Raw genomic sequence first — 41,497 nt, 5'->3', positions numbered from 1 at the left:
GAATGGGGGAGAGGGGAGGACGCAAAATCCGCTGTGGGGGGCCCAAAAAAAGGGCCCCCCCTCTTGGCCCGGGTGGAGGCCCCCCCCCCCCACCGCCCGCCCCCCCTCCGTGTTGCTCCCGGGCCCGTCACCCGGGCTTGCGGGCGACGGCGAAGATCCGGCGGAACGGGAAGACCGTGCCGTGCGGGCCCGGCGGGTAGGCCTTGCGCAGCAGGTCGCGGTACTGGGCGAGGAACTCGGCGATGGCCTCGTCGTCGCCTTCCAGGGCGGTGAGGACGGGGCGCAGGGCGGTGCCCTTGACCCAGTCGAGGACGGGGTCCTCGCCCTGGAGGAGCTGGGAGTAGACGGTTTCCCAGACCTCGGTCCGGCAGCCGAGGTCGGTGAGGCGGGCCAGGTAGTCGGCGGAGGTGAGGATGTGGACGAAGCGGTGGCCGTGGCCCCCGAGGCGGTCGCGCCACTGCGGGGACTCGCACAGCTCGCCGAGGAGGGCGTGGCTGGGCGAGGTGAAGTTGCCCGGGACCTGGAAGGCGAGTGTGCCGCCGGGGGTGAGGCCGTCGATCCACAGGGGCAGGGACTCGGGGTGGTTGGGCACCCACTGGAGGGCCGCGTTGGAGACGATCAGGTCGTACGGTTCGTCGGGCGTCCAGTGCGCGGCGTCGGCCGGCCGGAAGTCGAGCCAGCCGCCGCCGGGGGTGGTGCCGGCGTAGCGCTGTTTGGCCTGCTCCAGCATCTCGGGTGAGAGGTCGAAGCCGGTGATGTGGGCGTCGGGCCAGCGGTCGGCGAGGAGCGCGGTGACGTTGCCGGGGCCGCACCCGATGTCGGCGATTCGGGCCGGCCTGCCGTGCGCGGTCGCGGGCAGCTCGGGTATGCGGTTGAGGAGGTCGATGAACGGGCGGGTGCGGTGATCGGAGTGGCGCAGGTACTGCTGTGGATCCCAGATTGGTGCGGAATGCATGGACAAGCCCCCTTGCTGGAACGGCGTACCGAAGCGGAACAGAGTCCCGGCCCCGTCATGCCCAATGGTCAAGGCGAGTATTTCTTGACGTCAAGAGACTTCACATCGACAGAGCGCCTACACTGATCGCCATGGAGGACGAGGTCGATCGACTGGTCGCAGCATGGCGCCGCGAGCGCCCCGACCTCGACGTGGAACCGCTCGAGGTGCTCAGCCGTGTGTCCAGGCTGGCCCGGCACCTCGACCGCGCTCGTCGGCTGGCGTTCTCCGAGCACGAGCTGGAGCCGTGGGAGTTCGACGTCCTGACGTCGCTGCGCCGCGCGGGCGCCCCCTACCAGCTCTCCCCCGGCCAGCTGCTCACGCAGACGCTCGTCACCTCCGGCACCATGACCAACCGCATCGACCGGCTCGCCAAGAAGGGCCTCGTCGAGCGGCTGCCCGACCCCAGCGACCGCCGCGGCGTCCTCGTGCGCCTCACCCCCGAGGGCCGCGACCGGGCCGACCAGGCGCTCGCGGGGCTGCTGGACCAGGAGCGGGCGATCCTCGTGGAGCTGTCCCGCGCGCAGCGGGCCGAGCTCGCCGCGCTGCTACGCCAGCTGACCGCCCCGTTCGACAACATCCCCTAGCTCCGGGCCGAGATCGGCCGGGCCGACGCCCGCCCGGCGCGCCAGCGCGACGGCCGCCAGCGTGGAGTGCACGCCGAGCTTGCCGAGCACGTTCTGCATGTGCGTGCGCACGGTGTGCGGGGAGAGGAAGAGCCGTTCGGCGACGGCCTTGCGGCCGAGGCCCGCGACCATGCAGCGCAGCACCTCCCGCTCGCGCGGGGTCAGGGACTCCACCAGCCGTTCGCTCTCGGTGCGGTGCTTGCGCGCGGCCGTCAGTTCGCGCAGCACCCCGGTGAGCAGGGCCGGCGGCAGGTGGGTCTCGTCGCGCAGCACGCCGCGGATCACCGCCAGCAGCCGCTGGAGCGAGCAGTCCTTGGCGACCCAGCCGGAGGCTCCGGCCTGGAGGGCGAGCGCGGCGCGGCGCGGGTCGTCCTTCTCGGCGAGCACGACGGTCCGCACGGTGGGCTGGGTGGAGCGGACGCTCGTGACGAGCGAGATGCCGTCGGCCGGTTCCTCACCGTGGCCGCCGTGGCCGCCGTGGCCGCCGTGGTCCGGGACCGCGTGCGGCGGGACGGCGGGGGTCGGGGCGGTTGCGGAGAGGACGGCCGGGGGCGGGGCGTTCCGGGGGGCGGGCACCCGCACCGGCGGGCTCGCGGCGGTGGGGCCGGCCGCGCCGAGGTCGGCGTCGATGAGCAGGACGTCGAACGTACGGCCCTCGGAGGCCGCCCGCTCCAGGCAGCGCAGCGCGGCGGGGCCGCTGCCGGCAGCCGCGACGTCCACGTCGGGCTCGGCGGCGAGGGCCGCCGCGAGCGACTCGGCGAAGATGCGGTGGTCGTCCACCACCAGAACCCGGATACGGACCACTGACACCCCCATGTGTCGCCGCTGTGTCGAGGAAGGCGGAGCAGCCGCGGATACGGCGCCCGGAGAGGAGGTCCCATGGTCGTCGCACGGCCGCCGCCGTGCAGTGACTGTTACCCCACCCCGGGCGCCGTACCCGACTGTCTCGCCCCTGATCAGCGCCGGCCCCCACCGGCACCGTGCATCAGAGTACGGCCGGCGGCCCGGAGGGGAGGGCGGTTTGCGGAACTGACCGGTTACGCGAGGCGACGCGCTCCCGCCGACGGGACCGCCGGGAAGACGCGCGGAGCCGCGAACCCGGCCCCGGCGAAGGCCGTTTGGATGGCTTTCGTGACGGTTTCCTCGCCGTCCGCCTCGGTCAGGACGATCGCCGAGCCGCCGAAGCCGCCGCCCGTCATCCGCGCGCCCAGCGCGCCCGCCCCGGTCGCCGCGGACACCACCAGGTCCAACTCGGGGCAGGAAACCCGCAGGTCGTCGCGGAGGGACGCGTGCCCCTCGGTGAGCACCGGCCCCACCGCCCGTACGTCGCCGGCGTCGAGCAGCGCGATGGCCCGCCGTACGCGGTGGTTGTCGGAGACGACGTGGCGGACGTACGAGCGAATCGTTTCGCCGGGCAACCGCCGCAGGGCGTCGGGTAGTTGCACGTGGTCGATGTCGCGCAGCGTGCGCACGCCGAGCGCCCGCGCGCCCGCCTCGCACCCGGCGCGCCGCTCGGCGTACGCGCCGTCGCCGAGCGCGTGCTTCACCCGGGTGTCGACGACGAGGAGGCGCAGCCCCCGCGCGGCGAGGTCGAACGGCACCTGGCGGTGCGACAGGTCGCGGGTGTCGAGGTGGAGGGCGTGCCCCTCGGTGCAGCACGCCGACGCCATCTGGTCCATCACGCCGCACGGCACGCCCACGAAGGCGTTCTCCGCGCGCTGTGCGAGCACGGCCAGCTCCTCGCGGGCGAGCCCGAGTCCGTACAGCTCGTTCAGCGCGAGTGCGGTGACGACCTCCAGGGCGGCCGACGACGACAGGCCGGCGCCGGTCGGGACGGTGGAGGCGAGGTGGACGTCGGCGCCGGTGACGGGGTGCCCGGCTTCGCGCAGCGCCCACACCACCCCGGCCGGGTAGGCGGCCCAGCCGGTGCCCGCGCGGGGCACCAGCTCGTCGGGCGCGAGCTCGACGACCCCCTGGCCGACGTCGGCGGAGTGCACGCGCAGCCGTCCGTCGGAGCGCCGCGCCACCGCGGCGACGGCGGTGTGCGGGAGGGCCAGCGGCAGTACGAAGCCGTCGTTGACGTCGGTGTACTCGCCGATGAGGTTGACCCGGCCGGGCGCGGCCCACACGCCCTCGGGCGCGTACCCGTACAGCGCCCGGAAGTCCTGCGCCATGACCGTCACTCCCCCGCCTCCCGCTTCTGCGCGAACTCCCACGCGTCCGCCACGATGCGCGCGAGGCCGGGGCGGGAGGGCCGCCAGCCGAGCCGCTCCCGGGCGGTGGCCGCGGAGGCGACCAGCACCGCCGGGTCGCCGGCGCGGCGCGGGGCGACGGCCTCCGGGACGGGGTGGCCGGTCACCTCGCGGACGGTCTCGATGACCTCGCGGACGGAGAAGCCGTTGCCGTTGCCGAGGTTGCAGATCAGGTGCTCGCCCGGTGCGAGCGCGTCGAGGGCCAGCAGGTGCGCCTCGGCGAGGTCGGCGACGTGGATGTAGTCGCGGACGCAGGTGCCGTCGGGGGTCGGGTAGTCGTCGCCGTAGACGGAGATCGACGGGCGCTTGCCGAGGGCGACCTGGAGGACGAGCGGGATGAGGTGCGACTCGGGGTCGTGGCGCTCGCCGCACTCCCCGTACGCCCCGGCGACGTTGAAGTAGCGCAGCGAGGCGGCGGCCAGGCCGTGGGCGGCGGCCTCGCCGGTGAGCATGTGGTCGACGGCGAGCTTGGAGGCGCCGTAGGGGCTGGTGGGGGCGGTCGGGTCGGTTTCGGTGAGGGGCGTGGAGACCGGTTCGCCGTAGGTGGCGGCCGTGGAGGAGAAGACGAGGCGGCGCACGCCCGCGTCGCGCATGGCGGCGAGCAGCGCCATGGTGCCGCCGACGTTGTTGGCCCAGTACTTCTCGGGGTCGGTGACCGACTCGCCGACCTGCGAGAAGGCGGCGAAGTGGAGCACGCCGTCGTACGAGGCGTCGAGGTGGCGGGCGGCGTCCTGGACGCGGCCCTCGATGAAGCGGGCCCCGGCCGGGACGCCTTCGCGGAAGCCGGTCGACAGGTCGTCCAGGACGGTCACCTCGTGTCCGGCCTCCAGCAGGTGTGCGGCGACCACACCGCCGACGTAGCCGGCTCCGCCGGTCACCAGGTACTTGCTCACTTGCTCGCCACCTCTCGCAGTCGCCGGGCCGCGGCCTCCGGCGGTACGTCGTTGATGAACACACTCATGCCCGACTCGGAGCCCGCCAGGAACTTGAGCTTGCCGGAGGTGCGCCGGATGGTGAAAAGCTCCAGATGCAGGGCGAAGTCGGCGCGCCGGGGGTCGTGCAGCGGCGCCTGGTGCCAGGCGGCGATGTACGGCGTGGGGGGTTCGTCGGGGCCGAAGATCCGGTCGAAGCGGCGCAGCAGCTCCAGGTAGACGCCGGGGAACCCGTCGCGCGCCGCGTCGTCCAGGGCCCGCAGGTCGGGCACGCGCCGTGTGGGGTGGAGGTGTACTTCGTACGGCCAGTGCGCGGCGTACGGCACGTAGGCGACCCACTCGTCGGTCTCCAGGACCACCCGTTCGGCGTCGGCGCGCTCGCGGGCGAGGAGGTCGTCGAAGAGGTTGCGGCCGGTGGCGGCGCGGTGGGCGTCGAGGGAGCGGAGCATCGCCGTCGTGCGGGGGGTGGTGAAGGGGTACGCGTAGATCTGGCCGTGCGGGTGGCCGAGGGTGACGCCGATCTCGGCGCCGCGGTTCTCGAAGCAGAAGATCTGCTCGACCTGGTCCAGCGCGGCGAGTTCGGCGGTGCGGTCGGTCCAGGCCTCCAGGACGAGGGCGGCCTGCTCTTCGGTGAGGTCGGCGAAGGAGGCGTCGTGGTCGGGGGTGAAGCAGACGACCTCGCAGCGCCCGGAGTCGCCGGCGAGGGAGGGGAAGCGGTTCTCGAAGACGACGACGTCGTAGTCGGCGTCGGGGATCTCGCTGTGCCGGCCGTCCCGGGAGGGGCACAGGGGGCACTCGTCGGCGGGCGGGTGGTAGGTGCGGCCCTGGCGGTGCGAGGCGATGGCGACGGAGTCGCCGAGGAGGGGGTCGTGCCGGATCTCGGAGGTGGTGGAGATGGGGTCGAGGGGGCGGGGGTCGACGGCGTCGCGTACGGCGTCGTCCCGCCGGTCGTAGTAGACCAGCTCGCGCCCGTCGGCCAGCCGGGTCGATGTTTTCTTCACTACGGGCTCCTGCCGTGTGCTGTTCAAACACAACCACACACAAGGAATCACAATCAAACATCGCAGTCAATGCCGACGCCCCGCCCCGGCGGGGGTGTCTCACGCCTGTGCTCAGTCGGCGGGCTGGGCCGCGTGCCGCAGGGCCGCGCGGTCCAGGAGGCCCGTACGGGCGGCGAGGGCGGCGGCCTCCAGGCGGGAGCCGACGCCCAGCTTCATCAGCACGCGCTGCACGTGCGTGCGCGCGGTGCTCGGCGCGATGTGCATGCCCGCGGCGATCAGCCGGGTGTCCTCGCCCTCCGCGACCCGGACGAGCACCTCCACTTCCCGCGGCGTGAGCATCCGCAGCAGCCGCTGGCCCTCGTCGTCGGGCTGCGCCGCCGGGTTCAGCAGTTCGGTGAAGGCGCCCTGGAGCAGCTGGGGCGCGATCGCCACCTCGCCCGCCCTGGCCTTGAGCATCGCCCGCTCGACGCCTTCGATGCGCTCGTCGTGGCGTACGTAGCCGGACGCGCCCGCGGCGAACGCCGCCGCGATCCCGCGCGGGCTCGGCACGGGGCCGAGGATGACCACCGCCACCTGCGGGCGGTCCTGCTTGATGCGGACGACCGGGTCGAAGGCGCCCGGTTCCGCGGGGGCGGCCGTGCCCAGCAGGCACACCTCCGGCGCGCGGCTCACCACCAGCTCGGCCGCGCCGGCGGCGGGTGCGGCGGCCGCGAGCACCCGGTGGCCGCGCAGTTTCAACGCCGAGGCGAGCGCCTCGGCGAGCAGGCGGTGGTCGTCGACCACCATGAGCCGCACGCCCATCGAGCAATCCCCCATCCCCGCCGGTCCCGGCTCCCCGCCGGCTCCGGCCCCCCGCCGTCCCCGGCACTGTTGACCCGGCAAGCTACACGCTTGTTCGACATCGCGCGCCCCCTCCTTGTCAGAAGCCCCCCGGAATGTCGAATTCTTCGCTGATAAGGGCTACTTGAGTCCCTTTATGCTGACGGCCCGGCACCTCGCTCGTGCGAGGTGCCGGGCCGGGCGACGGGCCCGCCCCAGGGGCGGGCGGGCGTCAGTGCGTGGTGTACGCCAGCACGAAGTACTGCTTGTCGTCGACGGAGGAGCTGCTCGGTTCGGAGATCATCCGCTCCGAGATGAACAGCCGTCCGGCGGTGTAGCGGATCTCCGCGTGGTCGAGCGAGAAGCTCGACTCGGCGTCGCGCACCGCTTCGTCGGCCGGGTTCTCCAGCAGCACGGTCTGCTTGAAGGTGGAGCCGTCGATGCTGACGATCTGGCCGCCCTTGTCGTAGGGCGGTTCCTTGTACGCGATGATGTTGCCGCCGTCCATGCGCAGCGGGAACACCGAGTAGCGGTCGCCCGCCTCGGCCTTGTCGCTGGTGGGCTTGCCGGTGGTGAGGTCGAAGGAGACGATCTCGTTGGTCTGGCCGTAGCCCTCGCCCGCGCCCTCGTGGTCCTCGGTGGGGAGGTAGACGCGGCCGTTGCCGACGATGACCTTGCTGCACGCCTCGACCAGCGTCGAGTCGCAGTCGCCGGCGAACCGTTCGGCGTCCACGGCGATCTTGGCCTTGAGCTTGCCGGTCTTCTCGTCGATGGAGAAGAGGTCGGAGATCCCGGAGCCGTCACCGGCGGTGTCGCCGACGTCGGCCGCGACGACCAGCGGCTTGGTGGAGACGATGCTCGCGTACTCCACCCCGTCCGGCATCTTGAACTGCGCGAGCGGCCGCCCGGTCTTCGGGTCGAGGTTCTGGATCAGCACGTACTGCTGGTCGCGCGGGCCGCACTTGCGGGCCGCGACGAGGGCCGCCCCGCCGCCGTACCCCATGTCGTAGCACTGCTCGGCGTTGATCTGGGGCTTCCAGAGCTCCTTGCCGGTGGCCAGGTCCCAGGCGCCGCCGCCGTCCGTGCCGCCCGCGGCGACCGCGCCGGCGCCGACGGTGATCTCGTTGAACCGGATCTTGGGCCCGTTGCCGATGCCGGCCGCGGACTTGCTCCACAGCAGCTTGCCCGTGGTCAGGTCGATGACGCCGACCTCGGTGCACGGCTGGTAGTACTTCGGGGCGACGCGCTTGGTGGCCTCGAAGGCGATCGCCGTCTTGTTGTCCTGGACGTGGCGGGACGCCGCGCAGACCTGGCCGGGCAGGGGGAGGGTCCACAGCGGGGTGCCCTTGTCGAGGTCGTACCCGACGACCGAGTCGATGCCCGACTTCACGTACGCCTTGTCGGTGATCCAGGAGCCGGCCACGGTCGTCACGTCCGCGACCTTGGGGTGCGGCATCTGGAAGGCCACCTTGGAGCGGGTGTTGGCGGGCGCCTTCTCCTGGCCCGGCCCGTCGGGCGCCGTGCCACCGCCGCCACCGCCGCCCCCTCCGGCGGTGGCGCCGGCGGTGGCGCCCTTGGCCTCGTCGCCCTTGCCGCCGTCGTCGCCGCTGGTGCTCGCGTACCAGATGCCGCCCGCGATGATCAGGGCCACGGCGACGGCCGCGGCGATGATGATCCGCAGCTGCGTGGACAGCTTCTTGCCGCCCTGCGGGGGCAGCGGCGGCTGCCCCGGGGGCTGCTGGTGCACGGGGGCGGTCGGGTGGCCGTAGCCGTACGGCTGCTGGCCGGGGGCCTGGCCGGGAGCCTGGGGGTAGCCGTAGCCGGGGGCCTGGCCCGGGGCCTGGGGGTAGCCGTAGCCGGGGGCCTGACCGGGGGCCTGGGGGTAGCCGTAGCCGGGGTTCGGCGGCGGCGGGGTGGGGGCGCCGAAACCGCCCTGGGGCGGCTGGCCCGGCGGGGGGCCAGGCGGTTGGTTCGGCGGCGGCGGGGGTGGCTGCGTCATGGTGTGGGTCCCTCTGGGGTCCGGTTCGGGCCCTGCTGCTGGTGCGTCACTTGGAGAAGGCCATCATCGTCTTGGTCTGCTTCTCCTGTTCGTCGTTGCTCGCGCTCACGCGACCGCTGACGATGAAGAACCGGCCGTCGGCGTAGGCGTACTGCGCGTCGAAGAAGGACCGTTCGATCTGGGCCGTCGACTGCGGGTGCTGGAGCAGCACCGCGGGCTTGCCGCCGGTCGGCGCGAGCGTGGCGACCGCGCCGCCCCGGTCCCAGGAGCCCTCCATGTAGAGCAGCACGTTGCCGCCCTCCATACGCAGCGGCGTCATGGTCTTCTTCGGGCCGGCCGAGGAGCGCCACTTGGGCTTGCCGGTGCCGAGGTCGAACGCCACCACGTCATTGGTGCCGTCGGTGACCGAGGTGGGCGCGGTGGCCATGTAGAAGGTGGAGGCGTCGGCGGCGACACCGACGCAGCCCTCCAGGTTCTGGCCGAAGACGATGAAGCTGCCGCCGCAGTTGATCTCGAACTTGTCCTTGCCGCCGTCGAGGGTGGAGCGGAGCTTGCCGGTGTCCGTCAGCGCGAAGACGGACCACTTCTTCTCCTTGCGCTGGGTCGCCGAGACGACCAGCGGGCTGACGGAGTAGACCTTGTCGACCTCCCAGTTGGGGGCCAGCTTGTACGACCACTTGGGCTTGCCGGTGGCCGGGTCGACCTCGCTGATCTGGTGCTGCTGCTTCTCGTAGTCGCCGGTGGGGCAGCTGGCGGCGGCGATGAGCTTGGGGCCGCCGGCGAAGGCGTACGGCTGGCAGCCGCCGGACGGCTTGCCGAAGAGCTGCTTGCCGTCGGTGAGGGAGTAGCCGTAGGAGTTGTTGGTGCCGGCGGCGGTCACGGTGGTGCCGCTGATGGCGAGCGTGACGTCGGAGAGCGCGCTGAAGCCGGTGCCCTTGGCGATGGTCTGCTTCCAGCCCGCCTTGCCGGTCTTGAGGTCGATCTGCTGGAGCTGGAGGCAGTCGGCCCGGTCGCCGTTGCCGTCCTTGACGCCGATGACGATCGTGCCGTTGGCGGCGGGCGCGACGGGGGCGGCGCACACCTCGGTGGTGAACGGCACCTCCCACTTCTTCTTGCCGTCGGCGACGGAGTAGCCGGTGACGCTCTTGTACATGGCCTTGACGAGGGTGTCGCCGACGACCCAGGGGCCGTACACGTCCGCGCCGTTGCGCGGGAGGTCGACGTCGTTGGTGCCGAGCCAGGCGACCTTGGCCTCGCCGTCCTTGCGGCCGGCGTTGAGGTCGTCCCCGGCGTCGCGGCCGTCGCCGCTGCCGTTGCCCTGGTCGACCTCACCGGAGCCGGTGGGGGCGGGGGCGGCGCTGGAGCCCTTGGCGTCGGACTTCTTGGGGTCGGTGTCGTCGCCGCTGACGGCGAACCAGGTGCCGCCGCCGATGACGAGGAGGGCGGCCACGGCGGCGCCGATGATGACGCCGGGCTTGCCCTTGAAGGGGTTGCGTCCGCCGCCGGCGGGCCCGGGCGCGGGCGCGCCGGGGTACTGCGGCTGCCCGGGGTAGCCGCCGTAGGCGCCGGGCTGCGGCTGGCCGTAGGGGCCCGGCTGGGCGCCGTAGGGGCCGGGCTGGGGGGCGTACGGGCCCGGCTGCTGGGGGTAGCCGTAACCGGGCTGGGGGCCCTGCGGCGGGGCGGCGGGCGGCGGGCCGGCCGGGGGCTGCGACGGCGGCATGGGCGGCTGGGCCGGCGGTACCGGCGGCTGGCCGGGGGGCTGAGGGAAGCCCTGCTGCGGGTCCTGAGGAGACCCGAAGCCGCCCCCCTGCGGCGGTTGCTGGCTGGGCGGCTGAGTCATCAGCGCTTCCCCCTTCGTGCGGTCCGGTGACCGACCGGCCTCCCCCGCGATTCCGGGCGTCGCACGTACGCGCACGCGTACCGCCGGAATGGAGCGAATCGGACACGGATTCCGCAGTGTTACGTGAGTCGAGCGGGGTTTCTTTCTATCACTCGGCCCTGACGACGAACGGGCCGGTCCGCCCCTGTTCCCAAGGGAGGACCGGCCCGTGATGCCCTCGTTATCCGCTCTCCACGCCTTCGCCACGTCCCCCTGAGGTCAGGCGTCCTCGGCGAGTTCCAGCCAGCGCATCTCCAAGTCCTCGCGCTGGGCGGCCAGTTCCCTCAGCTCCGCGTCCAGTTTCGCCACCTTCTCGAAGTCCGTGGCGTTATCGGCGATTTGGGCGTGGAGCTTGCCCTCCTTCTCGGAGACCTTGTCGAGCTGGCGCTCGATCTTCTGCAGCTCCTTCTTGGCCGCACGGGAGTCGCCCGCCGACTTCTCCTTCGCGGGTGCCGGCGCGGACGCGGCGGCCGGTGCCGGGGCGGCTGTCTCGATCATCCTCTGGCGCCGCTCCAGGTACTCGTCGATACCGCGCGGCAGCATGCGCAGCGTGGCGTCGCCGAGGAGGGCGAACGTCTTGTCCGTCGTGCGCTCGATGAAGAACCGGTCGTGGGAGATGACGACCATGGAGCCGGGCCAGCCGTCGAGGAGGTCCTCGAGCTGGGTGAGGGTCTCGATGTCGAGGTCGTTCGTCGGCTCGTCGAGGAAGAGGACGTTCGGCTCGTCCATCAGCAGCCGCAGCAGCTGGAGGCGGCGGCGCTCACCGCCGGAGAGGTCGCCGACGGGCGTCCACTGCTTCTCCTTGGTGAAGCCGAACTGCTCGCACAGCTGCCCCGCGGTCATCTCCCGGCCCTTGCCGAGGTCGACGCGGTCGCGGATCTGCTGGACGGCCTCCAGCACGCGCAGCGTCGGCGGCAGTTCGGCGACGTCCTGCGACAGGTACGCGAGGCGTACCGTCTTGCCGACGACGATCCGCCCGCCGGCCGGCTGCTTCTCGCCCTGGGTGGCGGCGGCCTCGGCGAGGGCGCGCAGCAGGGAGGTCTTGCCGGCGCCGTTGACGCCGACCAGGCCGATGCGGTCGCCGGGGCCGAGCTGCCAGGTCAGGTGCTTGAGGAGCATCTTGGGCCCGGCGGTGACGGTCACGTCCTCCAGGTCGAAGACGGTCTTGCCGAGGCGGGCGTTGGCGAACTTCATCAGCTCGCTGGTGTCGCGCGGCGGCGGTACGTCGGCGATGAGCGCGTTCGCCGCCTCGATGCGGAACCGCGGCTTGGAGGTGCGCGCCGGGGCGCCGCGCCGCAGCCAGGCCAGCTCCTTGCGCATCAGGTTCTGCCGCTTGACCTCCTCGGTGGCGGCGATGCGCTCGCGCTCGGCGCGCGCGAAGACGTAGTCGGAGTAGCCGCCCTCGTACTCGTGCACCGCACCGCGCTGCACGTCCCACATGCGCGTGCAGACCTGGTCGAGGAACCACCGGTCGTGGGTGACGCAGACGAGCGCGGAGCGGCGGGCCCGCAGGTGCTGGGCGAGCCAGGCGATGCCCTCGACGTCGAGGTGGTTGGTCGGCTCGTCGAGGACGATGAGGTCCTGCTCGGCGATGAGCAGCTTGGCGAGCGCGATGCGCCGCCGCTCGCCGCCGGAGAGCGGCCCGATGACGGTGTCGAGGCCCTGGGGGAAGCCGGGCAGGTCGAGCCCGCCGAACAGCCCGGTGAGCACGTCGCGGATCTTGGCGCTGCCGGCCCACTCGTGGTCGGCGAGGTCGCCGATGACCTCGTGCCGGACGGTGGCGGCCGGGTCGAGCGAGTCGTGCTGCGTGAGCACGCCGAGGCGGAGTCCGCCGCTGTGCGTGACGCGGCCGGTGTCGGCCTCCTCCAGCTTGGCGATCATCCGGATGAGGGTGGTCTTGCCGTCCCCGTTGCGCCCGACGACACCGATCCGGTCCCCCTCGGAGACGCCGAGGGACACACCGTCCAGCAGGGCACGGGTGCCGTACACCTTGCTGACTGCCTCGACATTGACGAGGTTGACTGCCATTTCACTCCTGTACGGGGGGACGGGCCGACCTACCAGGGTAGCCGCCGCGGACGGGGCGACAGCGTCCGGTAACCGATCAAGCGATCGGCTGCCCGGCACCCGTGCGGTAGCGTGCGCGTTCGTTCGTTCGAGCTCGGGTGGGGATCTTCATGAGGCGGTACGTGGTGCGGGGCGCGGTTCCGGCGGTCGCGGTGGCGGTGGCGGGGCTGCTGGTGAGCGGGTGCTCGTCGGAGCCGGAGAAGCCGGCCGAGAAGAAGGCGCAGGCGTCCGCCTCGGGCTCGCCGTCGCCTTCGGCCTCCGCCCCGACCGCCGCCGCCAAGGGCGAGACCCTCGGCGGCGCGGGCTCACCGTGCGTCCTGCCCGCGTCGTTCGACACCGCGAAGGGCTGGACGGCCGAGAAGGTCGACGTCTCCAACCCCGACTTCGTACTGAAGCAGGGCCCGGTCACGCTCGTGTGCGAGGTGGACGCGAAGCCCGCCGGGCACATCGGTTTCCTCCGCGTCTGGACCGGCACCGGGAAGGGCGGCACCCCGCGCGAGGCCCTGGAGGCCTTCGTGTCCGCCGACCAGGGCGCGAGCAAGGCGCAGTACCGCGAGACGAAGGCGGGCGCCCTGCCGGCGACGGAGGTCACGTACACCAGCGGGCTCGGCGACGAGGCGAAGCCGGAGCGCGCCTTCGCGGTGACGACCCCGGGCGGCCCGGTGGTCGTGCACCTGGGCGGTCTGGACGCCGAGGAGCACACGGCGATGCTCCCGGCGTACGAGCTGGCGAAGAAGTCGCTGACGCCGGCCGGCTGACCGGCGCCGGCCCTGCGGGCCCCGGCGCGGCCCGCCCTCAGACCACCGTCGCCCCCGGCGCGGGCGACGTCGCCACCCGGGCCGTGCGGCAGGTGCCGGAGGCGAGCAGGGCGTCGGCGACGGCGGCCGCCGCGTCCGCGTCCTTGGCCAGGAACGCGGTCGTCGGGCCGGAGCCGGAGACCAGGCCCGCGAGGGCGCCCGCGTCCGTGCCCGCCGCGAGGGTGGCGGCGAGGGAGGGGCGCAGGGAGAGCGCGGCGGGCTGGAGGTCGTTGGCGAGGGCGGCCGCGAGGGCGGTGGCGTCGCCGGTGCGCAGGGCCTCCAGCAGGTCGGGCGAGGCGGCCGGGGCGGGGACGTCCGTGCCCTCCACGAGCCGGTCGAACTCCCCGTACACCGCCGGTGTCGACAGGCCGCCGTCCGCGACGGCGAACACCCAGTGGAAGGTGCCGCCGACCTCCAGCGGCTCGAGGCGCTCGCCCCGGCCGGTGCCGAGCGCGGCGCCGCCGATCAGCGAGAACGGCACGTCGCTGCCGAGCTCGGCGCAGATGTCGAGGAGTTCCCCGCGGGTGGCCCCGGTGCCCCACAGGGCGTCGCAGGCGAGCAGCGCGCCCGCGCCGTCGGCGCTGCCGCCCGCCATGCCGCCGGCGACGGGGATGTCCTTGGCGATGTGGAGGTGGACGTTCGCGGGGATGCCCCGGCGCGCGGCGAGGGCGAGGGCGGCGCGGGCGGCGAGGTTGGTCGCGTCCAGCGGCACCTGGCCGGCGTCCGGGCCCGAGCAGGTGATCCGCAGCTCGTCGGCGGGGGTGACGGTGACCTCGTCGTACAGGGAGACGGCGAGGAAGACGTTGGCGAGGTCGTGGAAGCCGTCGGGCCGGGCCGGGCCGACGGCCAGCTGGACGTTGACCTTCGCCGGGACGCGTACGGTGATGCTCTCGGTCACGCTGTCTTGGCCTCCGCGATGCGGGCGAACTCTTCCACGGTGAGGGCCTCGCCGCGCGCCTGCGGCGAGATGCCGGCGGCCACCAGGGCGGCCTCGGCGGCGGCGGGCGAGCCGGCCCAGCCGGCGAGCGCGGCCCGCAGCGTCTTGCGGCGCTGCGCGAAGGCCGCGTCGACGACCGCGAAGACCTCTTCCTTCGTCGCGGTGGTCTTGACCGGCTCGGTGCGGCGGACGAGCGAGACGAGGCCGGAGTCGACGTTCGGCGCGGGCCAGAAGACGTTGCGGCCGATGGCGCCGGCGCGCTTGACCTCGGCGTACCAGTTGGCCTTGACCGACGGCACGCCGTACACCTTGTTGCCGGGGCGCGCGGCGAGCCGGTCGGCGACCTCCGCCTGGACCATGACCAGGGTCCGGTCGATGGTCGGGAAGCGGTCGAGCATGTGCAGCAGGACGGGCACGGCGACGTTGTACGGCAGGTTCGCGACGAGCGCGGTGGGCGCCGGGCCGGGCAGCTCCCGCACGTGCATCGCGTCGGAGTGGACGAGCGTGAAGCGGTTCTTCTTCGCGGGCATGCGGGCGGCGACGGTCGACGGCAGGGCGGCCGCCAGCACGTCGTCGATCTCGACGGCGACGACCCGGTCCGCCGCTTCCAGCAGCGCCAGTGTCAGCGAGCCGAGGCCGGGTCCGACCTCCACGACGACGTCCTCGGGGCGCACCTCGGCCGTCCGGACGATCCGGCGGACCGTGTTGGCGTCGATGACGAAGTTCTGGCCGCGCTGCTTGGTGGGGCGTACGCCCAGCGCGGCGGCCAGTTCGCGGATGTCGGCGGGGCCGAGGAGGGCGTCGGGATCAGTGGTGCTCACCGATACAGCCTACGGCCGCAGTGCGGCCAGGGACTCGACCCCTGCTGTACGTAGAGCTTCTTCGCCCGGTATGTCTGTTCCGAGGCGGGGGCGTCCTGCGGGACGCCGCGGCCGCCGAGCCGCTGCCAGGTGCCGGGGTCGAACTGGTACAGCCCGCCGTAGGTCCCGGAGGCGTCGACGGCGTCCGGGCGGCCGCCGGACTCGCACTGGGCGAGGGCGTCCCAGTTCAGGTGGTCGGCTCCGGCGACGGAGGTGGGCATCGGCTTCGTGCCGACCAGCACCCGTTGCGTGACCGGCTCGCGTACGACCTCGTCGGCGATCTTCCGGGGTCGCTGGCGCACGCCGTTGACCGTGCGGACGGCGTAGGTGACGCGGCGGGCGCCCGGGCGGCCCTGCCGCTCCACCACCTCGGTGCCCAGGTGCAGGGACGGGTCGCGGACCCGTTCCACGGCGTACGGGATGGACTCCTCGCGCACCTCCTGGGAGCCGGTGATCCGCAGGACGGTGATCGTCTGTCCGTCGCGCGGGAAGCTGCCGGGCTCCACGGAGGTGGTGTCCTCGCCGCTGAGGACGATGCCGGCCTGCTCCACCGCCTCGCGGACGGTGGCGGCGTTGGTGCGGATGGTGCGTTCGCGGCCGTCGGCGAGGAACGTCACCGTCCGTTCCGTCCGGACGTCCAGGGTCAGGCCGCCGCGGGGGATCCCGGCGGTGCGGGAGACGGACAGGTAGGCGCCCTCCGCCCGCACCCCGAACTGGCGCAGCGCCTCCTCGACGGTGCGGGCGGTGGTCCAGACGCGGCGGCTGCGGCCGTCGAGGGTGAGGGCGAGGGGGCGGCCGTACCGGACGACCACCTCGTCGCCGTTGCCGAGCTCGGCGCCCGGCGCCGGGGCGACGACGTCGTGCGCGCCGACGCGCAGGCCCTCGTCGGCGAGGAGCTCGGAGACGTCGTCGGCGAAGGTGTGCAGGGTGCGCGGTACGCCGTCGACGGAGAGGCGGACCGCCTTGTCGCTGGCGACGAAGGCGCTGGTGCCGCCGGCGAGGAACGCCACGACGAGCGCCTGGGGGACGAGGCGCCACACTCCGTCGGGAGCGGGCCCGTGCCACGCGGCGCGGGCGCCGCCCCGCCGCGCCCTGGCGCGCCGGGCTTCGGCGCGCCCGCCGTGCAGGGCGGGGACGGTGGTGGCGTTGCCCGCGGTGGCGGTTCCCCCGACGAAAGCCACTCCGGACTCGGGCCCCGGGGCGGTCGGGGCCTCGTCGCGGGCGCCGCCGTGCCGTCCCTGCCGTCCCTGCCGCGCCCGGCGGGCCGCCGCGCGGCCGGCGGAGGGCGCCGCCGACGCCGGAGCCTGGCGGAGCGCCGCCAGGGTGGAGGCCTCCGGGTCGGCCGCGGCTCCCTGGCGCGGCACGCCAAGGTGGGCGGGCACGGGCGGAGGGACCGGGGCCGGGCCCGTAGGGGCGGGCTCGAAGGGCGCTCGGAATCCGTTCACGAGGCCGGGACCCTAGCGGAGCGCCCGTCACTCTCCAAAGCGGCTCGACTACGCAGGGTCGTACCGTTACCCTGCGCCCTGTCCCCGCGCCCGTGATCCGTCAGTAACCAAACGCGCGCGCCGTGTTGACGCCGATCGCCGTCGACATGGCCTCCTCGTCGATGCCCCTGACGGCCGCCATGGCGCGGACCGTGATCGGAACGAGATACGGCGCGTTGGGCCGTCCGCGGTACGGCGCGGGCGTCAGGAAGGGCGCGTCCGTCTCCACCAGGACGAGGTCCAGGGGGGCGACGGCGAGGGCGTCGCGCAGCGGCTGGGCGTTCTTGAAGGTGACGTTCCCGGCGAAGGACATGTAGTAGCCGGCCTCGGCGCAGGTGCGGGCCATGTCGGCGTCGCCGGAGTAGCAGTGGAAGACGGTCCGCTCGGGGGCGCCCTCTTCGGCGAGGATGCGCAGGACGTCGGCGTGGGCCTCGCGGTCGTGGATGACGAGGGCCTTGCCGTGCCGCTTGGCGATCTCGATGTGGGCGCGGAAGGAGCGCTCCTGGGCGGCCATGCCCTCGGGGCCGGTGCGGAAGTAGTCGAGGCCGGTCTCGCCGACGGCCTTGACCTCGGGCAGGGCGGCGAGCCGGTCGATCTCGGCGAGCGCGTCGTCGAGCGCCGCGTCGCCGCCGCCTTCCCGGGCCCCCTGCCGGGACCAGCCGTCGGGGTCACCCAGGACGATGCGCGGGGCTTCGTTGGGGTGCAGGGCGACGGCCGCCCAGACGTTGTCGTACGCGGCGGCCGTCTCCGCCGCCCAGCGGGAGCCCTTGAGGTCGCAGCCCACCTGCACGACGGTCTCGACCCCGACGGCGGCGGCCTTGGTGAGGGCCTCCTCCACGGTGCCGGACTGCATGTCGAGGTGGGTGTGGGAATCGGCGACCGGCACCCCGAGGGGCTCGGGCAGCGGCGGCGGGGCATCCTTCGCACTCATGCCCCGATCGTACGAGCCACCCGGGAGCCGGTTACTTGCGGTGCCAGTGGCGCAGGAGGTCGCCGAGGTGCCAGTGGTGCGGTTCGCGCCGTGTCTGCTCCTCCGGGCCGCGCTCGGTCTTCGGCTCCTCGGCCTTCTGGCCGAGGGGCCCGGCGGGGGCGACCGGTTCGGCCTCCTGACCGGTCCCCTTCTTCTTCTCCGTCGTCTCGTACGCCTGCGCCATCAGGTCCAGGACGGACGACACCCGGCCGGACCGCATGATGCGGACGCGGTGCGACTCGCAGTTGGGGCACGTGGGGTTGGAGAGCGGCGAGGGAACGCGGCGCCCCTCGGCCTTGTAGACCACGAACTCGTGTCCGCTCGCGTCCGTGTAGTGCTCGATGTCGTAGGCCTGCTCCCAGCCGTATCCGCACTTCATACAGGCGAAGGAGTACGCCTCGTGGGCGACTGGAGGAGTGCTGGTGGTCTCGCTCATGCTGGCTCCTTTCCACTGCTGCCAGTGGACGCCTTTACGGGCGGGAGCGCATCGCCGCATGCCGAAAATTGGTCCGGCTTTGGGGCATCCCATGCCGAAAGGCCTGCCGAGCGGTCGGGGCTTTGCTTTTTACGATAGTCCTTTACTCTCCGGCGGGCTTGGCCGAGCTTCCGCCTGGCGCGTTCTTTGCCGCCACGACGGCATCGAACACCTCCCGCTTGGGAAGGCCCGCCTCGGCGGCGACCGCCGCGATGGCCTCTTTCCGCCGCTCCCCCGCCTCCTCGCGCGCCCGCACCCGGCGCACCAGCTCCTCCGCGTCGAGGTCGCCGGGCGCGGGCTCCGGGGCGCCCTCCACGACGATGGTGATCTCGCCGCGCACGCCGTCGGCGGCCCACGCGGCCAGCGCGCCGAGCCCGCCGCGCTTGACCTCCTCGTACGTCTTGGTCAGCTCGCGGCAGACGGCGGCGCGGCGCTCCCGGCCGAAGACCTCGGCCATCGCGGCGAGCGTGTCGTCGAGGCGGTGCGGGGCCTCGAAGTAGACGAGGGTGCGCCGCTCGGCGGCGACCTCGCGGAGCCGGCCGAGCCGTTCGCCGGCCTTGCGCGGCAGGAAGCCCTCGAAGCAGAAGCGGTCCACGGGCAGCCCGGACAGCGCGAGCGCCGTCAGCACGGCGGACGGGCCCGGCACGGCGGTCACCCGGATGTCCCGCTCGACGGCGGCGGCGACCAGCCGGTAGCCGGGGTCGGAGACGGACGGCATGCCCGCGTCGGTGACCAGCAGCACGCGCGCCCCGCCCGCGAGCGCCTCGACCAGCTCGGGGGTACGGGCGGACTCGTTGCCCTCGAAGTACGACACGACCCGGCCGCGCGTGTGCACGCCGAGCGCCTGCGTCAGCCGCCGCAGCCGCCGGGTGTCCTCGGCGGCGATGACGTCGGCGCCCTCCAACTCGGCGGCCAGCCGCGGCGGGGCGTCCGCCACGTCACCGATCGGGGTCCCCGCGAGGACGAGCGTTCCGGTTACCGTTCCCGTTCCTGTCACAGGTGCCATCCTCGCAGCCCGGAGAGGCGACGCGCACAGGCGCGTTCCCTACGATGGCGCGGTGACCAGTACTGCTCAGAAGGCCCTGCGCGCGCAGGGCGCCGACGGCATCGGGAGTCCGCCCTCCTGGCAACGGCGCCTGCGCCGCTTCGGCTACGCCCCGCGGCCCGTGCCCGGCCTGCGGGAGCGGCTGGTTCCCCCGTACACGCGCCCCTCGGGCCGGACGTGGACGGTCCTCGGGGTGCCGCCCACCGCGGCGGACGGGCTGGTGCGCCTGACGGCGTGGGGCGGGCCGCTGCTCGTGGCGCTGGTGGCGGGGGTGCTGCGGTTCTGGAACCTGGGCCGGCCGCACGCGGTGATATTCGACGAGACGTACTACGCCAAGGACGCCTGGGCGCTGATCAACCAGGGGTACGAGGGGTCGTGGCCCAAGGACGTCGACAAGTCGATCCTGGCCGACCCCGGCGCGGTGATCGTGCCGACGGAACCGGGCTATGTGGTGCACCCGCCGGTCGGCAAGTGGGTCATCGGACTCGGCGAGTGGATCTTCGACTTCACCCCGTTCGGCTGGCGCTTCATGGTGGCGGTGCTCGGCACGCTGTCGGTGCTGATGCTGTGCCGGATCGGGCGGCGGCTGACGCGGTCGACGTTCCTCGGGTGCCTGGCGGGCGCGCTGCTCGCGGTGGACGGGCTGCACTTCGTGATGAGCCGGGCGGCGCTGCTCGACCTGGTGGTGATGTTCTTCGTGCTGGCGGCCTTCGGCTGCCTGCTGGTCGACCGCGACCGGGCGCGGGCGCGGCTGGCGGCCGCCCTGCCGGCCGACGCGGACGGGGTGCTCCGGCCGGACGTGCGGATCGCGGAGACGCTGGGCCTGGGGTGGCGGCCGTGGCGGATCGGCGCCGGGGTGCTGCTGGGGCTGGCGTGCGCGACGAAGTGGAACGGCCTGTACTTCCTGGCGGCGTTCGGTGTGATGACGGTCCTGTGGGACGTGGGCGCGCGCCGTACGGCGGGTGCCTTCCGGCCGTACGGGGCGGTGCTGAGGCGCGACCTGCTGCCGGCGTTCGTGTCGACGGTGCCGGTGGCGGTCGTGACGTACATCGCCTCCTGGTCGGGCTGGATCTTCACGGGCAAGGGCTACTTCCGGGACTGGGCCACGAAGGACGGCAAGGACAGCATGTGGTCCTGGCTGTTCCCGGACTGGTGGCGCAGCCTGTGGCACTACGAGACGCAGGTCTACGACTTCCACATCCAGCTCACCTCGGGGCACACGTACCAGTCGAACCCGTGGAGCTGGATGGTGCTGGGCCGGCCCGTCTCGTACTTCTACGAGGACCCGGCGCCGGGGACGGCCGGCTGCCCCGCGGACGCCACGGAGAAGTGCGCGCGCGAGGTGCTGGCGATCGGTACGCCGCTGCTGTGGTGGGCGGCGTGCTTCGCGGTCCTGTACGTCCTGTGGCGCTGGTTCTTCCGCCGCGACTGGCGCGCGGGCGCGATCGCCTGCGCCTTCGCCGCCGGGTGGGTGCCGTGGCTGCACTACGAGCACCGCACGATCTTCCTCTTCTACGCCGTGGTGTTCGTCCCCTACCTGTGCCTGGCGGTGGCGATGATGGCGGGGGCCATGCTGGGCCCGCCGGGCCACGACGGCTCGGCGGAGCGGCGCCGCACGGTGGGGGCCGTGGCGGTGGGCGTGCTGGTGCTGCTGATCATCTGGAACTTCATCTACTTCTGGCCGCTGTACACGGGTCAGTCGATCCCGATGGACGAGTGGCGGGACCGGATGTGGCTGGATACGTGGGTGTGAGCCGGGGCTGACGTTCCGTTCGGATAACGACGGGCACCGTTGTCACTACCGTCCCGTAGCGTTACTGCCGTTTACGGGGCGGAGGGGGACTGCACGGATGCGCAGCGGAGCGAAGGTGGCCGTCGTCGGGAGTGTGTTCGCCGTGGTGGCGGGCGGCGTCGGGTACGGCGCGTACAACCTGTGGAACGGGGTGATGGGGACGACGGCCGCGTCCTCGTCGAAGGCCGCCCCCGGGACGCGGAGCGCCGGGAGCGGGCCGGTCACCGGCGACGAGGTGGAGCGGACGGCGAAGGAGTTCCTGGCGGCGTGGGCCGGGGGCGACGCGGACACGGCGGGCGAGCTGACCAACGCCGCCGGCACCGCGACCCCGGCCGTACGGGGCTTCCGCGAGGAGGCCCACGTCTCGAAGGCGGTCATCACGCCGGGCAAGGCGGTCGGTACGAAGGTGCCGTTCACGGTCGACGCGACGGTGACGTACGAAGGCGTCTCCAAGCGCTGGACGTACGCCTCCGAGCTGACGGTGGTGCGGGGCGTCACGACGGGCAGGCCTCTGGTGGACTGGCAGCCGGCGGTCATCCACCCGAAGCTCACCAAGGACGCCGTCCTGCGGACGGGCGAGGCGCCCGACCCGCCGGTGAAGGCCGTCGACCACGAGGGCCGGGAGCTGACGAAGGAGAAGTACCCCTCGCTCGGCCCGGTCCTGGACCAGCTGCGCGAGAAGTACGGCTCCGAGACGGGCGGCAAGCCGGGCGTGGAGACGTGGATCGAGCCGGCGGCCGCGGGCGCGGCCGAGGGCGCGGCGAAGGAGACGCTGCTGACGCTCGCCAAGGGCGAGCCGGGCGAGCTGCGGACCACGCTGGACGCGGACGTGCAGGCCGCCGCCGAGCAGGCGGTGCGGCGGTACGGCGAGTCGTCGGTGGTGGCGATCAAGCCGAGCACCGGGGAGATACGGGCGGTCGCCAACAACCGGAAGGACGGCTTCAACGCCGCGTTCCTGGGGGTGCAGGCGCCCGGTTCGACGATGAAGATCGTGACGGCGGCGATGATGCTGGACCAGGGCGTGGTCTCCGGCCCCGGCGACCGCGTGGAGTGCCCGGCGAACGTCACCTGGGACGGCGTGCCCTTCCACAACCTGAACGGCTTCGACATCCAGGGCGGCACCTTCCGGGACAGCTTCCGCCGCTCCTGCAACACCGCCTTCATCAAGGCCGTCAAGCCGCTGAACGACAAGGGCGTCGCCGGTACGGCGCTGGGCGCCACGGCCCGCACCTACTTCGGCATCGGCGAGGAGTGGAACACCGGCGTCCGCTCCATCGACGGCAGCGTGCCGCAGTCGGCGGGGGCCGAGACGGCGGCCTCGTACATCGGCCAGGGCAAGATCACGATGAACGCCCTCAACGTCGCCTCGATCGCCGCCACCGCGAAGAACGGCTCCTTCAAGCAGCCGGTCATCGTCCCGCGCGACCTGCTCGACCGCGCGCCGGCCACCGCCCGGCCGCTCCCCGGCTCCATCGCGAGCGCCCTGCGCGACATGATGCACGCGACGGCGACCAACGGGACCGGCGCGCGGGCGATGTCCGGGCTCGGCACGAACGACAAGGGCGCGAAGACCGGTTCGGCCGAGGTGGACAGCCAGTCCTCCTCCAACAGCTGGTTCACCGGGTACGCCGACGACCTCGCGGCCGCGGCGGTCGTCCAGTCCGGCGGCCACGGCGGCGACGCGGCGGGGCCTCTGGTGGCGTCGGTGCTGCAGGCGCGGTAGGGCGCGCGGGGCGAGGCCCAGGGGGCGTGCGCCTCCGTCGGCGTACGGGCCGTGACTCCGGCCCTGACGGACGGACCTTCCCTCAGTCGTCGTCGAAGTCGGCGGAGGAGGTGAGGCCCTCGACGAAGGAGCGGAAGTCCGGGGCGAGGGCGAGTTCGGAATGGTCGTCGGCGTCGAACCAGACCACCGACGGCTCCCCCTGCCGGCCGCAGGCACGGTAGTCCAGCCCGATCCAGTAGTGCCCGCCGCCCGAGATCAGGACCACGTCCGCGGGCAGCCCCCACTCCTCCACCAGGTACGGGCTGTCCACCAGGGACAGCGCCTGCTCGTCGTGGCCGATGCCCATCACGAAGTCGAGGGGGACGTGGTCAGGCGCCCACGAGGTCGGCCGACTGGTGGGAAAGGCGTCCCGGCTCGACGCGACCAGGCCGCCGTTCTGTTCGCGGAGGAGTTCGAGCAGAGCGTCGGGAAGCACGACGTCCAACAGCCGCTGTGCCTCCGCGATCGACTTCTCGGTCAGGGGCGGCTGCACCTGGCGGTCGCTGCCGGTGTCCCAGAACGGCCGCTGAAGGTGCTCGGCGTGTGTCATGAGCGTCATCGTAGGGGCGGTGTACGGCGCCGACGCCCGAGCCCTGATCGTCGACGACGACTCCCTTGACCTCAAGTGCGGTTCAGCTTCTAGCGTGACGTTCCGCACCACCGTGTCGCCCCGCACCCGCCGGGCCACGGCGACCCGAACGAGGATGACGATGACGACGACTGCCTCAGCACAGACCGATGCCCAGCCGGCCGTGACCGTGCTCGGGTTGGGCGAGATGGGCTTCGCCCTCGCGAGCGCCTTCCTGGACGGCGGGCATCCGACCACGGTGTGGAACCGTACGCCGGAGAAGGCCGACGCCCTGGTCGCCAGGGGGGCTCAGCGGGCCGCGACCGTTCGGGACGCCGTCGCCGCCGGTTCGCTCGTGGTCGTCAGCGTGAAGGGCAACGCCACGGCCCGCGCGCTGCTGGAAGCCTCAGGGGACGCGCTGTCCGGTCGCGCCGTGCTCAACCTGACGGACGGGACGTCGGCGGAGGTCAGGACGGTGGCCGACTGGGCCGGGCGCCAGGGCGCGCAGTACCTGCACGGGCAGATCATGACGATCGCTCCGGCCGTCGGAGGCGCGGAGAGCGTGGTCTTCTACGGCGGCTCCGACGCCGTGTACGACCGCTTCCAGCCGACGCTCCGGCTCATCGGCGGCCGGGGAACCCTGATCGCGGCCGACGCCGGTATACCAGCGCTGTACGGGATGGCCGTGCACGACACGATGTGGGGCGCGCTCAACGGGTTCCTGCACGCGGCCGCCCTGCTGTCCAGCGAGGGCATCGAGGTGAAGCGGTTCCTGGACGACGCCGCCCCGTCCCTCTCCGCGCTGCTGGCCTTCCTGCCGACGACCGCCGACGAAGTGGACCGCGGCGCGTACGCGACGGAGTACGGAGCACTCCAGCACCACCGTCCCTCGCTCGAGGACCTCGTCCGCGAGAGCGAGGCGCGGAACATCGATGCCGCGTTCCCCGGCTACACCCTCGGTCTCGTGGACAAGGCCGTGGAAGAGGGGCACGCCAAGGACAGCTACGCGCGGCTGGTCGAGCACTTCAGGAAGCGGTGAGCAGGGGCCGGCGGCCGCAGGGACCGGCCGCGCGGCGGCCGGTCCCGTTGCGGCGGGGGGCTCAGACCGTGCCGGACTTGGCGATGGTGACCTTGGCCTTCGGGGTGCCCGCGCTGGTGCCGAGGGACTCGATCTTCTTGACCAGGTCCATGCCCTCGACGACCTCGCCGAAGACGACGTGCTTGCCGTCGAGCCAGTCGGTGACGATCGTCGTGATGAAGAACTGCGAGCCGTTGGTGTTGCGGCCCGCGTTGGCCATGCTCAGCAGGCCCGGGCGGTCGTGCTTGAGCTGGAAGTTCTCGTCGGCGAACTTCTCGCCGTAGATGGACTTGCCGCCGGTGCCGTTACCGGCGGTGAAGTCGCCGCCCTGGAGCATGAAGGAGGGGATGATGCGGTGGAAGCCGGAGCCCTCGTAGCCGAAGCCGTGCTGGCCGGTGGCGAGCTCGCGGAAGTTGCGGGCCGTCTTCGGGACGACGTCGTCGTACAGCTTGAAGACGATCCGGCCGGCCGGCTCGTCGTTGATCGTGATGTCGAAGAAGACGTTGCTCTTGTCGCTGTTGTCAGTCATGGGAATCACCCTAGGTGACGTCTCCGGCGATCGCCGCACGGACCGCCCGTATCAGCGCCTGGGCCCGCGGGTCGGCCGTGACGCCCTTGCGCATGCCGTTGGTGACGTAGCCGAGGGCGATGCCCGACGCCGGGTCGGCGAAGCCGAGGGAGCCGCCGCGGCCCGGGTGGCCGAAGGAGCCGGGGGACAGCAGGGGCGAGGCGGGGCCGTGGAGCATGTAGCCCAGGCCGAAGCGGGTGTTCACCACGAGGACGCGGTCCGGGCCCACGGCCTCCTCCGTGCGGGCCATGGCGAGCGTCGCCGGGGCGAAAAGGCGGTGGCCGTCGACGGGACCGAGGGTGGCGGCGTAGAAGCGGGCCAGGGCACGGGCGGTGGAGATGCCCGCCGAGGCGGGGAGTTCGGCGGCGCGGTACGCGGGGTCGTTCTCGTCGGGGGCCGGGGCGATCGCCCCGAAGGCGCGCCGGGTGAGCGAGGCGGGGTCGGCGTAGGCGTCGGCGACCGAGCGCTTGGGGCGCAGCTTGAGGGCGCCGCCGCCCTCGGTGGGCTCCTCGACGGGGCCGACGCGGCCGACGCGGTGCGCCTCGTCGTCGGGGAGGCCGATCCACAGGTCCAGGCCGAGGGGGCGGGCCACCTCCTCGGCGACCCAGCGGCCGATGGTGCGGCCGGTGACCCGCTGGACGAGCGCGGCCAGCAGCCAGCCGTACGTCTGGGCGTGGTAGCCGTGGGCGCTGCCCGGCTCCCACGCGGGCGCCTGCGCGGCGACGGCGGCCGCGGCGGTGTCCGGGTCGGCGGCTTCGGCGAAGGTCAGCGGCCGGTCGACGGCCGGGACGCCCGCCTGGTGCGCCAGCAGGTGCCGGACGAGGGCCCGCTCCTTGCCGGCGGCCTTGAACTCCGGCCAGTACGTTCCCACGGGCGCGTCCAGGTCCAGCTGCCCGCGCTGGTGCAGCAGCAGGGGGACGGCGGCGGCCACGCCCTTGGTCGCGGAGCGGACGATCTGGGCGGTGTCCACGGCCCAGGGGGCGGTCCCGTCCACGTCCTTGGCGCCCGCCCACAGGTCGACGACCTTGCGGCCGTCGCGGTAGACGGCGACGGCCGCGCCCCGTTCGCCCCGCTGTTCGAAGTTGCGGATGAAAGCGTCCTTGACCGGTTCGAAACCCGCCTGCACTGTGCCCTGGACGTCCACGCCCACCCCTTTCGCTCACACCCATGGTGCAACGCGTCAGTGGGAGGCCGGATTCCGGGTCGTGGTCGGGTCGAAGCCGAACGGCAGCTCCAGGCGGTGGCGCCGCATGAGCGCGTCGTCGCAGAGCAGCTCCCGGGTCGGGGCGTCCGCCGCGATGACGCCCTCGCTGAGGATGACCGAACGGGGGCAGAGCTCCAGGGCGTACGGCAGGTCGTGCGTGACCATCAGGACGGTGACGTCCAAGGAGCGCAGGATGTCGGCGAGTTCGCGACGGGAGGCCGGGTCCAGGTTGGACGACGGCTCGTCGAGGACGAGGATCTCCGGTTCCATGGCGAGGACGGTCGCGACGGCCACCCGCCGCCGCTGCCCGAAGGACAGGTGGTGCGGCGGCCGGTCGGCGTACGCCTCCATGCCGACCCGGGCGAGAGCCTTCATGACGACGGCCTCCAGCTCGGGGCCGCGCATCCCGGCCGCCGCTGGGCCGAAGGCGACGTCCTCGCGGACGGTCGGCATGAAGAGCTGGTCGTCCGGGTCCTGGAAGACGATGCCGACCTTGCGGCGGATCTCAGCGAGGTTCGCCTTCTCGACGGGCAGCCCGGCGACCGTCACCGTGCCGACCCCGCCGCCGAGGATGCCGTTGAGGTGCAGGACCAGGGTGGTCTTGCCGGCGCCGTTGGGCCCGAGGAGGGCGACCCGCTCGCCGCGCTCGACGGTCAGGTCGACGCCGAAGAGCGCCTGGTGGCCGTCGGGGTAGGCGTACGCGAGGCCGCGCACCTGGAGCGACGGGACGAAACTGAGACTCATAGCGTCCATCCCAGCAGACAGACGGCGAGAGCCGTGAGCGGGAGGGCCGCGGCCGCCGACCACTGGGCCCGGGAGGCCGTCGCCTGGTCGATGACGGGCATGGTGCCGGCGTAGCCGCGGCTGACCATCGCCAGGTGGACGCGTTCGCCGCGTTCGTACGAGCGGATGAAGAGCGCGCCGGCGGACTTGGCGAGCACGCCCCAGTGGCGTACGCCCCTGGCTTCGAAGCCGCGCGAGCGGCGGGCGACGGACATGCGCCGCATCTCGTCGGTGATGACGTCGCCGTACCGGATCATGAAGGAGGCGATCTGGACGAGGAGCGGGGGCAGCTTCAGCCGCTGCAGGCCGAGCAGCAGGGCGCGCAGCTCGGTGGTGGCGGCGAGGAGGACGGACGCGGCGACGCCGAGGGTGCCCTTGGCGAGGACGTTGAAGGCGTCCCAGAGGCCGGGTACGGAGACGGAGACGCCGAGCACCTCCGTCTGGTGCCCCGGCACCACGAACGGCATCAGGAACGCGAAGGCCACGAACGGCACCTCGATCACCAGCCGCCGCAGCACGAAGCCCGCCGGGACGCGGGCGGCCGCCGCGACCGCGCCGAGCAGCACCGCGTACAGGCCGAAGGCCCATACGGCCTCGCGGGGCGTGGAGACCACGACCACGACGAAGCAGAAGACGGCGGCGAGCTTGCAGTGGGGCGGGAGCCGGTGCACGGGCGAGTGCCCGTGCCGGTAGAGCTTGTGCGAGTGGCCCGCGCCCACGTCAGACGGTTTCCCGCGCGGCGGTGGTCGCCCCGGAGGCCGGAGCCGTCGCCTCCGCGCGACGGCGCCGTACGGCCCAGAACACGCCTGTGCCGACGGCGACCGTCGCGCCCACGCCGATGGTGCCCGCCAGCCCCCCGGACAGGCGGGCGTTCGTGACGCCGCTGACGCCGTAGTCGGCGAGCGGCGAATCCTTGGCGGCGTGGTCCTCGACCTTCGTGTCGATGCCCTGGTCGGCGGCGACCTTCTCCAGGCCGTCGGGGCTGGCGGAGGCGTAGAAGGACACGACTCCGGCCAGCGCGAGGGCGGTGGCCAGTCCGGTGGCCCACACCTTCTTGGTGGAGCGGGGCGCGGCGGCGGCCGGAGCCGCGGCCGGGGCGGCGTCGACCAGCTCCCCGCCGACCCGCAGCTTGAGCGGCGCGGTCAGGCCGCGGGCGCCGTACACCAGGTCGGGGCGTACGGCGATGACGGCGCCGACGGTCGCGGTGGTGATGGCCGCCTCGCCGATGCCGATCAGGACGTGGACGCCGACCATGGCGGTGAAGACCTTGGTGACGGGGACGTCGGTGGTGCCGCCGACGGCGTAGATCAGGGTGAACGCGGCGGCCGCGGCGGGCACGGAGACGAGCGCGGCGACGAAGGAGGCGACGGTCACCGAGCGGCGGGTGCGCGGCAGGACGCGGACCAGGCCGCGGAAGAACCCGTACGCGGTGACGACGGTGACCGCGCCCATGACGGTGATGTTGACGCCCAGCGCGGTCAGGCCGCCGTCGGCGAAGAGGATGCCCTGCATCAGCAGGACGACGGCGATGACGAGCACGCCGGTGTACGGGCCGACGAGTATCGCGGCGAGCGCGCCGCCGAGCAGGTGTCCGCTGGTGCCGGCGGCGACGGGGAAGTTCAGCATCTGCACGGCGAAGATGAACGCCGCCACGAGCCCCGCGAGCGGCGCCGTACGGTCGTCCAACTCCCTGCGGGCCCCGCGCAGGCTCACGGCCACCGCGCCCGCGGCGGCGAGGCCGGCGGCCGCGGAGACGGGCGCGTTGATGAAACCGTCGGGGACATGCATGGCGGGGACCGCTTTCGGACAGGGTGGGGGCCCGGTGTGGACCGTTCGATGATGGGGCTTCTTGCGAACAAGTTGCAAGAGCGTACCCGTCACAGAAACGAGCCGGGGCGCACGCGCTAGACAAATAGGACATAAGGTATAGGTCTGGCGAGTGTGAGGAGTCGCACGATGGTCTCCGCCGAGGAACCCCCTCTTGAGGGGAACACGATCCCCATGGTCGAAATCCATGCCAAGGGGTTGATCGTCGACGACGGCCCCCTCTCGCGCCCCGTTCCGGTCGCCCTGCGCTGCGACCCCTCCGACACCGAGGCCGGCGATTCCGCCACCGTCCGCCTCGTCTTCCCCGAAGGCACCACCTGGACCTTCCCCCGGGCCGTACTGGAGCGGGGCCTTCGCGCCCCCGCCCGCCACGGCGACATCGGGGTCTGGCCCTGCGGCCGGGTCCAGACGGTGGTGGAGCTGCACACCTCCGGCGACGTGGCGATGGTGCAGTTCGACTCCTCGGCGCTGCTGCGCTTCCTGCGGCGCACGTACGCCGCCACCGCGTCGCACGTGACGCGGTGACGGCGTAGCCGGAACGGGAATCAGGCGCGGACGAGCTCCCGCTCCCCTTCCCCGGGTGCGCCGGAGAGCTCCTTCCGCAGGCCCTCACCCTCCACGTCCACGTTGGGCAGGACGCGGTCGAGCCAGCGCGGCAGCCACCAGGCGGCGCGGCCGAGCAGGGCCAGGACGGCCGGGACGATGGCCATCCGCACGATGAACGCGTCGAAGAAGACGGCGACGGCGAGCCCGAAGCCGATCATCTTCACCATCTGCTCGCTGGAGCCGATGAAGCCCGCGAAGACCGCGATCATGATCACCGCGGCGGCCGTGACGACGCGGGCGCCGTGCCGGAAGCCGGTGACGACGGCCTGGCCGGGCCGCTCGCCGTGGACGTACGCCTCACGCATCCGGGTCACGAGGAAGACCTCGTAGTCCATGGCCAGGCCGAAGACGACGCCCACCATGAAGATCGGCATCATGCTCATGATCGGGCCGGTCTGCTCGACGCCGAAGAGCGAGCCGAGCCAGCCCCACTGGAAGACCGCCACGACCGCGCCGAGCGCGGCGACGACCGAGAGCAGGAAGCCGAGGGCCGCCTTCAGCGGCACCAGCACCGAGCGGAAGACCACCATCAGCAGCAGGAACGCGAGGCCGACGACGAGCGCCAGGTAGGGCAGCAGCGCGTCGTTCATCTTCTGCGAGAAGTCGATGTTCATCGCGGTGGCGCCGGTGACGAGCACGTCGTCGCCGGTGGTGTCCCGGATGGAGTGGACCAGCTCCTCGGTCGCGGTGGAGGAGGGGCGGTCCTTCGGGACGACGGTGATGATCGCGGTGTCGCCCGCCTTGTTGGGGGTGGGCGGGGTGACGGCCGCGATGCCGTCCAGGCCCCGGATCGTCGTGACCGTACGGTCGGCCGCGGTCTTGTCGCCGTCGACCACGACCATGAGCGGCCCGTTGGAGCCGGGGCCGAAGCCGTCCGACAGCAGGTCGTACGCGCGGCGCTGGCTGGTGGAGGTGGGTTGGGAGCCGTCGTCGGGCAGGCCCATCTCCAGCGAGGCGGCGGGCAGCGCGACCGCGCCGAGGCCGACGACGCCGACCAGCAGGACGACGAGCGGACGGCGCAGGACGAAGCGCGCCCAGCGGGTGCCCATGTTGGGCTTGTCCTCGTCCGACGCCGGAACGGGGTTCTTGCGGGCCTTGCGGCCGTGGACGCGCTTGCCGACGTAGCCGAGCAGCGCCGGGATGAAGGTGAGCGCGATGAGGACGGCGATCAGGACCGTGCCGGCGGCGGCGAAGCCCATCTTCGTCAGCATCGGGATGTTGACGACGGCCAGGCCGACGAGCGCGATGACGACGGTGAGGCCCGCGAAGACGACCGCGGAGCCGGCGGTGCCGACGGCCCGCCCGGCCGCCTCCTCGCGGTCGCGGCCCTCGGCGAGCTCGGCGCGGTAGCGGGAGACGATGAAGAGCGCGTAGTCGATGCCGACCGCGAGGCCGATCATCATCGCGAGCGTGGAGGTGGTGGAGCCGAGGTCGAGGACGCTCGCCAGGGCCGTGATGGTCGAGACGCCGATGCCGACGCCGACGAGCGCGGTGAGCAGCGGCAGTCCGGCGGCGACCAGGGACCCGAAGGTGATGACGAGGACGATCCCGGCGACGATGACGCCGATGATCTCGCCCGAGCCGGTCTCGGGCACGGTCTGCAGCGCGTCACCGCCGATCTCGACGGTGAGCCCGCCCTGCCGCGCCTCGGCGCCGGTCTCCTTGAGCGCCTCGCGCGTCGCGTCGGTCAGCTCCATGCCGTTGACCTTGTACGACACCTGGATGTAGGTCGTCGTGCCGTCGCGGGAGACGGCCTGGACGGCGTACGGATCGGTGACCGAGGCGACCTGGTCGGAGCCGGAGCGCAGCTCGCCGACGGCCTTGTCGACGACGGCCTTGCGCTCGGGGTCGGTCATCTTCGCGCCGTCGGGCGCCTTGAAGACGACGCGGGCGGTGGCGCCGTCGGCACCGGCGCCCGGGAAGCGCTGTTCGAGGAGGTCGAAGGCCTTCTGGGCCTCCGTGCCGGGTATGGAGAACGAGCTGGACGTCGCGGCGGGCGCGGAGGCCGCGCCCACGCCGGCGAGCGCCAGCAGCGCGACCCAGAGGAGGGTCACGACATGGCGGCGCCGGAAGGCGAGCCGGCCGAGTCGGTAGAGGAACGTGGCCACGGGGGCGACTCCCGGAGGTGTGGATCGGACAGGGTCGTGGGGAGACGGCCCGACAGCGTGAGCGGTACGTGTCAGGTAGGTGGGGGGACGATCAGAGGCCGAGGGCGGGGAGCACCACGGCGTCGACGTACGCGGTCAGGAACGCCTGGTCCACCGGCCGGTCCTCGACCAGGGGCCGGGCGACGAAGGCGCCGATCAGCATGTGGGGGACGAGCTTCAGCGCGGGGTTGTCCACGGCGACCTCGCCGCGCTCGACGGCGCGCCGCAGGACTCCGTCGAGGCCGGTCATCTCGGGTTCGATGAGCAGCTCGCGCAGTGCCCGCAGCAGTTCGGGGTTGTCGTGGACGGCGTGGGCGAGGCCCCGCATGAGCGCGGAGTCCTGCTCCAGCCGGCAGTCGTCGGAGCGCGACAGGATCTCGTGGAAGTCGCCCCGCAGCGAGCCGGTGTCGATCTCGTCGAGGCGGACCGGCTTGTTGTTCCGCAGGGCATGGGCGACCAGCTGCGGCTTGCTCCCCCACTGGCGGTAGAGGGTGGCCTTGCTGGAGTGGGTGCGGGCGGCGACGGCGTCCATGGTGAGGGCGTCATAGCCGACCTCGCGGAGCAGATCGAGGACGGCGTCGTACAGCTCGGACTCGCGCTCCGGGGTGAGCCTGGTACGGGCCATGTGCGCCGGCCTCCTTCGCGAACGTCGATACGAAACGGTTTCGTACACCTCGACGGTACACCGGCCGGACTGCGAAACGAAACGGTTTCGTACAGAGGTGTCCGGCGTCACGATCAAAACGCGTGCGTCAGCCGAGTTGCCAGGGCCCGGCCGCGCCGAAAGCATGGCTGTGTGAGCAGCGACGGCGCGTACCTCCGGTATCCCCACCTCCACCAGGACCTGCTGTGCTTCGCGGCCGAGGACGACGTGTGGGTCGCCCCGCTCGCGGCCGAGGGCGAGGCGCCCGGCCGCGCCTGGCGGCTGACCGTCGACCGCACCAGAGTCGGACACCCGCGCTTCTCGCCCGACGGGCGGCACATCGCGTACACGAGCTGGCGCAGCCTCGACCCCGAGATCCACCTGGCGCCGGTCGAGGGCGGGCCCGCCCGGCGGCTCAGCTACTGGGGGTCGCTCGACACCCGGGTGTGCGGCTGGACCCCCGAGGGCGACATCCTGGCGGTGGCCTCGCACGGGCAGCCGTTCTCGCACTTCTCGTGGGCGTACAAGGTCTCCACGGACGGCTCGCCCGGCAAGCGCCTGCCCTGGGGCCCGGTGTCCGACATCGCGGTCGCCGACGTCGACGGGCGGCACCTGACGCTGCTCCTGACCGGCAAGCCGCCGCACGAGCCGGCCGCCTGGAAGCGGTACCGGGGCGGGGCGACCGGACGGCTCTGGCTGCACGGCGAGCGGCTGCTGCCGGACCTCGGCGGCCACCTGGACTGCGCGATGTTCGTGGACGGCCGCATCGCGTTCCTCTCCGACCACGAGGGCGTCGGCAACCTGTACTCCTGCCTGCCCGACGGCACCGACCTCCGGCGCCACACCGACCACGACGAGTTCTACGCCCGGCACGCCTCCTCGGACGGGCGGCGGGTGGTCTACCAGTGCGCCGGGGACCTGTGGATCGTCGACCCCCTGACCCCCGACTCGCAGCCGCGGAAGCTCGCCGTCCGGCTCGGCGGTCCGCGCACCGGGCGCCGCCGCTACCAGGTGCCCGCCGCGAGCCACGTGGACGGGGTGGCGGTGGACGAGACCGGGCGGGCGAGCGCCGTGTCCGTACGGGGCAGCCTGTACTGGCTGACGCACCGCGACGGGCCCGCCCGCACGATCGTGGACACCCCGGGCGTACGCGTACGGCTGCCGGAGATGCTCGGCAGCAGCGGTCGGATCGCGTACGTCACGGACGCGGAGGGCGAGGAGGCCATCGAGATCGCCTACCTGCCCCGGGCGAGCGGCGCCCGCGAACGGCGGCGGCTGGCGGCGGGCGAGCTCGGGCACGTACGGGAGATGACCGCCGACGCGGACGGGGAGCGGCTGGCGATCGCGTCCCACGACGGGCGGCTGCTGCTGCTCGACGTGTCGGAACCGGAAGCCGACGCCGAAGAGCCCGCGGGCGAGCTCACCGAGCTGACCCGCTCCCTCAACGGTCCGGTCCGCGACCTCGCCTTCTCGCCGGACGGCGCGTGGCTGACCTGGTCGCACCCGGGGATCGGCCGGTCCCTCCGGCAGATCAAGATCGCCCGCATCAAGGACCGCACGATCGTCGACGTCACCAACGGCCGCTTCGAGGACGAGAGTCCCGTCTTCACCCGCGACGGCCGCTACCTCGCCTTCCTCTCCTGGCGGGGCTTCGACCCGGTGTACGACGTCCACACCGGCGACCTGTCCTTCCCGCTCGGCTGCCGCCCCTACCTCGTACCCCTGGCCTCCACCACGCCCTCCCCCTTCGCGCTGTCGCCCGAGGGGCGGCCGGCGGCCGGCGGGCTGGACCTCTCCGAGGAGCAGGAGGGCGACGGGACGGTGGTGGTCGAGTTCGAGGGCCTGGCGAACCGGGTGACGCCGTTCCCGGTCGCCGCGTCCAAGTACTCCTCGCTGGCGCCGGTCAGCGGCGGCGGCCTGGTGTGGCTGCGCTGGCCCATCTCGGGCGCGCTGGGCGAGACGTTCGTGAACCCGGCGGACACCTCCGGGCGGCCCACCCTCGAACACTTCAACCTCACCAAGGCCCGCAAGACCGAACTCGTCGGGAACCTCGACTGGTTCGCCCTCAGCGGCGACGGCTCACGGCTCGTCGTGGTCGACGAGGGCGAGCTGCGCGCGGTCCCGGCGACCGAGGTCGGCGACAGCGACACCACCGTGTACGTCGACGCGCGGCGCATCCAGCACGAGGTGGACCCGGGCGCGGAGTGGCGGCAGGCGTACGCGGAGGCGGGGCGGATCATCCGCGCGTACTTCTGGGACCCCGGAATGAGCGGCATCGACTGGGACGGCGTCCTCGACCAGTACCGGCCCCTCGTCGAACGCGTCGCCACCCCCGACGAGTTCGCCGACCTCCTGCGCGAGGTGCTCGGCGAACTCGGCACCTCCCACGCGTACGTCACCGCCGCCCGCCGCAACGAGGGCCCGCCGCACTACCAGCGGGCGCAGGGCCTCCTGGGCGCCAACTTCGTGTGCCGCGACGGCCGGTGGACCGTCCAGCGCATCCTCCCCGGCGAGTCGTCCGACTCCAAGGCCCGCTCGCCGCTCGCCGGTACGGGCATCCGGGAGGGCGCGGTCCTCACCCACGTGGACGGCCGGCCCGTCGACCCGGTCGCCGGGCCCTACCCGCTCCTCTCGGCGGCCGGCGGCACCACCGTCGAGCTGACCTTCCAGCCCGCCGAGGGCCGCTCCCGGCGCGTCGCCGTGGTCCCGCTCATCGACGAGCGGCCGCTGCGGTACCAGGACTGGGTCGCCAAGCGCCGCGAGGTGGTCCGCGAACTGAGCGGCGGCAAGTGCGGGTACCTCCACATCCCGGACATGGGCGGCTCGGGCTGGGCCCAGTTCAACCGCGACCTGCGCCTCGAAGTGGCGCGGCCCGCCCTCATCGTGGACGTCCGCGGCAACGCCGGCGGCCACATCAGCGAGCTCGTCGTCGAGTCCCTCACCCGCAAGATCCTCGGCTGGGACCTGACCCGCGGCGCCCAGCCCGTCTCGTACGCCTCCAACGCCCCGCGCGGCCCGATCGTCGCCCTCGCCGACGAAGCCACCGCCTCGGACGGCGACATGATCACGGCCGCCTTCAAGCTGCTGAAGCTCGGGCCCGTGGTCGGTCAGCGCACCTGGGGCGGTGTCGTCGGCATGACGGGGCGCCACCGGCTGGGCGACGGCACGGTGATCACGGTGCCGATGAACGCGGCGTGGTTCGACGAGTACGGGTGGTCCGTGGAGAACCACGGCGTCGCGCCGGACATCGAGATCCTGCGCACCCCGCTGGACTGGGCGGAGGGCCGCCACCGCCAGCTCTCCGACGCGGTCGAGGTGGCCCTCGACCTCCTCGACTCCCACCCCGCGTCCCGCCCCCCGGACTACTCCCAGGCCCCCTCCCTGAAGCGCCCCCCACTGCCACCGCGGCCCGCTTGAGCGGGGGCCTTTCCCCTTCCCCGCCCCTTCCAGGGGGCCCGGCCCCGGACCCCCGGGAGGGGAAGGTAGTACGGGGGGGCTTGCGCCCCCAGCCCCCCGCTGCGCGGCAGCTTCGCGCGCCCAGAACCCACGGGGTTTGGCAGGGGGTAGCGCCAAGCCTGCGGCGGGCTCTCGCCGCCCACGGAGGGTCAGGCGCACGGACGGTGGATCGGGCCCGACCACGTGAGGGGGACGGGGGTGGAGCGTGGGGGGTGGTCGGACGTAAAACGACTGAACTCGCGCGAAGCGCGGTGAACGAGAGTCCGACCACCCCCCACCGGAACCCCCGGCACCCGCCCGAAGCCCACCGGCGCAAGCCACCGCGCACCGGAAACCCGCCCACCGGGCAGCAAGCATCGCGCAGCGCAAACCCACCCACCGGGCAGCAAGCACCGCACCGCGCAGCGCCCCGCCCGCGCGAGAACGCGCGAAAACGCAAAGGGCGCACCCGCGTCCGGGTGCGCCCCTGCTTCAACCGCGCGTCACGTCACGTCGCTTCAGACGTCGTAGCTCCGGTCCGCCCGCTCCTGCGCCAGGCGCGCGTCCTCGTCGACGTCCTGCCGACGCTCGTCGCGCTGCTGGCGGCCCTTCTGCGTACGCTGCTGCGCCTCGCGTTTCGCGTCCTGCGCACGCTGCTTGGCCTGGTCCTTGAGCTCCTGCGACTTGTCCTTGAACTGGTCCGAGATGCCCATCGAGGTCACTCCTGAAAGTGGTGGTGTGGGGGGTGCGGGGGCCCTTCGGCCCCCGGCCGTGACCAGCCTGGCACGCCCCGACACACCACGCATTTCGATCAAGAAGTAACGGTTCCGTCACGCTCCGTACGCGCCTTTTCGTCGGCCTCTCCCCCCGCCCCGACCAGCCCCGTCCGCACGCTCCCGAGCCGCGGCTCGAAGCGCCGCATCTCCCGCTGCCCGACGGTGGCGATGAGGCCGGGCAGGTAGCCGCGCACGGACTGCATGCCGCGCAGCCACCACTGCGCGTACACGTGGGCCGAGCGCCGCTCGATGCCGGCGACGATCCGGTCGACGGCCGGGCCGAGCGGGTACGTGCGGTTCGACGGCCACGGCAGCCGCTGCCGCAGCTCGCGCATCACGTCGTCCTGGTCGGCGCCCCGGACCATGTCGGTGTCGGTCCAGGACAGGTAGCCGACGCCCACGCGTACGCCCCGGTACCCGACCTCCGCGCGCAGGCTGTGCGCGAAGGCCTCGACGCCGGACTTGGAGGCGCAGTACGCGGTCATCATGGGCGCCGGGGTGATGGCGGCGAGGGAGGCGATCTGCAGGAGGTAGCCGCGGCTTTCCAGCAGCACCGGCAGGAAGGCGCGGGCGGTGACGGCGCTGCCGATGAGGTTGACCTCGATGACGCGCCGCCACGCGTCCGGGTCGGACGTGGTGAAGGGGCCGCCGGCCGCGACGCCCGCGTTGGCGACGACGATGTCCACCTTGCCGAAGCGTTCCTTCACCTCGGCCGCGACCCGGGCCATCGCCTCGTGGTCGGTCACGTCGACGTGCCACCAGTCGCTCTCGGTGTGCAGCCGCCCGGAGACCTGCTTGAGCTGCTCGGGCTCCAGGCCGAGGAGCGCGATCCGCGCGCCGCGGGCGGAGAGTTTGCGGGCCAGCAGCTCGCCGACGCCCCGCGCGCCGCCCGTGATGACGGCGACCTGGCCGTCGAGGCTCACCTTGCTCATGCCGCTTCCTCCTTGTGCGTCAGGTACGTGGTCACCAGGGCGCGGATCCGGGCGGTGACGGCCTCCGGCGCCTCCACGGGCGTCATGTGCCCGACGCCCACGAGTTCGTCGAACCCGACGCAGCGGGGCAGCGCGGCGGCGATCGCCCGCGCGTGCACGGGCGGCGTGAGCCGGTCGGCGGCGCCGACGAGGACGACGGTCGGCGCCGTCAACTCCCGTACGCCCGGCTCGACGTCGAGCTCGGCGAGCACGTGCGACCAGGCGACCCGGACCGCTCGGGGGCAGGCGTGCACGATGCGGGCGCACTCGGCGACGGCGGCGGGCGAGGAACCGGGGCCCATGGTCCCGTACTTGAGGATCGCCTTCGACAGCGGTGTGACGGGCCCGAAGGGCGCCCGTATGCCGAGGACGGCACGGGTGAGACGGGTACGCAGCCGTCCGGCGCGCAGCGGCAGGACGAGCGACTCGGCGACGAGGCGGGAGGCGCCGGTGCTGCACAGCAGGACGGCGGCGGCGCGTTCGCGTACGCCGGGGCGCGCGGCGGCGGCCATGAGGGTCATGCCGCCCATGGAGTGCCCTGCGAGCACGGCCTTCTCGCCGGGTGCGAGGGTGGCGGCGAGGACGGCTTCCAGGTCGTCGGCGAGGGCGTCCGTCGAGTACCCGTCGCGCCCCACGGCCGGCGTACGGCCGTGTCCGCGCTGGTCGTAGACGATGACGCGGTGGTCGGCGGAGAGGTCGCGTATCTGCGCGGCCCAGAACTCCGTGGAGCAGGTCCAGCCGTGCGCCAGCACCACCGCGGGCGCGCCGTCGGCGCCGTACACCTCGACGTGGAGGGAGGAGCCGTCCGCGGACGTCACCCGGATCACGCGACAGCCCCTTCCCGCACGCGGACGACCTCGTACTCGCTCAGGTCGACCGTCCGCGTCGCACGCCGGAACTCGCTGGTGGTGCCGGGCCACAGTGTGGTGTTGCGGCCGTTGGCGTCGAGGTACCAGCTGTCGCAGCCGCCGGACTTCCACACGGTGCGTTCCATGCGGGCCTGGACGCGCCGGTTCCAGGCGGCGACGGCGGAGGGCCGGGCGGCGAGGGCGGCGCGACCGCCCTGGCGGTCGAGCGCGTCCAACTGCTTCATGTAGTCGGCCAGGTAGTTCAGCTGGGACTCGATCATGAGGATCATGGAGGAGTTCCCGAGCCCGGTGTTGGGCCCGATGATGGTCATCCAGTTGGGGAACCCGGCGGCGGTCGCGCCGCGCAGCGCCTCCATGCCGTCCTTCCACGCCTCGGCGAGGGTGATGCCGTCCGCGCCCACGACCCGTTCGGCGATGGGCATGTCCGTCACGTGGAAGCCGGTGGAGAAGACGATCGCGTCGACCTCGGTCTCGGTGCCGTCGGCGGCGACGAGCGTCCGCCCCCGCACCTCGGAGAGCCCGGACGCGACGACGTCCACGTTGGGCCGCGCGAGGGCCGGGTAGTAGTCGCTGGACAGCAGGATCCGCTTGCAGCCGATGCGGTACGAGGGCGTGAGCTTGGCCCGCAGCGCCGGGTCCTTGATGGCCCTGGCCATGTTCGCCTTGGCGATGGACTCGACGAGTCCGAGCTCGGCGGGCCGCTTCGTGAAGGCGCTGACCTGCAACTCCCGGATGCCCCAGAGCAGTCCGCGGCGCGCCTTGCCGGTGAAGGGCAGCTGCCGGTGCAGCCACCGCTCGGCACCGGTGATGGCGCGGTCCATGCGGGGCATGACCCACGCGGGGGTGCGCTGAAAGAGGGTGAGCCGGCCGACCCGGGGCTGGATGGACGGCACGATCTGGATGGCGGAGGCGCCGGTGCCGATGACGGCGACGCGCTTGCCGGCCAGGTCGTAGTCGTGGTCCCAGCGGGCGGAGTGGAAGACCCGGCCGCCGGTCTCCTCGAAGGAGGCGAGCCCGGGGATGTCGGGGATCTTCGGGTCGGACAGCGGCCCGGTCGCGGAGACGACGACGTCGGCGGTGAGCGTGCCCCGCGAGGTCTCGATCTTCCAGCGCAGCGCGTCGTTGTCCCACGTCATCATCTTCACTTCGTGGCGGAAGCGGAGGTGGGGGCGCAGCCGGAAGGTGTCGGTGACGTGCTCCAGGTATGCCCGGATGTGCCGCTGGCCGGAGAAGGTGCGCGGCCAGTCGGGGTTGGGCGCGAAGGAGAAGGAGTACAGGTGGGAGGGCACGTCGCACGCGCACCCCGGGTAGCTGTTGTCGCGCCAGGTGCCGCCCACGGAGTCGGCGCGCTCCAGGACGACGAAGTCGGTGATCCCCTCGCGGCGCAGCCGGACGGCGGCCCCGAGGCCGCCGAATCCCGATCCGATCACCGCCACTCGTACGTGCTCGTGCTGGCCCATGCCGCCTCCGCATCACCGGTCCGCAAGACTTTGCCAGCAATCGCTGGCACGATTCGGAGAGTAGAGCAGCTCCTTACCGAGCGGTAGGGGTCGCGCGGGGAAAAGTTACCGGCGGTACGACATAGGGTTGCGGATGTGGCAGACGACGGGACGACGACCGAGGGGACGGCCGGGGGAACGGCCGGGAGGACGGCCGGGCAGCCGCCGCACGAGCCGCGCGGGGACCGCGAGCACCGCCAGCCGCAAGAGCCGCAGGAGCCGCAGGAGCCGCAGGAGCCGCAGGCACAGCGCGCCACCCACGACCAACGCGACCAGCGCGATGACCACAAACCGCGTGAGTACCGCGTCGAGGAGCTGGCCGCCGCCGCCGGCATCACCGTGCGCACCCTGCGCTTCTACCGCGAGCGCGGTCTGATCCCGCCGCCCCGCCGCGAGGGCCGCATCGCCTGGTACGGCCCCCACCACCTGGCCCGGCTGCGGACCATCGCCGCCCTCCTGGAGCGCGGCCACACCCTGAACGGCATCGCCGACCTCGCCGCCGCGTTCGAGAGCGGCCGCGACGTCGGCGAGGTGCTGGGCCTCGGCGAACCGACCGAGGAGGAGCCCGTCCGGCTCACCCCGGAGCAGCTCGCCGACCACTTCGGCGACCAGGTCACGCCGGACAACTTCGCCGCCGCCCTGGATCTCGGCTACCTCGCCACGGACGGCGAGGAGATCGTCCACGTCAGCCGCCGCCTGCTGGACGTCTCGGCCGCGCTCGTCAAGGAGGGCATCCCGCTCTCCGCCGTGCTGGCCGCCGCCGCCCGCGTCCGTGAACACGCCGACGCGCTCGCCGGGCTCTTCGCCGCCCTGCTGCGCGAGTACGCCGACGGAGAGGCCGACGCGGTACGGCTGCGGCCGCTGGCGAAGAGCGTGGTGGAGGCGGAGGTGTCCATGGCCCTGGACCGCCACCTGCACCGGCTGCGCGACCTCAGGCCGTAAAGACGCGGCCTTGCGCCGCAGGGACGCGACCTCAGGCCGTGAGGACGGGCACGGGCAGCCACCAGCGCGCCTTGTAGATCCCGCCGTTCGCGAGCTCGTACGTCCCGGCCGGCCGGTGCACGGCCACCTTCCGGGTCCACCAGCTCTCCCCCAGCCCGCTCTCCGGCACGGTCGAGACGACCTGACCGGTCACCGGGTCGTTGCCGACCGCCTTGACCCGGGCGCGGCTGATGTCCGCCGCACCCGCGAAGTCCTGCGTGAAGGCGCGGGCGCTCTTCACGTACTGGTAGACGGCCGTGCCGCTGCTCACCCACAGCCGGTCCGGCCGCCCGGCGACCTGCCCGAGGTCGTGCCCGTGCGGCGTCGGCAGCGGCACCTCGAAGGCCTTGATCAACGCCGGCCTGGCCGCCGTACCGCCGACCCTCAGCGCCACGAGCCGCTCGCCGCCCAGCGCCCACAGCACCCGCCGGGCACCGTCCCACTGCAGGCCGTGGGCGTCCTCCAGGGTGTACGACGCGAACGGCACGTCCGCCGGCCCCTGGGAGGCCGCGTAGAGGCGCACGACATCGCCGGTGCTGCCCGCGACGGCCACGTTGCCGTTCGGCAGCAGCTCGATGCTGTGCGGGTTCACGCGCGTCGTGCCGGGCGAGAGGGCGCCGCCCCAGTGACGCCGCCCCGAGGGGTACTCCACGACGGCGGCGAAGCCGTACGAGGCGACGGTGAGGACGTACGTCCTGCCCTGCCAGACGCGCGCCTTGGCCTCGCTGGGGTGCACCCAGCTGAGGCCCGGCTCCAGGTCGGCGTACCGGGGGTCGCCGAGGGGCGAGAACGCCCACCGGACGGCGGAGGCGTCGGTGGCCGGGTCCCAGGCGCGCCGCGCGCCGTCGAGC

At 73.1% G+C, this 41,497-nt stretch carries 35 protein-coding genes and 1 pseudogene (1 of these 36 only partly in view); 8 read left to right on the top strand and 28 right to left on the bottom strand.

Annotation, left to right across the window (positions count from 1 at the left end):
- Positions 1-127 precede the first annotated feature (127 nt).
- On the bottom strand, positions 128-955 hold the full coding sequence (locus AC07FJ_RS17925; RefSeq protein WP_479049966.1) for a trans-aconitate 2-methyltransferase: 828 nt from the start codon (positions 953-955) through the stop codon (positions 128-130).
- Between the two features lie 131 nt (positions 956-1,086).
- On the opposite strand from AC07FJ_RS17925, the gene tamR reads away from it, so the two are divergent.
- Positions 1,087-1,581 carry a MarR family transcriptional regulator TamR gene (tamR, locus tag AC07FJ_RS17920; protein ID WP_355361846.1) on the top strand — a complete coding sequence of 165 codons (495 nt, stop codon included), beginning with the start codon at positions 1,087-1,089 and terminating at the stop codon, positions 1,579-1,581.
- Here the strand turns inward: tamR and AC07FJ_RS17915 are convergent.
- From AC07FJ_RS17915 to AC07FJ_RS17880, 8 genes are all read right to left on the bottom strand, one after another.
- Complete coding sequence (locus AC07FJ_RS17915; RefSeq protein WP_479049964.1) at positions 1,543-2,424, bottom strand: LuxR C-terminal-related transcriptional regulator; 882 nt, start codon at positions 2,422-2,424, stop codon at positions 1,543-1,545. The genes tamR and AC07FJ_RS17915 overlap by 39 nt on opposite strands.
- 233 nt (positions 2,425-2,657) lie before the next feature.
- A complete protein-coding gene (gene galK, locus AC07FJ_RS17910; protein ID WP_479049962.1) occupies positions 2,658-3,794 on the bottom strand; it encodes a galactokinase in 1,137 nt (378 codons plus the stop codon).
- Positions 3,795-3,799: 5 nt separating this feature from the next.
- Positions 3,800-4,765 (bottom strand): UDP-glucose 4-epimerase GalE, encoded by a 966-nt coding sequence (gene galE, locus AC07FJ_RS17905; RefSeq protein ID WP_479049960.1) that lies wholly within the window; start codon positions 4,763-4,765, stop codon positions 3,800-3,802.
- Positions 4,762-5,805 (bottom strand): galactose-1-phosphate uridylyltransferase, encoded by a 1,044-nt coding sequence (galT, locus tag AC07FJ_RS17900; RefSeq protein WP_479049958.1) that lies wholly within the window; start codon positions 5,803-5,805, stop codon positions 4,762-4,764. Before galT ends, galE begins: the two co-directional genes overlap by 4 nt.
- A gap of 111 nt (positions 5,806-5,916) precedes the next feature.
- Positions 5,917-6,606, bottom strand: coding sequence for a helix-turn-helix transcriptional regulator (locus AC07FJ_RS17895; RefSeq protein WP_479049956.1), 690 nt, complete (start codon positions 6,604-6,606; stop codon positions 5,917-5,919).
- Between the two features lie 250 nt (positions 6,607-6,856).
- Complete coding sequence (locus AC07FJ_RS17890) at positions 6,857-8,623, bottom strand: outer membrane protein assembly factor BamB family protein (RefSeq protein WP_479049954.1); 1,767 nt, start codon at positions 8,621-8,623, stop codon at positions 6,857-6,859.
- A gap of 46 nt (positions 8,624-8,669) precedes the next feature.
- The gene (locus tag AC07FJ_RS17885) at positions 8,670-10,463 is read right to left on the bottom strand and encodes an outer membrane protein assembly factor BamB family protein (RefSeq protein ID WP_479049952.1); all 1,794 of its coding nucleotides are present in this window, start codon (positions 10,461-10,463) and stop codon (positions 8,670-8,672) included.
- A gap of 258 nt (positions 10,464-10,721) precedes the next feature.
- Positions 10,722-12,530, bottom strand: a complete 1,809-nt coding sequence (locus AC07FJ_RS17880) for an ABC-F family ATP-binding cassette domain-containing protein (RefSeq protein ID WP_479049950.1) — start codon at positions 12,528-12,530, stop codon at positions 10,722-10,724.
- Between the two features lie 149 nt (positions 12,531-12,679).
- Between AC07FJ_RS17880 and AC07FJ_RS17875 the strand changes: the two genes are divergently transcribed.
- Complete coding sequence (locus AC07FJ_RS17875) at positions 12,680-13,327, top strand: lipoprotein (RefSeq protein WP_479049948.1); 648 nt, start codon at positions 12,680-12,682, stop codon at positions 13,325-13,327.
- Positions 13,328-13,364: 37 nt separating this feature from the next.
- Here the strand turns inward: AC07FJ_RS17875 and AC07FJ_RS17870 are convergent, their stop codons facing one another.
- From AC07FJ_RS17870 to rsmI, 6 genes are all read right to left on the bottom strand, one after another.
- On the bottom strand, positions 13,365-14,264 hold the full coding sequence (locus AC07FJ_RS17870; RefSeq protein WP_479049946.1) for a 4-(cytidine 5'-diphospho)-2-C-methyl-D-erythritol kinase: 900 nt from the start codon (positions 14,262-14,264) through the stop codon (positions 13,365-13,367).
- Entirely contained in the window at positions 14,261-15,124 is an 864-nt protein-coding gene (gene rsmA / locus AC07FJ_RS17865; RefSeq protein WP_479049944.1) for a 16S rRNA (adenine(1518)-N(6)/adenine(1519)-N(6))-dimethyltransferase RsmA, read from the bottom strand. Before rsmA ends, AC07FJ_RS17870 begins: the two co-directional genes overlap by 4 nt.
- Positions 15,121-16,344: a ubiquitin-like domain-containing protein gene (locus AC07FJ_RS17860; protein ID WP_479050198.1), complete on the bottom strand. Its 1,224-nt coding sequence runs from the start codon at positions 16,342-16,344 to the stop codon at positions 15,121-15,123. The genes rsmA and AC07FJ_RS17860 overlap by 4 nt, the downstream gene beginning before the upstream one ends.
- Positions 16,345-16,708: 364 nt before the next feature.
- Positions 16,709-17,578 (bottom strand): TatD family hydrolase, encoded by an 870-nt coding sequence (locus AC07FJ_RS17855; protein WP_479049942.1) that lies wholly within the window; start codon positions 17,576-17,578, stop codon positions 16,709-16,711.
- Positions 17,579-17,609: 31 nt separating this feature from the next.
- Positions 17,610-18,053: a hypothetical protein gene (locus AC07FJ_RS17850; RefSeq protein WP_479049940.1), complete on the bottom strand. Its 444-nt coding sequence runs from the start codon at positions 18,051-18,053 to the stop codon at positions 17,610-17,612.
- Between the two features lie 142 nt (positions 18,054-18,195).
- Positions 18,196-19,089 carry a 16S rRNA (cytidine(1402)-2'-O)-methyltransferase gene (rsmI, locus tag AC07FJ_RS17845; protein ID WP_361418149.1) on the bottom strand — a complete coding sequence of 298 codons (894 nt, stop codon included), beginning with the start codon at positions 19,087-19,089 and terminating at the stop codon, positions 18,196-18,198.
- 61 nt (positions 19,090-19,150) lie between these two features.
- Here rsmI and AC07FJ_RS17840 point away from each other — a divergent pair, with 61 nt between their 5' ends.
- The gene (locus AC07FJ_RS17840; RefSeq protein ID WP_479049938.1) at positions 19,151-20,890 is read left to right on the top strand and encodes a dolichyl-phosphate-mannose--protein mannosyltransferase; all 1,740 of its coding nucleotides are present in this window, start codon (positions 19,151-19,153) and stop codon (positions 20,888-20,890) included.
- Between the two features lie 97 nt (positions 20,891-20,987).
- Positions 20,988-22,652 (top strand): penicillin-binding transpeptidase domain-containing protein, encoded by a 1,665-nt coding sequence (locus AC07FJ_RS17835; protein ID WP_479049936.1) that lies wholly within the window; start codon positions 20,988-20,990, stop codon positions 22,650-22,652.
- A gap of 82 nt (positions 22,653-22,734) precedes the next feature.
- Here AC07FJ_RS17835 and AC07FJ_RS17830 read toward each other — a convergent pair whose 3' ends face one another.
- On the bottom strand, positions 22,735-23,241 hold the full coding sequence (locus AC07FJ_RS17830) for an SMI1/KNR4 family protein (RefSeq protein ID WP_479049934.1): 507 nt from the start codon (positions 23,239-23,241) through the stop codon (positions 22,735-22,737).
- On the opposite strand from AC07FJ_RS17830, the gene AC07FJ_RS17825 reads away from it, so the two are divergent.
- Positions 23,240-24,298: an NAD(P)-dependent oxidoreductase gene (locus AC07FJ_RS17825; RefSeq protein WP_479049932.1), complete on the top strand. Its 1,059-nt coding sequence runs from the start codon at positions 23,240-23,242 to the stop codon at positions 24,296-24,298. The genes AC07FJ_RS17830 and AC07FJ_RS17825 overlap by 2 nt on opposite strands.
- 61 nt (positions 24,299-24,359) lie before the next feature.
- Here the strand turns inward: AC07FJ_RS17825 and AC07FJ_RS17820 are convergent, their stop codons facing one another.
- The 5 genes from AC07FJ_RS17820 to AC07FJ_RS17800 are packed head-to-tail and all read right to left on the bottom strand — an operon-like array spanning position 24,360 to position 28,680.
- Positions 24,360-24,866: a peptidylprolyl isomerase gene (locus AC07FJ_RS17820; protein ID WP_479049930.1), complete on the bottom strand. Its 507-nt coding sequence runs from the start codon at positions 24,864-24,866 to the stop codon at positions 24,360-24,362.
- A 10-nt stretch (positions 24,867-24,876) separates the two neighbouring features.
- Positions 24,877-26,049 (bottom strand): serine hydrolase domain-containing protein, encoded by a 1,173-nt coding sequence (locus AC07FJ_RS17815; protein ID WP_479049928.1) that lies wholly within the window; start codon positions 26,047-26,049, stop codon positions 24,877-24,879.
- 36 nt (positions 26,050-26,085) lie between these two features.
- A complete protein-coding gene (locus tag AC07FJ_RS17810) occupies positions 26,086-26,853 on the bottom strand; it encodes an energy-coupling factor ABC transporter ATP-binding protein (RefSeq protein ID WP_479049926.1) in 768 nt (255 codons plus the stop codon).
- Entirely contained in the window at positions 26,850-27,611 is a 762-nt protein-coding gene (cbiQ, locus tag AC07FJ_RS17805; RefSeq protein ID WP_479049924.1) for a cobalt ECF transporter T component CbiQ, read from the bottom strand. The genes AC07FJ_RS17810 and cbiQ overlap by 4 nt, the downstream gene beginning before the upstream one ends.
- A gap of 1 nt (position 27,612) precedes the next feature.
- Entirely contained in the window at positions 27,613-28,680 is a 1,068-nt protein-coding gene (locus AC07FJ_RS17800) for an energy-coupling factor ABC transporter permease (protein WP_479049922.1), read from the bottom strand.
- 213 nt (positions 28,681-28,893) lie between these two features.
- Between AC07FJ_RS17800 and AC07FJ_RS17795 the strand changes: the two genes are divergently transcribed.
- Entirely contained in the window at positions 28,894-29,244 is a 351-nt protein-coding gene (locus AC07FJ_RS17795) for an SsgA family sporulation/cell division regulator (RefSeq protein ID WP_479049920.1), read from the top strand.
- Positions 29,245-29,264: 20 nt separating this feature from the next.
- Here AC07FJ_RS17795 and AC07FJ_RS17790 read toward each other — a convergent pair whose 3' ends face one another.
- Positions 29,265-31,433: an MMPL family transporter gene (locus tag AC07FJ_RS17790; protein ID WP_479049918.1), complete on the bottom strand. Its 2,169-nt coding sequence runs from the start codon at positions 31,431-31,433 to the stop codon at positions 29,265-29,267.
- A 91-nt stretch (positions 31,434-31,524) separates the two neighbouring features.
- Positions 31,525-32,097 carry a TetR/AcrR family transcriptional regulator gene (locus AC07FJ_RS17785; protein WP_479049916.1) on the bottom strand — a complete coding sequence of 191 codons (573 nt, stop codon included), beginning with the start codon at positions 32,095-32,097 and terminating at the stop codon, positions 31,525-31,527.
- Positions 32,098-32,268: 171 nt separating this feature from the next.
- Here AC07FJ_RS17785 and AC07FJ_RS17780 point away from each other — a divergent pair, with 171 nt between their 5' ends.
- Complete coding sequence (locus AC07FJ_RS17780; RefSeq protein WP_479049914.1) at positions 32,269-35,532, top strand: S41 family peptidase; 3,264 nt, start codon at positions 32,269-32,271, stop codon at positions 35,530-35,532.
- A 536-nt stretch (positions 35,533-36,068) separates the two neighbouring features.
- On the opposite strand, the gene AC07FJ_RS17775 is transcribed toward AC07FJ_RS17780, so the two are convergent.
- The 4 genes from AC07FJ_RS17775 to AC07FJ_RS17760 all read right to left on the bottom strand — a co-directional run bounded on the left by AC07FJ_RS17775 (position 36,069) and on the right by AC07FJ_RS17760 (position 39,626).
- Positions 36,069-36,263 (bottom strand): hypothetical protein, encoded by a 195-nt coding sequence (locus AC07FJ_RS17775; RefSeq protein WP_468297874.1) that lies wholly within the window; start codon positions 36,261-36,263, stop codon positions 36,069-36,071.
- Between the two features lie 98 nt (positions 36,264-36,361).
- Entirely contained in the window at positions 36,362-37,258 is an 897-nt protein-coding gene (locus AC07FJ_RS17770; protein WP_479049912.1) for an SDR family oxidoreductase, read from the bottom strand.
- Positions 37,255-38,124 carry an alpha/beta fold hydrolase gene (locus AC07FJ_RS17765; protein WP_479049910.1) on the bottom strand — a complete coding sequence of 290 codons (870 nt, stop codon included), beginning with the start codon at positions 38,122-38,124 and terminating at the stop codon, positions 37,255-37,257. The genes AC07FJ_RS17770 and AC07FJ_RS17765 overlap by 4 nt, the downstream gene beginning before the upstream one ends.
- Entirely contained in the window at positions 38,121-39,626 is a 1,506-nt protein-coding gene (locus AC07FJ_RS17760) for a flavin-containing monooxygenase (RefSeq protein WP_479049908.1), read from the bottom strand. Before AC07FJ_RS17760 ends, AC07FJ_RS17765 begins: the two co-directional genes overlap by 4 nt.
- A 333-nt stretch (positions 39,627-39,959) precedes the next feature.
- On the opposite strand from AC07FJ_RS17760, the pseudogene AC07FJ_RS17755 reads away from it, so the two are divergent.
- A pseudogene (locus tag AC07FJ_RS17755) lies at positions 39,960-40,607 on the top strand (MerR family transcriptional regulator); the annotation flags it as partial.
- Positions 40,608-40,638: 31 nt separating this feature from the next.
- Here AC07FJ_RS17755 and AC07FJ_RS17750 read toward each other — a convergent pair.
- Positions 40,639-41,497, bottom strand: the 3' portion of a protein-coding gene (locus AC07FJ_RS17750) for a DUF6528 family protein (protein WP_479049906.1). 176 nt of this gene lie beyond the right edge of the window; only the last 859 of its 1,035 coding nucleotides appear in the window; its start codon lies beyond the right edge, outside the window; it ends in the stop codon at positions 40,639-40,641.

It is taken from the genome of Streptomyces sp. NPDC045998, assembly GCF_056430285.1.
The sequence above is the reverse complement of the archived record's forward strand: the minus strand, read 5'-3'. Positions and strand labels throughout refer to the sequence as shown.

Coding starts and splice junctions, on each gene's coding strand:
- AC07FJ_RS17925 (WP_479049966.1), bottom strand. CDS start 955: ATGCATTCCGCACCAATCTGGGATCCACAGCAGTACCTGCGCCACTCC.
- tamR (WP_355361846.1), top strand. CDS start 1,087: ATGGAGGACGAGGTCGATCGACTGGTCGCAGCATGGCGCCGCGAGCGC.
- galK (WP_479049962.1), bottom strand. CDS start 3,794: ATGGCGCAGGACTTCCGGGCGCTGTACGGGTACGCGCCCGAGGGCGTG.
- AC07FJ_RS17895 (WP_479049956.1), bottom strand. CDS start 6,606: ATGGGCGTGCGGCTCATGGTGGTCGACGACCACCGCCTGCTCGCCGAG.
- AC07FJ_RS17890 (WP_479049954.1), bottom strand. CDS start 8,623: ATGACGCAGCCACCCCCGCCGCCGCCGAACCAACCGCCTGGCCCCCCG.
- AC07FJ_RS17885 (WP_479049952.1), bottom strand. CDS start 10,463: ATGACTCAGCCGCCCAGCCAGCAACCGCCGCAGGGGGGCGGCTTCGGG.
- AC07FJ_RS17880 (WP_479049950.1), bottom strand. CDS start 12,530: ATGGCAGTCAACCTCGTCAATGTCGAGGCAGTCAGCAAGGTGTACGGC.
- AC07FJ_RS17875 (WP_479049948.1), top strand. CDS start 12,680: ATGAGGCGGTACGTGGTGCGGGGCGCGGTTCCGGCGGTCGCGGTGGCG.
- AC07FJ_RS17855 (WP_479049942.1), bottom strand. CDS start 17,578: ATGAGTGCGAAGGATGCCCCGCCGCCGCTGCCCGAGCCCCTCGGGGTG.
- AC07FJ_RS17850 (WP_479049940.1), bottom strand. CDS start 18,053: ATGAGCGAGACCACCAGCACTCCTCCAGTCGCCCACGAGGCGTACTCC.
- AC07FJ_RS17835 (WP_479049936.1), top strand. CDS start 20,988: ATGCGCAGCGGAGCGAAGGTGGCCGTCGTCGGGAGTGTGTTCGCCGTG.
- AC07FJ_RS17825 (WP_479049932.1), top strand. CDS start 23,240: ATGAGCGTCATCGTAGGGGCGGTGTACGGCGCCGACGCCCGAGCCCTG.
- AC07FJ_RS17830 (WP_479049934.1), bottom strand. CDS start 23,241: ATGACACACGCCGAGCACCTTCAGCGGCCGTTCTGGGACACCGGCAGC.
- AC07FJ_RS17820 (WP_479049930.1), bottom strand. CDS start 24,866: ATGACTGACAACAGCGACAAGAGCAACGTCTTCTTCGACATCACGATC.
- AC07FJ_RS17810 (WP_479049926.1), bottom strand. CDS start 26,853: ATGAGTCTCAGTTTCGTCCCGTCGCTCCAGGTGCGCGGCCTCGCGTAC.
- AC07FJ_RS17800 (WP_479049922.1), bottom strand. CDS start 28,680: ATGCATGTCCCCGACGGTTTCATCAACGCGCCCGTCTCCGCGGCCGCC.
- AC07FJ_RS17795 (WP_479049920.1), top strand. CDS start 28,894: ATGGTCGAAATCCATGCCAAGGGGTTGATCGTCGACGACGGCCCCCTC.
- AC07FJ_RS17785 (WP_479049916.1), bottom strand. CDS start 32,097: ATGGCCCGTACCAGGCTCACCCCGGAGCGCGAGTCCGAGCTGTACGAC.
- AC07FJ_RS17775 (WP_468297874.1), bottom strand. CDS start 36,263: ATGGGCATCTCGGACCAGTTCAAGGACAAGTCGCAGGAGCTCAAGGAC.
- AC07FJ_RS17770 (WP_479049912.1), bottom strand. CDS start 37,258: ATGAGCAAGGTGAGCCTCGACGGCCAGGTCGCCGTCATCACGGGCGGC.
- AC07FJ_RS17760 (WP_479049908.1), bottom strand. CDS start 39,626: ATGGGCCAGCACGAGCACGTACGAGTGGCGGTGATCGGATCGGGATTC.